The following is a 56,566-nucleotide window of genomic DNA, read 5'->3' on the forward strand; positions in this document are numbered from 1 at the left end:
GTCGACGGGATCCCGCGGGTCGTCGGCCGGCGGATGCGGCCCCGGCGCGAACATCGGCACCACGAACGCGAGCAGGCGCTCGCGCAGGTTCGCGATGAGCACGCCCGCGACAACCACGACGACCAGCCCGCCGCGGAAGACGGGCGTCAGCGGGTGCAGCCGGTGCCACGCGCCATCCGTGAGCACCGATCCCGAGAGCGCTGCCGCCGGGTCGGGTCGCGGGTCGCCGTGAGCGCCGGCGGACACCCCCTCGACCGCACCGCCCTGGTCGCCCGCCTCGACGGGATCGCTCACAGCGGTGTCCGGCGCTGCTCGGCGAGCTCGATCAGCGCGTCGCGCAGCAGCTCGGCGGCCTCCTGCCGCAGCCCCGGCAGCACGACGCTGCCGGTCGAGGCGGCGCTGACGAGCTTCACCTGCGCGATGCTGAACGCCCGGTCGAGCGGACCGTGGGCGATGTCGACGAGCTGCAGCCGCCCGTAGGGCACAGCGAGCTCGCGCTGCAGCAGGATGCCCCGCCGCACGACGATGTCATCGGCGCGCAGGCGGTAGCCCCACGACCGCAGGCGTCGCGGCAGGATCGCCGCCCACACGACCAGCACGACGACGAGCACACCGCCCACGGGATACGGCCACCACGCGCCCGTCCAGATGCCGAGAACAACGGATGCCCCCACCACCGCAACGGTCCACAGCGCGAGCTCGATCAGCTCGGTCCTGAGGTAGGGCCGCGCAAGCCGATGCCACGGTGCGGGATCCGCGGCATCCGTGCCTGTCAGCCAGCCGCGGCGCGGCGCACCGACCGGCGCGAAAGTGCCCCTATCGAGCACCTCGGCGTCGAGGCCCGGCTCAATGACGGTGCGGCTCGATCGCGGGAGCGCCGGGTCCGGAGTCGTCGTCATCGTCGTCCTTCCGCAGGGTGCACAGGTGTTCGGCGACGAGGGCGGTGACCACCAGCGCGACGCCCGCCGCCGCGGTGAGGATGATCGGCAGCAGCGCGCCGGAGTCGGGGGTGGCCGGGCGGGTCGACACGAACAGCAGCAGTCCGAGCGCGAACCCGGCGACGACCGCACCGACGAGTGAGGAGGCCTTCGCGAGCACCGCTATGCGCACCGCCCGGAACGGGTCGATGTCGACCTTGACCGTCGCGCGGGTGGCCCGGCGGATCGGCAGTGCCAGCAGGATCTCGGCGAGGCCGAGCAGCACCAGCAGGATCGGCAGTCCGATGGCGGGCGTGAAGGTGGCGCGCCCACCCGCGGTCAGCAGCTGGTCGACGAGGAACCCGGCACCGAGGCCCAGCACGGCCGCGGTGAACAGGGCGAGGGGGCTCGTGCGCTTCACGCGGGGCCCCCGTCGTCGAGCGCGGCGAGCAGCGCGTCGACGCGACCGCGACCGGGCAGCACCGCGTCGGGGTCGACGGCCAGCCACGGGCGCAGCACGAAGTCGCGCTCGGCGGCGCGCGGGTGAGGCAGCAGCAACGTCGGGTCGTCGGAGTGCACGTCGTCGTACGCGATCAGGTCGAGATCGAGCGTGCGGTCCCCCCATCGCTCGCGACGCACCCGCCCGTGCCGCGCCTCGATCTCGTGGAGGGCGGCGAGCAGCTCGGCGGGTCGGAGGGTCGTGGTGACGAGTGCGACCGTGTTGAGATACGGCGGGGCCGAGGCATCCGGCCCGTGCAGGGTGAGCGCGACGGTCTCGAGCACGGGAGCGACCTCGAGCGCGCTCGTGCCCGGCAGCGTGCGCAGGTCGGCGACGGCGGCCTCGATCGTGGTGCCGCGGTCGCCGAGGTTCGACCCCAGGGCGACGACGGCGGTGACGGATGCCTCGTCGCCGACGCCCTGCGCGAGCCGCCGGTTCACAGCGCTCCCTCGATGCGCACGCGGGTGACGCTGACGGTCACGTCGTCGAACGGCACCGGGATGGGCGCCTGCGGCTTGTGCACGGTGATGCGCACCATGTGCACCGGCCACCCCTCGAGCACGGCGGTCGCGATGCGCTCGGCGAGGGTCTCGATGAGGTTGACCGGGTCGCCGCCGATGATCTCGGCGATGCGCACCGCCACCTCGCCGTAGTGCACCGTGTCGGTGACGTCGTCGGTGACCGCGGCGCGCTGCACGACCGCACCGTCGAGGTAGAGCGCCGCGTCGACGACGAACTCCTGCCCTTCGGCGCGCTCATGGGCGAACACCCCGTGGCGTCCGAATGCGCGGATGCCGGTGATCGCGATCTCGTCGAGCGGGTTCATGCCTTCCCTTCCTGCCAGGCGCGGGCGATGGTGAGCGCGTCGCGGGTGGCGACGACGTCGTGCACGCGCACCGCCCAGGCTCCGGCGTCGGCGGCGAGCACGCTGGTGACCGCGGTGGCGAGGTCGCGGCGGGCCTCGGATGCCTCGCCCCCGAGCGCTGCGGCGAGGAACCCCTTGCGGCTCGCGCCGACCAGGAGCCGCGGGCCGAGCCCGACGAGCTGCGGCAGCGCGCGCAGCACCCGCCAGTTCTGGTCGCCGCGCTTGGCGAAGCCGAGCCCCGGATCGAGGATGACACGGGCCGGGTTGATGCCCGCCGCGGCCGCCGCCTCGACCCGTCCGACGAGCTCTGCGGCGACCTCGCGTTCGATGTCGTCGTATTGGGCCTCCGCGTACATGTCGTCGGAGTGGCCGCGCCAGTGCCCGAGCGCCACGTCGGCACCGGTGGCGGCGACGGCCGCGAGCAGATCGGGGTCGGCGAGACCGCCCGACACGTCGTTGACGATGCGCGCACCGGCGGCGACGGCCGCGACCGCGGTCGAGGCGTTCATGGTGTCGATGCTCACGACGGCTCCTGCGGCGGCGAGCGCGTGCACGACCGGCAGCACCCGCTCCTGCTCGATCTCGGGGGTGACGCGCACGGCACCGGGCCGTGTCGACTCGCCGCCGATGTCGAGGATGTCGGCGCCGAGCTCGCGCAGCCTCAGCCCGTGGGCGACGGCGAGGTCGGGGTCGAGGTAGCGACCGCCGTCGCTGAACGAGTCGGGGGTCGCGTTCACGATGCCCATGACGAGGCATCCCATCAGCGGTTCGCTCCGATCAGGGCGATGAGCTCGGCGCGGGCGGCGGGCTCAGCGAGCTCTCCGCGTGCGGCGATCGTGACGGTGGACGCGTCGGGCTGCCGTTCGCCGCGGGAGGTGACGCAGCCGTGCACCGCGTCGAGCACGACGAGCACCCCACGGGCGTCGAGCCCGTCGGCGATGGTGTCGGCGATCTGCTCGCCGAGGCGCTCCTGCACCTGCGGGCGGGCCGACAGCACCTCGACCACGCGCGGGAGAGCACCGAGGCCCACGACCTTCTCGCCGGGGAGGTAGGCCAGGTGCGCCCGGCCGCGGAACGGCAGCAGGTGGTGCTCGCAGACCGAACGGAAGTCGATGTCGCGCAGCATGACGGCGCCGCTCGGCAGCGTGTCGGGCGCGGGGCCACGGCTGATCGAGATGGTGCGGTAGAGAGCTGCCGCGGGATCGGCGTCGACCCCGGCGAAGAACTCGCCGTAGGCGTCGGCCACCCGTTCAGGCGTCTGCCGGAGTCCGGGTCGGTCGGGGTTCTCGCCGATCGCCTCGAGGAGCTCCCTCACGAGCGCGGCGACACGTGCACGGTCGACGGCCATGCGCCGAGCCTACGCGGTCGCGGGGCGGGCCTGTCCGGTCGGACGCTGGCGCGGAGCCTTCTTCGCTGCAGCCCCCTCGTCGGCGGCCTCGGTCTGGGCGGCGACGCCCTCCTGCTCGCGACGGCGCGGCACGTCGACCGGCGGCAGCGCCGAGACCGGGCGCTTCGTGCTCGAGAGCCACTGGGGGCGCTCGGGCAGCTTGCGCACGTCCTTGAAGATCTCGGCGAGCTCGAGGTGGTCGAGCGTCTCCTTCTCGAGGAGCGCGAGGGCGAGCTTGTCGAGCACGTCGCGGTTGTCGTTGATCACCTGGTAGGCCTCGTTGTGGGCCTGCTCGATGAGGTCGCGCACCTGTACGTCGACGCGCTCGGCGAGCTCGTCGGAGTAGTCGCGGCCGTGACCCATGTCGCGCCCGAGGAACATCTCACCCGAGCTCGAGCCGAGCTTCACGGGGCCGACGTCGGTGGTCATGCCGTATTCGGTGACCATCTTGCGGGCGATGCCGGTGGCCTTCTCGATGTCGTTCGAGGCGCCCGTGGTCGGGTCGTGGAACACGATCTCCTCGGCCACACGACCGCCCATCGCGTAGGTGAGCTGGTCCTGCAGCTCGTTGCGGGTGATCGAGTACTTGTCGTCGAGCGGCAGCACCATCGTGTAGCCGAGCGCCTTGCCGCGCGGGAGGATCGTGACCTTCGTGACGGGGTCGGTGTGGTTCATCGCCGCCGCGGCGAGGGCGTGGCCGCCCTCGTGGTACGCGGTGATGAGCTTCTCCTTGTCCTTCATCACGCGCGTGCGGCGCTGAGGTCCGGCGATCACGCGGTCGATGGCCTCATCCAGGGCGCGCATGTCGATGAGCTGCGCGTTCGAGCGGGCCGTCAGCAGCGCCGCCTCATTGAGCACGTTGGCGAGGTCGGCACCGGTGAACCCGGGGGTCTTGCGGGCGATGACCTCGAGGTCGACGCTGTCGGAGAGGGGCTTCCCGCGCCCGTGCACCTCGAGGATCTTCTTGCGGCCCTTCAGGTCGGGGGCGTCGACGCCGATCTGGCGGTCGAAGCGGCCGGGTCGCAGCAGGGCCGGGTCGAGGATGTCGGGACGGTTGGTCGCCGCGATGACGATGACGTTGGCCTTCGGGTCGAAGCCGTCCATCTCGACGAGCATCTGGTTGAGCGTCTGCTCGCGCTCGTCGTGCCCGCCGCCGAGTCCGGCGCCGCGATGGCGTCCGACCGCGTCGATCTCATCGATGAAGATGATGGCGGGCGCGCTCTCCTTGGCCTGGTTGAACAGGTCGCGCACGCGGCTCGCGCCGACGCCGACGAACATCTCGACGAAGTCCGAGCCCGAGATCGAGTAGAACGGCACGCCCGCCTCGCCGGCGACGGCGCGGGCGAGCAGGGTCTTGCCGGTTCCGGGAGGGCCGTACAGCAGCACGCCCTTCGGGATGCGGGCGCCGAGCGCCTGGAACTTCGTCGGGTCCTTCAGGAAGTCCTTGATCTCCTGCAGCTCCTCGATCGCCTCGTCGGAGCCGGCGACGTCGTCGAAGGTGACCGTCGGGGTCTCCTTGGTGACGAGCTTCGCTCGCGACTTGCCGAACTGCATGATCTTGCTGCCGCCGCCCTGCGACATCGACAGCAGCAGCCAGAACACGAGACCGAGGAGGATGACCGGCACGGCGAGGGAGAGCAGGCTGTCGACCCAGGTGGTGCGCGGCACGACGTCGTTGTAGCCGCCCGAGGGGTTGGCCGCGTCGATCGCGTTGACCACGTCGGTCGCGCGGGCGTTCACGTAGTAGAACTGCACGTCGCTCGAGCCGTTGTAGGGGGTCGAGAGGGTGAGGTCGACGCGCTGGTCGCCGTCGGTGTTGACCACCTTGCTGACTGTTCCGCCCTTGAGGAGGTTGAGACCCTCCTGCGTCGAGATCTGCTTGGCTCCGCCGAGGCTCGAGATGAGGGAGAACCCGATGATGAGCAGCAGACCGATCAGCAGCACGTAGATGATCGGATTGCGGGTGATCTTCTTGAAGTCCATGATTCGAGCCTGCGCCCGAGCGCCTTTCGTCGACGTTCCGCCTCGTGAACGGTTCCCTCAGGTTAGCGCTCGCCCACTATGGCGGGTCTGTGCATTCGCCCACGGCGAACTGGGCGAATCCGGATGCCGCGGCCCGGCCGCCCGGCGACGCGTCAGGCGTAGACGTGGGGGGCGAGAACCGCGACGTCACGCAGGTTTCGGTACTTCTCGGCGTAGTCGAGTCCGTAGCCGACGACGAACTCGTTCGGGATCTCGAAGCCGACGTAGCGGCAGTCGACGTGCACCTTCGCGGCATCCGGCTTGCGGAACAGGGCGAAGACCTCGACGGATGCGGCGCCGCGGGCGGCGAAGTTCTCGAGCAGCCAGCTGAGGGTGAGGCCGGAGTCGATGATGTCCTCGACGATCAGCACGTGCTTGTCGTGGATGTCGGTGTCGAGGTCTTTGCGGATCTGCACGACGCCGCTCGACTTGGTGCCGGCGCCGTATGAGGAGACGGCCATCCAGTCCATGGGCACGAGCATCGGCAGCGCCCGGGCGAAGTCGGCCATCACCATGACGGCGCCCTTGAGCACGCCGACGAGCACGAGCTCCTTGCCGTCGTAGTCGACCGCCACCTGAGCGGCGATCTCGTCGAGCTTCGCGCGGATCTCCTCCTCAGTCGCGAGAACGGTCTCGAGGTCGGAGGCGAGGTCGACGGCGCGCATGGGTCGAGTCTAGGAGGGGGGCCCTGCGGCGGTGAACTCGATGCGGGCGCCGACGCGGCGAGCCCGGCAGCCGGGCAGGTCGAGGGGTCCCTGCCCTGCCCAGTCGGTGACGAGGCGGGCGACCTCGAGGGTCTGCGTGCGAGTGAGGCTCTGACCGAACTCGCTCGCCACGACGTGTCGGATGATGCGGTGGCGCAGGGCCGGAGGGTTCGCGGCGAGCGCGCCGACCGAGACGGAGATGCCCGCTTCGGCGTGCTCGACGATGTCCTCGATGGTCTCGTCGATCATCTCGTCGAAGGCGGCCGTGTCCTCGCGCAACTGGTCGGCGGTGCGGGCGAGGGCCTCGGCGACGCCCGGGCCGAGCTCGCGCTCGAGCACCGGCAGCACCAGCTCCCTCACTCGCACCCGTGCGAATGCCGGGTCGGCGTTCTGCGGATCGTGCCAGGGCTCGAGGCCCGCCGCCGCGCACGCGGTGAGAGTGGTCGCGCGGCGCACCGCGAGCAGCGGCCGCACCAGCAGAACCCCGGATGCCTCGTCCCGCCGCACGGCGGCCATGCCGGCGAGGCTCGTGGCGCCCGCTCCGCGGGCGAGGCCCAGCAGCACGGTCTCGGCCTGGTCGTCGAGTGTGTGCCCGAGGAGCACGGCCGCCGCGCCGAGGTCGGCCGCGGCCCCGGTGAGCGCGCGGTAGCGCGCGGAGCGCGCGGCCCCCTCCGGCCCGTCACCCGCTGCGGTCACCTCGACCCGCACGATGCGGGCGGCGAGCCCGAGCGCACGCGCCTGATCGGCGGCGCGGGAGGCGGCGGCATCCGATCCCGGCTGCAGCGCGTGATCGACGATCACCGCGGTCGCGTCGATGCCGAGCTTCGGCGCCTCGAACGCGGTCGCGGCGGCGAGGGCGAGGGAGTCGGGTCCGCCCGAGAGCGCCACGACGACCGACGTCGCCTCCACACCCGAGAGTGCCGTGCGCACCGCGAGGCGCGCCTCGGCGACGGCGGGATCCAGTGCGGGCATGCCTTTACCGTAGGGCGGCGCGAACGCGGCGCGCGAGCGCACCCGACGGCTCGTGACGCCCGCCCCGATGTCGCCGAGGCCGCCGCACTAGGCTGAGGGGCGGCATCCCAGCCCCTGATCTAAGGAGCACGCACATGGGCGCATACGACGCCGTCATCGAGATCCCGCGCGGCAGCCGCGTGAAGTACGAGGTCGACCACGAGACCGGCCGGGTGTTCCTCGACCGCATCCTCTACACGGTGTTCGGCTACCCGGCGAACTACGGGTTCTTCGAGAACACGCTCGGCGAGGACGGCGACCCGCTCGACGTGCTGCTGCTGCTCGACCAGGAGCTCGCACCCGGCGTCGGCGCCAAGGTGCGCCCGGTCGGCGTGCTGAAGATGAGCGACGAGGCCGGCGGCGACGACAAGGTCGTGGCCGTGCTCGCCAAGGATCCCCGCTGGGCGCACATCCAGGACGTCGCCGACATCCCGGAGTACACCCAGAAGGAGATCACCCACTTCTTCGAGCACTACAAGGACCTCGAGCCCGGCAAGTGGGTCAAGGTCGACGAGTGGGCCGACGCGGCCGAGGCCGAGCGTCTCGTCTCCGAGGCGTTCGCGCGCTTCGAGGCCGAAGGGCACTGAGCGCCCTCACCCCGACATGACGAAGGGGGCGGATGCCGCGGCATCCGCCCCCTTCGCTGTGTCGACTAGATGTTGATGCCGCGCTGCGCCATGAGGGGCTGCGGGTTCTTCGGCGAGCCGTTGACGTAGAACTCGAAGTGCAGGTGGCATCCGAACGCGTTGCCGGTCTCGCCGCCGCGCCCGATGACCTGGCCGGCCGAGACCTGCTGGCCGTAGGACACGAGGATGCCGCCGTTCTGCATGTGCGCGTACCCGGTGCCGATGCCGCCGCCGTGGTCGATCTTGACGTAGTTGCCATAGCCGCCGTTGGGGCCGGCGTAGACGACCGTGCCGGCGCTGGCCGCGAAGATCGGGAAGCCGCACGTGCCGTTGGCGATGTCGAGACCGTAGTGGAAGCTGCTGGCGCAGTACGACGGACCGCACTGGGCGTAGCGGGGGCCGTAGGGCGAGGTCATCGGCCCGTTCGCGGGGCGGGCCCACCCGCTCGACGAGGCGCCGCCGCCTCCGCCACCGCCGCCGCCCTGCGCGGCCTCCTGGGCGGCCTTCGCGGCCGCCGCCGCTGCCGCCGCGGCCGCCGCCTCGGCGGCCTTGCGTGCGGCTTCGACCCCGGCCTGGTAGTCGGCGACGGTCTTGGCGGTCTGATCCTGCAGCGCCTGCAGCTGCGCCTGGAGGTCCTGCAGGTGGCTCTGCTGGTTCGCGAGGGCGGCCTGCGCCGCCTGGGCGGCGTTCTGCGCCGCGGTCATCGCGTCATTGGCCTGCTGCTGGAGCTTGTCGCGCTCATCGGCCTGCACCTTGGCCTGGTCACTGAGCGACTGCGCGAGGTTCTGCGCGGTGACCGCGTTCGTGTAGACGTCGTTGTTGCGCTGCAGCAGGCGGTCCATCGTGCCGAGGCGGGCGAGGAGATCGTTGGCCCCCGCGGCGGATCCGGCGAAGAAGATCTGCAGCGACGCGTTGTCGCCACCGGAGCGGTAGAGCTGCGCTGCCAGGCGACCGGCCTGGTTCGCCGCCTCGAGGGCGGCGGCGGACTGCTTGTCGGCCTGATCCTGGATGTCGGCGGCCTTCTGGCTCGCGTCGAAGAACGCCTGCTGCGCGGTGTAGAAGACCTGCGACGCCTGATCAGCGGCCGCCTGCGTCTGCGTGACCTGCGTGTTCAGCTGCGAGATGAGGCCGTTGATCTTCGTGATCTCGGACTGCTTCGCGGCCTCGTTGTTCTTTGCCGCCTGCACGTCGGCCCAGCTGGGGTAGTCGGCCGCGAAGGCGGGAGTCGAGAACCCGGACGCGACCGCACCGACGGCGACGATGCCGAGTGCCCCCGCACCGAAGAGCGCGCGACGGCTCACGTCGGGCCACAGCGCGCGCTGCTCACGCGCGGAGGGCGCGCAATCGCACTCGTCGGTGTGGTCCACCTGAGTGGTGTCGTCGGTCACGAGGCATCCCTTCGGTGCTCGAGTCACATCTGCATCACTAATAACATGCGTCACCTTCACGAAGGAATCAAGCACAGGTTGAAGGTTGACCGCACGCCTTCGTCATTCTGCGTTGCGCTGTGGGAGCCGTCGGGAGCCCACGCGGGGCGGTCGGGAATCGCATGGTCGCTCGGTTTGGTGCAACGGCCTTCATTTGCGTATGCTTGAGCGTCGGCAAGCGTGACCGCCGAATCCCTCGGGATGTCGAGTTTCGCCCGGCCCCATCGTTTAGCGGCCTAGGACGCCGCCCTTTCACGGCGGTAGCACGGGTTCGAATCCCGTTGGGGTCACACTCACCGGCACACAACTCAACAAGCATGGCCCTGTAGCGCAGTTGGTTAGCGTGCCGCCCTGTCACGGCGGAGGTCGCGGGTTCAAGTCCCGTCAGGGTCGCTCCGAGCGACGGGCCCTTTCTTAGCAGAGGGCCCTTCGTCTAGGACGCGGCAGATATGCCGCGCGGCTCTGTAGCTCAGTTGGTAGAGCGCACGACTGAAAATCGTGAGGTCACGGGATCGACGCCCGTCGGAGCCACACGGACCGTCGTTACAACGGTCCCAGAAACCCTCGCCTAGCTTCTACATGGCGGGGGTTTTGCTTTTGGCGCGGGCGGCGTGACCGCACGCGCAAAGGCCGGCCCCGCGGCATCCGCGAAGCCGGCCCCTGCGCGTCAGGCCGGATCAGTCGTCGTGAGCACCTGACTGCATGCCGGTCTTGATCGCGTCCATGACGCCCGAGTCGGCGAGGGTGGTCACATCACCCACCGGCCGGTTCTCGGCGACGTCACGCAGGAGGCGACGCATGATCTTGCCCGAGCGCGTCTTCGGCAGCTCGGCGACGACCATGATCTGACGGGGCTGCGCGATCTTGCCGATCTCCTTGGCCACGTGCTCTCGCAGCTCACGGGTCACGTGGTCACCTCCGTCTCCGGCCTCCTTGCGCAGGATCACGAACGCAGCGACCGCCTGACCGGTCACGGGGTCGTCGACCCCCACCACGGCCGCCTCAGCGACCTTCGGGTTCGACACGAGTGCCGACTCGATCTCGGTCGTCGAGAGGCGGTGCCCCGACACGTTCATCACGTCGTCGACGCGACCCAGCAGCCACAGGTCGCCGTCCTCGTCGCGCTTGGCCCCGTCGCCCGCGAAGTAGCGACCCGGGAACCGCGACCAGTAGGTCTCCTTGAACCGCTCGGGGTCGCCCCAGATCGTGCGCAGCATCGACGGCCACGGCTCGGTCAGCACCAGGTAGCCACCCTGGCCGTTGCCGACGGACTCGCCCTGCTCGTCGACCACGTCGACGCCGATGCCCGGCATCGCGCTCATGGCCGCGCCGGGCTTGCCGGCCGTGATGCCCGGGAGCGGGCTGATCATGATCGAGCCCGTCTCGGTCTGCCACCACGTGTCGATCACGGGCACCCGGTTGCCGCCGATGTGCTCGCGATACCACATGTACGCCTCGGGGTTGATGGGCTCACCCACCGACCCGATGAGCTTCAGGCTCGACAGGTCGTACCCCTCGGGGATCTGGTGACCCCACTTCATGAACGTGCGGATCGCCGTCGGCGCGCAGTACAGCGTCGTGACGCCGTACTTCTGCACGATCTCCCACCAGCGCCCCTGGTGGGGCGTGTCGGGTGTGCCCTCGTAGAGCACCGAGGTCGTCGCATTCGACAGCGGACCGTAGACGATGTAGCTGTGGCCGGTCACCCACCCGATGTCGGCCGCCGTCCAGTAGACGTCGGTCTCGGGCTTGAGGTCGAAGGTCTCCCACTGGGTGAACGAGCACCCGGTGAGGTACCCGCCGCTCGTGTGCAGGATGCCCTTCGGCTTGCCGGTCGTGCCCGAGGTGTACATGACATAGAGCGGATGCTCCGCATCGAACGCCTGCGCATCGTGCGACGTGCTGGCGCGGTCGACGCTCTCATGCCACCACAGGTCGCGACCCTCGGTGACGGCCACGTCCTGTCCGGTGCGGCGCACCATCAGCACGGACCTCACGTCGGGGCATCCGGTCAGCGCCTCATCGACCGCCGGTTTCAACGCCACCGCAGAGCCCTTGCGGTAGCCGCCGTCAGCGGTGATCACTACCCGGGCGTCGCAGTCGAGGATGCGCGTGCGCAGCGCCTCGGCCGAGAAGCCGCCGAACACCACGGTGTGCGGTGCCCCGATGCGGGCGCAGGCCAGCATCGCGATGATCGTCTCGGGGATCATCGGCATGTAGATCGCGACCCGGTCGCCCTCCTGCACGCCGAGCGCGGTGAGCGTGTTCGCCGCCTGGCACACCCGCTCGGTGAGCTCGCGGTAGGTGATGGTGCGGGTGTCGCCCGGCTCGCCCTCGAAGTGATACGCGACCCGGTCGCCGAGGCCGGCCGCCACGTGGCGGTCGAGGCAGTTCACCGCCACGTTCAGCCGGCCCCCGACGAACCACTTCGCGAACGGCGGGTCGCTCCAGTCGAGCACCTGGGTCCAGGGCTCGGCCCAGTCCAGCCGCGCCGCCTTGTCCGCCCAGAAGGCGAGCCGGTCGGCATCCGCCTCCCGGTAGATGTCGGCGGTCACGTTGGCGGCCGCCGCGAACTCGGGGCTCGGCGGGAACCGCCGGTTCTCGTGCGCGAGGTTCTCGATCGCAGAGGCGTGCTCGATGGTCGACACGGTCAGCTCGCCTTCGGGGCGCCGATCGGGAGGACGGTGCGTCCCCAGGTCGAGTTGATGACGGATGCCGCGGAGCCGTACCAGGCGAGCACGGCGGTCACGAGACCGACGACGCCGCCGATGTTGGTCGCGGTCGCACTGCCGCTGAACGCGCCGATCGTGAGGAGCACGAACGTGATCAGCAGGGCGATGAACACCAGCAGCACGATGCGGCTCGCCTTGATGGCGCCGATGGTCATGTAGAAGGTGAAGATCGTCCACGCCAGGAAGAAGACGGCGAGTCCGTCGGCGCCGGCCGCCTTGGCGAGCGCGTCGTTCGTCAGCAGGAACCACACGGCCAGCCAGAACGAGCCGTACGAGGTGAACGCGACGGCGCCGAACGTGTTGCCCTTCACGAACTCCCACATGCCGGCGAGCAGCTGGGCGATGCCGCCGTAGAACAGGGCGAGGGCGAGAGCGCCGGCCCCGGCGTCGGGGATCCACCCCGCGTTGGCGACGCTCAGCACGAACGTCGTGAGGGCGAACGCGGCGAGGCCGAGAGCGCCCGGGTCCGCGACACCGGCGACGAACGTCGGGCGCGAGATGATGTCGGTCTGGTTGCTCACGATGAACACTCCTTTGTGTTGTGGATAGACCCGCAGGACCGGGGCCACGGGGCATCCGTTCACATCGGCGTGAGCGGATACTCATAGCGAAACCCGGGGTTCGGCCCTGCTAGCTTCAACGCTACGAACGCACCGACGCGCTCGACTACCGTCCAAAGGAGGTAGTGATGTGGAGACGATGACGTCGCCGCTCGCCCCCCGCGATGCCCTGCTCGCGACGCTGCGCACCCTGCGCCGCGACACGGGCGCCAGCATCACCTTCGGTGCGTACGCCACCCCCGGCGGCGCCCGTCTCGACGCGTTCGTCGGCGCGCACAGCCACACCCTCGCGGGAGTGCTCATCGAACCCGCCCACGGGGTCGGCGGCAAGGCCATGGTCGACCGGAGGCCGGTCGCGGCGACCCAGTACGAGCGCTCGACGGCGATCACCCACCACTACGACCGCGAGGTCAGCGGCGAGGCGATCGTGTCGCTGCTGGCCGTGCCGGCGATCGTCGGCGACCGGGTGCGGGCCGTGCTCTACGTCGGCGAGCGCGTCGCCACACAGTTCGGCGGCGACATCGTGCGCCGCACCGTGTCGGCCGCGCAGAACCTCGCGTGGGAGTTCACGGTCGCCGCAGAGGTGGAGCGCCGGGTGACCGAGCTGCGGCAGGCGGCAGCGCTCTCGGCCGCCGCCGATGCCCCGTCGCGGGAACGCCAGGAGGTGCGGGAGGCGGCCGCCGAACTGCGAGAGCTCAGCCGCGTCGTGCAGGACCCCGAGCTGCTGGCGCGCATCGACGCGATCGGCCGACTGCTGCTGCCCGCCCCGACCGAGCTCGTCGCCCCGCGACTCTCGCCCCGCGAGGTCGACATGATCACCCAGCTCGCGCTCGGCCGCCGCAACAGCCAGATCGCCGAGGCCCTCGGCCTCACCGAGGCGACGGTGAAGGCCTACGTGTCATCCGCGATGCACAAGCTCGACGCGAGCAGCCGCTTCGAGGCGGTCGCGGCCGCGCGTCGCGCCGGCATCGTCGCGTGAGGATGCCGCGGGCATAGCCTGGCGGTATGAGCACCCTCACCGGAACCGTCGCCCTCGTCACCGGAGCCTCCAGCGGAATCGGGGAGGCCACCGCCCGCACCCTCGCCGCCGACGGCGCCGCCGTGGCCCTCGTCGCCCGCCGCGCCGACCGTCTCGCGTCGCTCGCGAAAGAGATCGCCGCGGCCGGGGGCACGGCCGTCGCGATCGAGGCCGACATCACCGACCGCGATCAGGCCCGCGCCGCGGTGGCCCGCACGGTCGCCGAGCTCGGACGACTCGACATCCTCGTGAACAACGCCGGCGTGATGCTGCTGGGGCCGGTCGAGCACGCGCCGATCGACGAGTGGGACCGCATGATCGACCTCAACCTCACCGCACTGCTGTCGGTGACCGAGGCGGCCCTCCCCCACCTGCTCGCGGCCGCCGAGAGCGAACCGCGCCGGGTCGCCGACCTCGTGAACATCTCGTCGACAGCGGGCCGCCAGGTCAAGCGCGGCTCCGGCGTCTACAACCTCACCAAGCACGGCGTGGGCGCCTTCAGCGAGTCGTTCCGGCAGGAGTTCAGCCGCCGCCACCTGCGGGTCGGCGTCGTCGAGCCGGGTGCCGTCGCGACCGAGCTGCGCGACCACCTGCGTCCCGAGATCCGCGAGGTGCAGCAGCAGCGCCTGTCGGCGATGCAGCCGCTGCAGGCGCAGGATGTCGCGGACGCGATCTCGTACATCGTGACGCGTCCGCGCCACCAGACGATCAACGAGTTGCTGCTGCGCCCGACCGAGCAGGACGACTGAGCTCAGCGCACGAGTCGGGCCGCCGGGGTCGTGTACACGTGCTCGGGCCGCCCGGTGCTGCCGTAGCGGAGGGTGAGCACGATGTGGCCCGACTGCTCGAGTTGCGAGAGGTAGCGCTGGGCCGTCGCGCGTGAGATGCCCGCCTCGGCGGCGACCTGCGCGGCGGATGCCCCGTCGACGCCGCTGTGCGCGATGCGGTCGAACACGAGCTTCACGGTCGGAGCCATCGAGGGCACCCGCGGCCTGACGGCCGGCTCGGGCGGTCGCAGCGCCCCGAACAGCCGATCGATGTCGTCCTGCGTCGACTCCTCGGGAAGCGCCGCGATCTCCCCCAGCGTGCGCTGGAAGGCGATGAGTCGCTCGACGAGCGCTGCGAACCCGAACGGCTTGCTGATGTAGTGCACCGCCCCCAGTCGCAGAGCTGTGCGGATCGACTCGACGTCCTTCGCCGCCGACACGACGATCACCGACGGCGCGTGAGCCTCGGCGGCGAGGTCGCGCACCACGTCGAGGCCGTCGCCGTCAGGCAGGTAGATGTCCATCAGCACGAGATGCGGACGCTTCTCGTCGATCACGCGCCGCGCCTCGGCGGCGCTGTGGGCCATGCCGACCACGCGGAACCCGGGGACGCGATCGACGAACCCCGCGTGCACCGTCGCGACGCGGTAGTCGTCGTCGACGACCACGACCTCGATCACCGCCTCGCTCATCCGCCCACCTCCGCAGCCACTGCGGTCGGCAGGGTCACGGTGAAGCGCGTTCCGCCGTCGACCTCGACCTCGACCGTGCCCCCGATGCGGGTGACCGCGTTCATCACGAGCGCGAGCCCGAGCCCGCCGTGCGTGGAGTGCGCCGAGCGTTTCGTGGTGAACCCGCGGTCGAACACCTGCGGACGCTCCGACTCGGGGATGCCGATGCCGTTGTCGGCCACCGAGACCTCGATCGCGACCGGCGACTCGACGATGCGCACCTCCACGAACCGCGGCGCCGCGACGGGCATCAGCGCGTCGAAGGCGTTGTCGATCATGTTGCCGAGCACGGTCGTCAGGGCCTGCACGTGTCGGGCGTCGGCGTCGAGGTGCGAGTCGGGGGCGATGACGAGCTCGACGCCGCGCTCGCTCGCCTCGGCGGCCTTGCCGAGCAGCAGTCCGACGATCTGCGGCACCGCGATGCGCGACCTCACGGATTCGTCGAAATCGGCCGACGTGCCCCGTAGCTCGTTGAGGTACGACAGCGCATCCACGGGACGATCGAGCTCGAGCAGGCCCGCGATCGCGTGCAGACGATTGGTGAACTCGTGCTGCTGGGCACGCAGCGACTCCGTCAGACTGCGCTGCCCGTCGAGCTCGCGCGCGAGCCCCTCGAGGTCGGTGCGGTCCCGCAGGGTGATGACCGTGCCATGCGGCTTGCCGCGCAACACCACGGGCATGCGGTTCACGACCAGGCACAGCTCGCTGGTCACGAACAGTTCATCGACCCCGACCGACGGATCGATGAGGATGTCGCGCAGCTCCCCCGCAGCGACCACCTCGACAAGCGGCCGGCCGGCCGCGGCATCCGGAAGATTCAACAGCCGGCGCGCGGCGTCGTTCACGACGCTGATGCGGCCCGCCGGGTCGAGCGCGAGCACCCCCTCGCGGATGCCGTGCAGCGTCGCCTCGCGCTCCTGCAGCAGCCGGGCGATCTCATCGAGCTCGAGTCCGAAGGTGCGCTTCTTCATGCGGCGCGCGACGAACCACGACGCCACCGCACCGAACAGCAGCGCCACGGCGAACCACAGCCCGTAGGACGGCAGCTCCCGCACGAGCTCGCTCGACACGGAGCTCTCCTGGATGCCCACCGACACCTCGCCGATGACGACGTCGGCCGGGCTGAACAGCGGCACCCGCGCGTTCGCGGTGAGACCCTGCGATCCCGAGTTGATGCCCAGATGAACCTGACCGTCCGCAGCCATCACCGGCTCGCTCACCCGCTGCCCCACCAGTGACGGGTCGGGGTGGGAGTGTCGGATTCCCTGCATGTCGATCAGCACCACGTACGACGCGCCCGTCGAGGACATCGTCGCTGTCGCGTACTCCTGCAGCTGGCCGGCGCACGCCGCAGCCGCCCCGGGCACCATGCACTGCTGCACCATCGGCACGCTCGCGACCGTCTGCGCGATCGCGGCCGCCCGCGCCTCGAAATCGCGATCGAGATTGGCGCGCACCGTCTGCGTGAGCAGCAAGAACCCGAACGCCATCGAGGCGGTGAGGATCACCACCTGGGCCAACAGGATCTGGCTCGAGATCTTCCGCATGCGCCGTCGCACCCAGTGATTGTGAGTCCTCGACGCACCGATGGCAAGGCGCACCGGTGCGCGAAACGCGCAGAAGCCGCGCAACGGGCACAACGAGACGAACCCGCAGAACCGCGACGCCGCGGCATCCGCTCTCGCACGATGGGTCCACTCCTCCCCGGAGGTTCCCGCTCACCAAGACAGAGAGGTCTTGCCATGGACGACACCCCCTCGCGCGGCCCCGGCCATCGCGACGACGGCGCGCGCATCGACATCGTCGGACTCACCAAGCGCTTCCTCACCCCGAAGGGCGAGGCGTTCACCGCGATCCGCGACGTGTCGCTCACCGTCGAACCCGGCCAGTTCTGCGCCATCGTCGGACCGACAGGATGCGGCAAGTCGACGACCCTCGGACAGGTGTCCGGTCTCGACAAGCCGAGCGCCGGGCACGTGTCGGTCGGCGGCACGCGGGTCGACGGCATCACCGACGGCGTCAGCTTCATGTTCCAGGCCGACTCGCTCTTCCCCTGGAAGACCGTGCTCGACAACGTGAAGATCGGGCCCGTGCTCAAGGGCATGCCGCGGGCACAGGCGACGGTGCTCGCGCGCGACTGGATCCGACGTGTCGGCCTCGCCGGCTTCGAGGACCGCTACCCGCACCAGCTCTCCGGCGGCATGCGCAAGCGCGTCGCGATGGCGGCCGCCCTGATCAACAACCCGCGCATCCTCCTGATGGACGAGCCGTTCGGCGCCCTCGACGTGCAGACCAAGGCGATCATGCAGACCGAGCTGCTGGCGCTGTGGGAGGAGTACCGGCCCTCGGTGCTGTTCATCACACACGACCTCGATGAGGCCGTCGCCCTGGCGGACCGCGTGGTGATCATGACCACGAGTCCCGGCACCGTCAAGGACGTGTTCGACATCGACCTGCCCCGACCCCGCGGCGACGTGCAGGAGATCCGCCACGAGGCGCGGTTCCTCGAGCTGCAGGGCCAGATCTGGCAGTCGCTGCGCGACGAGGTCACTCGCGCGTACGCACGGACGGCGGATGCGGCATGACCGCCGTGAGCCTGCCGGGCGCCGCCGCCGCATCCGAGACGAGCATCCAATCCGCCGCGCGCGCCAGCCGGCGCCGCCGCATCGCCTGGGTGTGGATCGGACGGATCCTGCTCGCCGTCGTGGTCATCGGCGGCTGGCAGCTGTTCACCGAGCTCGGCTGGGTCGATCCGTTCTTCTTCGGCCAGCCGAGCGGCATCTGGGACAGCCTGGTGCGGCTGTTCACCGTCGGAACGGCGTTCGGCTCGATCTGGGAGAACCTCTGGGTCACGGTGCAGGAAGCCCTCTACGGCTTCGCGCTGGGCACCGTCGTGGGCGTCATCCTCGGCATCCTGCTGGGGACGAACCGCTACCTGTCGGCGGTGTTCGGCCCGTACATCAAGGTGCTCAACTCGATCCCCCGCATCGTTCTCGGCTCGATCTTCATCGTCGCGTTCGGCCTCGGGATCTTCCCGAAGGTGCTGCTGGCGGCGGTGCTCGTCTTCTTCGCGGTGTTCTTCAATGCGTTCCAGGGCGTGCGCGAGGTCGACCAGAACCTCGTCTCCAACGTGCGCGTGCTCGGGGCGACCCCGCTGCAGGTCGCGCGGCACGTCACCATCCCGTCGGCGATGACCTGGATCATCGCGAGCCTGCACACCGCGTTCGGGTTCGCCATCATCGGCGCCCTCGTCGCGGAGGTGCTCGGGGCGCAGAAGGGCATCGGCCTGATCATCAGCCAGGCCCAGGGCAACTTCGACCCGAACACCGTGTTCGCCTGCATGGCGATCATCGCCGTGTTCACCCTCGTCGCCGAGTACCTCATCACGCTGCTCGAGCATGCGGTGCTCAAGTGGCGTCCCCCCGTGCGGTCCGAGGCGCAGAGCATCTGACCGCGGCATCCGCCCCCTGATCGTCGACCCCGTCGACACCCTGCGGCGTGCTCCCGGGCCCGCCCTGCATCACATCCACAGAAAGGCATTTCAATGAAGAAACGCGCACTGCTCGCCATGGCCGCCGTCGGCCTCGCGACCCTCTCGCTCGCCGGCTGCGCCGGCAGCGGATCGACCACCGCGAGCGCCGGATCGACCGACCTCCCGACCGTGAAAATCATGGTCGGCGGCATCGACAAGCAGATCTACCTCCCCTACCAGCTCGCGCAGAGCCTCGGCTTCTACCAGAAGTACGGCGTGAACGTCGAGCTGTCCACCGAGCAGCAAGGCGGCGTCGGCGCCGAGGACGCCATGGCCTCCGGCCAGGTCGACTTCGCCGGCGCGTGGTACATCCACACCGTCGACTTCCAGTCGAAGGGCAAGAACGTCATCAACGTGGTGCAGCTGTCGGGCGCCCCCGGTGAGCGCGAGATGTGCAGTTCGAAGAGCGGCGTCACCTCCGCGGCCGACTTCAAGGGCAAGACCCTCGGCGTCACCGACCTCGGGTCGGGCACCGACGAGCTCACCCAGTTCATCGCCGCCCAGGCCGGAGTCGCCCACAACGACTACACGACCCTCGCGGTCGGCGCAGGCTCCACGGCCATCGCGGCGATCCAGCGAGGCTCGGCGGACTGCGTGATGACGACCCAGCCGACCGTCGGCGCACTCGAGTCGAAGAACCTCGCCTCGACCGCGATCGACCTCGCGACGACGGCCGGCGCCCAGAAGGCGCTCGGCGGTGCGTGGCCGGCGGCGGGCCTGCTCGGCCGCGCCGACTGGGTCGCCGCCCACCAGGACGAGACGCAGAAGGTCGTCGACGCGCTCGTCGCGACGATGCACTGGATCGACACCCACACCGCGACGGACATCGCCAACGCGCTGCCTGCCGACTTCGTGCAGAACAGCACCATCACGAAGGACCAGTACATCGCCGGCCTCACGACCGACAAGGGGCAATTCCTTCCCGACGGAATCATGCCCGCCGGTGGCCCGAAGACGATCTTCGCGATGGAGAAGCTGATCGGCGTCGACACGTCGAAGGTCACAATCTCCGACACGTTCACCAACAGCTACGCCGAAGCGGCGAACAAGCTCGAGGGAACCGCGGTGACCACGACGCCGGCGGGAGCCGACGGCTGAGCACGGTCAGGACGGCGGGGGTCCCGGTCTCGGGGCCCCCGTCGTCGTGACGTCACCGGTCAGCCGACCCCGCGGGCCGCGAGCGCCTCGCCGAGCCGGTCGGCGTGCTGCAGCGCGAGCACCACGTACGGCACGGTGAAGGCGCGGGGCGTCGCCCGAGCACCGCGGGCGCGCAGCGTCTCGCGCACCTCGCCGGCGAGGGAGGCCAGCACGGGGATGGTCGCGAAGGTGACGACGAGCAGCAGCGCCGTCCGCTCGGGATCGATCCGCACGAACCGCAGCGGCGCGAGCCCCACCTCGAGCGCGCCGAGCAGCGCCGTCACGCGGGTCGTGAGTGCGAGAACGGATGCCGCCGCCACCGCCGCGAGCACGCGCACGGTGTTGATGACCGCGGGCTCGATGCCGAGGAAGATGACCTGTCCGATCAGGCTCACGACCGCGAGCCACCGCAGCGCCCAGAGCTGGCGGCCGAGCTGCGGCATCCCGAGTCCGCCGATGAGGAACAGGGCGACCGGCGCCAGCACCGCGGGCGCGAGCGCCCACCACGCCGTCGGAAGCAGCGAGATCGCCAGCACCACCACGAGCACCAGCACGATCTTGACGCCCGGCCGGGCGCGGTGCAGCAGGCCGTCACCGTCGACGTAGAGGCTCAGCACGGGGCATCCGCCACGATCGCGTCGTAGCGGGCGATGACCTCGGCGGGAGGCCCGACCTCGATCAGGCGCCCTCCGTCAAAGAGCACGGCCGTCTCGCAGCGCGCGGCGAGCGCGAGGTCGTGCGTGACGAGCAGCAGCCGATGCCCGGCCGCCTCGAAGAGGTGGTCGGCGACGCGACGCGCGTTGCGGGCGTCGAGCATTCCCGTCGGCTCGTCGGCGATCACCAGGTCGGGCCGCCGCACGAACGCGCCGCACACGGCGAGCAGCTGCTTCTGACCGCTCGAGAGCTCGTGCGCCGCGCGGTCGGCGAGCGGCGCCAGCCCGAACCGGTCGAGTGCCGCATCGACCCGTTCCGCAGCCTCGGCGCGCGGGAGACGCAGCGAACGCAGCGAGAACTCGACGTCCTCGCGCACGGTGGGCATGACGATCTGCGCGTCCGGGTTCGAGAACACGAACGCCACCCGGCGTCGCAACTCGGCGGCGTCGCGCCGGGGATCGAGTCCGAGCACGTCGAGTGAGCCGGATGTCGCGGCCCCGAGGCCTCCCACGAGCCGGGCGAACGTCGACTTGCCCGAGCCGTTCGCCCCGAGGACGGCGACCGTGCGGGCGTCGAGGTGCAGCGAGACATCCACCAGCACCTCGACGGCGCCCGCGACGACGCCGACGTTCTCGAGTCGGATGCCGGTCATGCTCCGATCATGCCTGGCCGTCGGCGATCACGGGCACCGCCGTGGTCGCAGGCGCCGGGCGCGGCGCGAGCCGGAAGGCGCGCGGGTACGCACGCCAGAGGGTGAGCACCACGACCGTCGCGATGGCGACCTTGATGAGGTCACCGGGGATGAACGCGATCGACGAGATGGCCGCGGCATCCAGCGGAATGCGCACGATCAGGGCGACGAACGGGACGCCCACCGCGTAGATCGCGACGATGCCGCCGAGCAGCAGGCCCGCGATCGTGGTGGTCCAATGGATGCGGCCGCCGATGCGCACGACGAGTCCGATGACGATCGCCCCGAGGATCCAGCCGAGCATGTAGCCGACGGTCGGGCCCACGAAGACGGCGAAGCCGCCGCGGCCACCGGCGAGGAGCGGGAGGCCCACGGCGACGAGCGCGAGCAGCACGGTCACCGAGAGCGCGCCGAGCCACGGCCCGAGGATCGCGCCCGCGAGCATGACGCCGAGCGTCTGCGGGGTGATCGGCACGGGACCGATGTTGATGCTGCCCGGCAGGCCGAGCACGGCGATGAGGGCGGCGAAGACGGCGACGCGGGCGAGGTCTGTCGCGTCGATGCGACGGGTGGCGGCCATGGGGATCCTTCGGGACGGGTTACCTGAACACTGTTCACCTGAACGGCGTTCAGTATAGTGACATCGTGCCCGCCGACTCCGCCCCGAGACGTCACACCCGTGACGGCGTCGCCCTGGCCGCCCTCGCGATCCTCGACGAGTGGGGCCTCGCCGACCTCACCATGCGCCGGCTCGCCACCTCCCTCGACGTGCAGCCGAGCGCCCTCTACTGGCACTTCCCCAACAAGCAGAGCCTGCTCGCCGACCTCGCCGACCTCATCGTCGCGCGCGTGCGACCGGTCGCGGTGACGGATGCCGCGTGGCCCGAGCCCGTGCGCGCCGAAGCCGCCGCGCTCCGCGACGCCCTGCTCGCCTACCGCGACGGCGCGGAGCTCGTCGCCTCGACCCTCGCGCTCGGGCTCGGGGGCGAGGCATCCGTCACCCGGCTCGCCGACGCGATCGCCGGCGGCGGGTTCGACGCCGCGACCTCCCGGCGCGCCGCGGTCGCCCTGCTGCACTTCGTGCTCGGGCAGGTCGGATACGAGCAGCAGCGCCTGCAGTTCGACAGTCTCGGGGTCGTGCCCGCCGGCAGCGCCCTCGACGACACCCCGCCGCACGAGGCGTTCGCATTCGGGGTCGACCTGTTCGTCACGGGCCTCGGCGCGCCCCACCTCGGCACGCACAACGCCCGGCCCGCGCCGACCGGGCGCGGAACGGATGCCGCGGGCCGCCGGCCGCGCGCCTGACTCAGTCCTTCAGACCCGGGAAGTCCTGCTCGCGGAACTCCGTCGTGATGCGCGTTCCCTCGTGCTCCTGCTCGCGCTCGCGCAGCTCCACGCGGCGGATCTTGCCGGAGATCGTCTTCGGCAGCTCGAAGAACTCCACCCGGCGCACGCGCATGAACGGCGGCATGTGCGTGCGCGCGTGCGCGAGGATGCTCCGCGCCGTCTCGGCGTCGGGCTCGGCGCCCTTCGCGAGGGCCACGTACGCCTTCACGACGTTGAGACGAAGCGCGTCGGGCGCGCCGACGACACCAGCCTCGGCAACCGCCGGGTGCTCGAGCAGGATGCTCTCCACCTCGAACGGCGACACCTTGAAGTCGCTCGCCTTGAACACATCGTCGGTGCGGCCGACGAAGGTCAGGAACCCGTCGGCGTCCCGGGTCGCGACATCGCTCGTGTGGTAGTAGCCGTCGTGCTCGACCTTCGCCGTGCGGTCGGGCTCGCCGACGTAGCCGGTCATGAGGTTCAGCGGCCGGTGGGGCTCGAGCGGCAGGCAGATCTCGCCCTCGTCGGCGACCTCACCCGTGATCGGGTCGACCAGCACGATGTCGACGCCCGGCAGCGGATGCCCCATCGAGCCGGGCTTGAGCGGCACGCCCGGCGTGTTGCCGATCACCGCGGTCAGCTCGGTCTGACCGTAGCCGTCGCGGATCTGGATGCCCCACCACCGCTCGATCGTCTGGATGACCTCGGGGTTGAGCGGCTCGCCCGCCGACAGCAGCTCGCGCAGACCCGCGGGACGCTTCTCGAGGTCGGCCTGGATGAGCATGCGCCACACCGTCGGCGGGGCGCAGAAGGTGTTCACCCCGTGCCGGTCGAGCTGGTCGACGAGGGCCGCCGCATCGAACCGCTTGTAGTTGAAGACGAAGATGGATGCCTCGGCGATCCACGGCGCGAAGAACAGGCTCCACGCGTGCTTTCCCCAACCGGGGGCGCTGATGGTCATGTGCACGTCGCCCGGGCGCACGCCGATCCAGAACGTCGTGCTGAGGTGGCCGACCGGGTACGACACGTGCGTGTGCTCGACGATCTTCGGCCGCGAGGTCGTGCCGCTCGTGAAATAGACGATGGCAGGGTCGGTCGAGTCGGTGACGACACCCGGCGGGGTGGGGGCGGCATCCGTCGACGCGGCGAAATCGAGCCAGCCGTCACGGTGCTCGCCCACGTTCACCCGCACGAGGTCGAGGTCGAACTCGTCGAACTTCGCCGCGTCGACGTGGTCGGCGATGACGACCCGCACGTTCGCGCGCTCGAGGCGCTCAGCAAGATCGGCGGAGCCGAGCACGACCGACGTCGGCAGGATCACGGCGCCGAGCTTCAGGATCGCGAGCATCGCCTCCCACAGCTCCACCCGGTTGTCGAGCATGAGCATGACGGCGTCGCCGCGGCGCACGCCCGCGGCCGTCAGCCAGTTCGCCACCTGGTTCGATCGCACGCGCAACTGCTCGAACGTGCGGGTCGCCTCGGTGCCGTCCTCCTCGACCACGCGCAGGGCGACGCGGTCGTTGCCCTCGGCGATGCCGTCGAACCAGTCGACCGCGAAGTTGAAGTGCTCGCCGACGTCGGGCCAGCGGAACTCGGCGTGAGCGGCGACCGGGTCGGATCCGCGGGCGAGCAGAAAGTCACGGGCATCGCGGAATGCGGCACCGGCGGGCGAGAGGGTCATGGTTCCCCTTCGGGCTGGAACTCGGATGCCGCGCCGACGCGGCCCTCCCGCGGCGCCGCGGGCGCGGCTCAGTCTAGGCCGCGGCCCTATGCCCAGCCGGGAACCCGGCGCGCCCGCGGATAGACTGCGGGCGACAAGCGCGAGCGGTCGGCTGACACCGACCGGGCGGCTTAGACCTCGCTGGTCGCGACGGGCTTGGTGTCGAGCTCGTCGATGACGCCGGTGCGCGGCGCGACGGCCGTCGCGGGCGCGGCGGCGACGCGGCGCGGCGCGTAGACCACGAACTTGTGGAACGCGAAGCGCACGAAGAACGCGACGACGAGGGTGATCGCGGTGGCCATGACACTCGAGATGTGCAGCGCCTCGACCATGATCGGCAGGATCGCGATGCGCACCGCGGCCTCGGCGTTGTTGAAGCCGAACGACTTCACGAAGCGCGACCAGATGGCCGACGCCTGCTCCTTCATGTCGTGGAAGACGAACCGCTCCTGCAGCACGAAGTTGCCGATGATCGTCACCTCGGCCGAGATGATCGCGGCGACCATGTAGTTCACGCCGGTGTGCACCAGCATCCACATGATGACGACGTTCGCGACCGCGCCGAGCGCACCGATCACGGCGAACAGCGACATGCGGCCGAACCGCAGCGCGAACAGCTGGGTGAGGAAGCTCAGTCCCTGCGCGAGGGACGCCTTCGACTCGCCGGCGTGACGCGACTGGAACGAGAAGGGGATCTCGGCGACCCGCAGCGACTCGCGCGCCAGGATCTCGAGCAGGATCTTGAAGCCGCGCGGCTTCAGGTCGTTGACGTCGAACGCAGTGCGGTCGACGAGGAAGAAGCCGGTCATCGGGTCGGTGACGTTCTTGAGCTTCTTCGGGAACAGCGCCTTGGTGAGGTTGGTCGAGGCCTGCGACACGAACACGCGGAGGGCGTTCGACAGGCCGCCGTTCTCGCCGTTCTCCGTGTAGCGCGAGGCCACCACGACATCGACGTCGCCGCGGGCGTGGCGGGCGACCAGGTTCACGATGTCCTCGGGCGGATGCTGCAGGTCACCGTCCATCACGATGCAGACGTCGGCGTGCGCGGCCTGAAGGCCCGCCACGACCGCGCCGGAGAGTCCGCCCACCGAGTCCTCGCGGTGCAGCATGCGCACCGGGATCGGGGCGGTCTCGGCGACCTGCTCGATGACGCGCGGGGTGTCGTCGGTGGAGTCATCGACGAAGAGGATCTCGAGGTCGAGAGAAGGGGTCGCGGCAGCGACCCGGCGAACGAGCTCGGCGACGTTGGGAGCCTCGTTGTAGGTCGGGACGACGACAGTCACCTGCATGGCATTCGCCTCCGTGTAGCGAGGAAGTGACGTCGACCAGCGACGCCGACCACCATGCTGGCATGCCGCACCCTATGATTTGCCCGGAATGTGGAGAACCATGGGGGTCGGATAGCCAAATCGTAATCAAGCCGAGACCTATAATCCGCCCTACGCTGGAGTCATGACCATCGACTCCACCACCATCACCATGTACGGCGCGGAGTGGTGCCGCGACTGCCGGCGCACGAAGTCCCAGCTCGATGAGCTCGGCGTCGCGTACGACTACGTCGACGTCGAGGCCGAGCCCGCCGCGGCCGACATCGCGCGCGAGATCTCGGGCCGCACGAACATCCCCGTCGTCGTCTACCCCGACGCGACCTTCCACGTCGAGCCGAGCAACGCCGACGTCGAGGCGAAGCTCACCGAGCTCGCCCTCATCTGAGTGATCGGATGCCGCGGCACCGAGTCGCGGCATCCCTGACACTCGATGCCATGGTGCTCCGGGCGCGACATCCCTATGCTGAGGGCGTCCGCACGCGAAGGAGAGTGCCATGACATCGACCCCCGCGTCACCCCCCAGCGCGATCGATGAGACCGTCCGGACCGAGATCGATCATGCGATCGCGGCCCTGCACGCGGGATCCCGCGTCTGGACCCAGTTCTCGCTCGCGCAGCGCGCGACCCTGCTGAGGCGCGTGCGCGCCGCGGTCGGCGCCGTCGCCCGGGAGTGGGCCGAGACCGCCGCGCGCTCGAAGGGCCTGCACGTCGGGCATCCGCTGGTCGGCGAGGAGTGGCTCTCGGGCCCCTACGCCGTGCTGACCGGGCTCGACGGCTACATCGAGAGCCTCGAGGCACTCGCCGCCGGCCGCAGCCCCATCGAGAAACTGTTCGTCGACGACGGCCCGGGCGGGCGCACCCGCGTACACACGTTCCCCTCGCACGCCGTCGACCACGTGCTGCTCTCTGGCTTCACCGGCGAGGTCTGGCTCGAGCCGGGTGTCACCCCGCAGGACGCCACCGCCACCGCGGGCCTCGCGCAGCGGCATCCGACCGAGCCCGGCGGCGTGGGACTCGTGCTCGGCGCCGGCAACATCACCTCGATCCCGGTGCTCGACGTGCTCTACGAGCTGCTCGCGTTCTCACGGGTGTCGATCCTCAAGGTGAACCCCACGCAGGACGCCCTCGTGCCGATCTTCGAGCGCGCGCTCGCGGCGCTCATCGAGCCGGGATTCCTGCGCATCGTGCGGGGCGCGGGTGACGTCGGCGCCTACCTCACCGCCCACGAGGGCGTCGACCACGTGCACATCACCGGGTCCGCGGTGACCTTCGACGCGATCGTGTGGGGGCAGGGCGAGGATGCCGCGTCCCGCCGCCGCGCCGACGACCCGCGCCTGGCCCACCCCATCACCGCCGAGCTCGGCGGGGTCTCCCCGATCATCGTCGTTCCCGGCGAATGGTCGGACGCCGATCTGCGCTACCAGGCGGAGCACGTCGTCACGATGCGCCTCCACAACAGCGGCCACAACTGCATCGCGGGGCAGGTGGTGCTGCTCGCGGCATCCTGGCCCCAGAAGGACGCCTTCCTGCAGGCGCTCCGCGAGGCCTACGGCCGAGCGCCCGCGCGGCCGGTCTGGTACCCGAACTCGGCGGCGAAGCTGTCGGCCGCCGAGAGCGACTACCCCGACGCGCAGCACTGCGGCGACGAGCGCCTGCTGATCGAGGCCGGCGATGCGGATGCCGCCACCGCCCTCGAGACGACGGAGTACTTCTCCCCCGTGCTCGGCGTCGTCGAGCTGCCCGGCGAGGGGCGGGAGTTCCTGCGGGCGGCGGTCGCCCACGCGAACGACCGGCTCGCGGGCACGCTCGGCGCGAACGTGCTCATCGACCCGGTCACCGAGTCGACGCTCGGTGCGGCCTTCGACGAGGAGATCGCGGCGCTGCGCTACGGCGGCATCGCGATCAACGCGTGGACGGGCGTGCTCTTCGCCACGCCGGCCCTCTCGTGGGGCGCGTTCCCCGGCCACACCGTCGCCGACGTCGGCAGCGGTCTCGGTGTCGTGCACAACACCTTCCTGGTCGACCGCATCGAGCGCTCGGTGCTGCGGGGGCCGTTCCGCCCCGCGCCGCGATCGCTCGGGCGCAGCCGGTTCACGATCCTGCCGAAGCCGCCCTGGTTCGTGACCTCGCGCACGGGCACGGCCGTGAGCGAGGGCCTCACCCGCTACCGCGCAACCGGCAGCCCGATCACCCTCGTGACGACCCTGACGAAGGCGCTCGGATCATGAGCGCGCGCCTGCCGGAGGCCGCCGACTACATCGTCGTCGGGGCCGGGTCGGCGGGCGCGGCCGTCGCCGCCCGCCTCAGCGAGGATCCGTCGGTCTCGGTGCTGCTGCTCGAGGCGGGCCCGGTGGATCGGCACCTCTACATCCACGTGCCCGCCGCATTCTCGAAGCTGTTCCGCGGACGGTACGACTGGAACTACGACACCGTGCCGCAGCCCGGGCTCGAGGGGCGCACCGTGTTCTGGCCGCGCGGCAAGACGCTCGGCGGCTCGTCGTCGCTGAACGCGATGATGTGGATCCGCGGGTTCGCCGCCGACTACGACGAATGGGCCGAGAGTGCCGGCGACCGCTGGTCGTGGGAGCACCTCGCCCCCTACTTCCGCCGCGTCGAGCGCACCGACCTCGCCCACGACCCGTCGCTCGGCACCATCGGACCGCAGTGGGTCGAGCGTCAGAGCAGCCCGCAGCCCCACACCGCCGCGTTCCTCGACGCCGCACGGGAGCTGGGCTACCCGGTGACCCTCGCGAACGACCCGCACGACCAGGGCTTCTCCGAGACGATGCTCACCACGCACCGCGGGCGACGCGCCTCCACGGCCGACACCTACCTGCGCCCCGCCGCCCGGCGCCGCAACCTGCGGGTGGTCACCGGCGCGCACGCGCGGCGCGTGATCGTGCGGGACGGACGTGCGGTCGGTGTCGAGCTGTCGGTGCGGGGCGGCATCCGTCGTGTCATCGTCCGCCGCGAGGTCGTGCTGTCGGGCGGATCGGTCAACACCCCGCAGCTGCTCATGCTCTCGGGCATCGGGCCCGCCGACCACCTGCGCGACCACGGCATCGACACCGTCGTCGACGCACCCGAGGTCGGCGCCAACCTGCAGGACCACCTCGTCGCCGGCCTCGCGCCAGAGGCGACCGGACGCACCCTGTTCCACGGCGAGGAGCTCGCCCCGACTCTGCAGTGGCTCACCCGCCACCGCGGCATGCTGACCTCCAACGTCGCCGAGGGCTACGGCTTCGTGCGCACCGGCGTCGCCGACCGCACGCAGGCGCCCGCGGGCCTCCCCGACATCGAGATCATCTTCGCCGCCGCGCCCTACGTCGGGGAGGGCCTCGTTCCACTCCCGGGCGACGGCATCACGGTCGGCGCGATCCTGTTGCGACCCCGCAGTCGCGGCACGGTGACCCTCGCCTCCGCCGACCCGCTCGCCAAAGCCGTCATCGACCCGCGCTACCTCAGCGACCCCGACGGCCTCGACGCCGACACCCTCTCGGCGGGCCTGCGCGTCTGCGATGCGCTCGTCGGCACCCAGGCGCTCGGCGCCGTGACCACCGGGCGCTGGATCCAGCCCGAGAACGGCGAGAACCTCACCGTCGAGCAGCGGGTGGCCAGCTCCCTGCGCGCGTACTCCCACACGCTGTACCACCCGGTGGGCACCGCGCGCATGGGCGCGGATGCGGCATCCGTCGTGGATCCCGAGCTGCGCGTGCGCGGCGTCGACGGCCTGCGGGTCGCGGATGCCTCGGTGATGCCCGTCATCATCCGCGGCCACACCAACGCCCCGGCGATCGTGATCGGCGAGGTCGCCGCCGACCTCATCGCCGGGCGCTGAGCTCAGTCCGCCGCGAAGGCGTCGGTCGCCTCGCGCAGCGCCCGGGCGATGCCCGGCTCGCTCGCGGCATGTCCCGCGTCGTCCACGACGATGAAGCGCGCCTCGGGCAGCGCCTGCGACAGGTCCCACGCGGTCATCAGCGGCGTGCAGACGTCGTAGCGGCCCTGCACGATGACGGTCGGGATGTCGCGCAGCCGCCCGGCGTCCTCGATGAGCTGCCCCTCGCGGAACCAGCCCTCGTGCACGAAGTAGTGGTTCTCGATGCGCGCGAACGCGACGGCGTGCTCCTGCCGGGACATCCCGGTCACCGTGTCGGCGTCGGGCCGGAGGGTGATCGTCGAGGCCTCCCACGTCGTCCACGCCAGCGCTGCCGGCACGTGCACCGCCGGATCGGGGTCGAACAGCCGCCGGTGGTACGCCTCGATCAGCCGGGACCGCTCGAGCACCGGGATCGGCGCGAGGAACCCTTGCCAGAGGTCGGGGAAGAGCGCGCTCGCCCCGCCCTCGTAGAACCACTCCAGCTCGTGGCGGCGGAGGGTGAAGATGCCGCGCAGCACGAGCTCGCTGACAGCCTCCGGATGCGCCTCGGCGTACGCCAGGGCGAGCGCGCTGCCCCACGAGCCGCCGAAGACCTGCCACCGGTCGATGCCGAGGTTGCGGCGCAGCAGCTCGATGTCGGCCACCAGGTGCCACGTCGTGTTGTAGGCGAGGTCGGCACCCGGCTCGCTCGCGTGCGGGGTGCTGCGGCCGCATCCGCGCTGGTCGAGCAGCACGATGCGGTAGCGCTCGGGGTCGAAGAAGCGGCGGTGCCAGGCGGACGTGCCGCCCCCGGGGCCGCCGTGAAGGAAGACGACCGGTTTGCCCTCGGGATTGCCGCTCTGCTCCCAGAAGACCCGGTTGCCGTCGCCCACGAGCAGCATGCCGGTCTCGTACGGCTCGATCGGCGGATAGAGCACGTCGTCGAGTTGGCTGACCGTCATCCCCTCACGGTACTCGCGGGTCTGCCGCAGGCCGAGGAGGCCGCCCGACACGCCTCCACGGTGGGCCGGGCGGAACGATAGGGTCCGGGTGTGGAAGGACTGTGGTTCGTCGTCGCAGGAGTCATCGTCGTCGCGGTCGTGACAGCGTTCGGCCGCCGTCACAACGTCGCCGGGCCCATCATCCTCGTCGCGATCGGACTGCTCTGCTCACTGCTGCCGTTCATCCCCGACCTGCCACGGGTCGACCCCGAATGGATCCTCGTCGGCGTGCTTCCGCCCCTGCTCTACTCCTCGGCGGTGGCCCTGCCGGCGATCGAGTTCCGCCGCGACATCCGCCCCATCGCGGGACTGTCGGTGCTGCTCGTCGTGCTCAGCTCCGTCGCCCTCGGGGTCGTGTTCACCTGGGTGATCCCGGGGCTCAGCCTGCCGCTGGGCATCGCGCTCGGCGCGATCCTCAGTCCTACCGACGCCGTCGCCACCTCGGTCGTCAAGCGGCTCGGCATCGCCCCCCGCGTGACCACGATCCTCGCGGGCGAGAGCCTGCTCAACGACGCCACCGCGCTCGTGATCCTGCGCACGGCGATCGCGGCGATCGCGGGCGGCTTCTCCCTCGGCGAGGCGATGATCTCCTTCGTGTGGGCGGTGCTCGGCGCCGTCATCGTGGGTGTCATCGTCGGTTGGGTGAACCTTCGGGTGCGGGCGCGCATCGGGAGCTCGGCCGCCAACACCGCCATCGGCTTCGTCGTCCCCTTCGTCGCCTACCTTCCCGCCGAGGCCGTCGGCGCCTCGGGTCTCGTCGCTGCGGTCGTGACCGGCATCATCACCAGCCAAGGCGCGGCGAAGTGGTTCACGCCCGAGCAGCGCATGTCGGACGAACTGAACTGGCGCACGATCGAGCTCGTGCTCGAGGGCGGCGTCTTCCTCGTGATGGGGCTCGAACTCAGCGACGTCGTCAACCGCAACTTCGAGGAGTACGAGGGCCTCTGGCACGGCGCCTGGCTGGCGCTCTCGGCGCTCGGCATCATGCTGGGGCTGCGCGCGGCCTATGTGGCGTTCCTGCTCTGGCGCATGCGCTCCCGCGCCCGTCGATACGCACGGCTCGACCTGTCGACCTACAGCGCGAAGCTGAAGGGCATCGCCGACGGCACCATTCCCGAGGAGCACCGCGGCCAGGCCGATCGGCTCCGCCGTGACGAGGAGCGCGTGCGGCGCCGCTTCGCCGGTCTCAGCGCCGATGCCGACTACTACGCATCGTCACCGCTCGGCTGGAAGCAGGGCACGATCATCACCTGGGCGGGCATGCGCGGCGTCGTCACGCTGGCCGCCGCCCAGACGCTTCCGACCACCGGCATCGACCACCGCTCGCTGCTGATCTTCGTGGCGTTCCTCGTGGCCGTCTTCAGCCTCTTCGGTCAGGGTTTCACCCTCGCGAGCGTCGTGCGCGCCCTCCGCATCCCGCCCGCGAGCGATGACGACGCGGCGAGCGACGAGCACCTGCGCCTCGACGCGGAACTGGGCGCCGCCGCCGCGACCGCTCTCGCCGACCCCACACTCACCCGCGCCGACGGCACCGCCTTCAGCGAGGGCATGGCGGCGAACGTCGGCACCCGCATGACCGAACCGCGCGACGAGGTGCTCACCGGACGCATGCGCGAGATCCTCGAGCTGCGCATCGTCATCATCGAGGCGATGCGCGACCGACTCGTCGAGATCTCCACCCACGGCGGCTACTCGACCTCGACCCTCCGACGCGCCCTCGCCGAACTCGACGCCGACCAGATCAGCCTCGAACTGCGGCTCGACGACGGCGACGACTGAGCCGCGCACATCCGCGCCGACTAGAGTTCGAGCGGAGGTGAGGCCATGAGCGAGACGGATGCCCCGTCCCCCCGCCCGTCCGCGGGCGGCGACGCCCTGACGAGCCCGGTGCACCTTCCCCACGCCGCCGCCGACTGCCCGAAGTGCTTCACCGAGCTGCAGGCCGACCGGGACTGGTGGCGGGCCCGTCCCGCCGGGTCGCGGCTCGTCGGACTCGTCGTCGCCCGCGACGACATGCCGTCGGTCGTGCAGCAGCGGGACGACCTCACCCGCTTCGGCGTGCCGATCGACGGCTTCCGCCACCCCGCCCCCGAGACGCTGGAGTCGTGGGAGCAGCGGCTCGTACGCCTGTTCGGCACCCTGTCGGCGGGCGACGTGGTCGTCGTCGCCAGCATCCACGCCCTCGGCCGCAGCATCGACGAGGAGACCCGCACGGTCGCCGAACTGCGCCGTCGCGGTGTGGTCATCAAGGTGCTCAGCCACGAGGGACGCCACCTGTTCGACGCCGGACGCTGAGCCGCGGCATCCGCCCCGTCAGGCGGCGCGCCAGCACCCCTCGACGTGATCATCGACCAGCCCCGCCGACTGCATCAGCGCGTACATCGTCGTCGGCCCCACGAACCGGAACCCGCGTCGGCGCAGCTCACGGCTGAGCGCCGTGGACTCCGCCGTCGACGCGGGCAGGTCGCCGTAGGACGCGGCCCGCGGCGCACCGCTCGGCGTCGGGGCGAACGACCAGATCAGCGTGTCGAGCTCGCCGTCGGCGAGCGCCGCCACGAGGGTGGCGTTGCCGATCGTCGCCTCGATCTTCGCGCGGTTGCGCACGATGCCGGCATCAGCCATGAGCCGTTCGATGTCGGCGTCGCCGAACGCCGCGACCGTCACGGGCTCGAAGCCGGCGAACACCTCGCGGAACCGCGGGCGCTTGCGCAGGATCGTGATCCACGACAGCCCCGCCTGGAAGCCCTCGAGGCTCAGCTTCTCGAACAGGGCACGATCGCCGTGCAGCGGCACGCCCCACTCCTCGTCGTGGTAGCGGCGGTACTCCGCATCGCTGCCCGCCCACGCGCAGCGCGCGAGGCCGTCGTCATCGAGTTGGATGCCGCTGCTCATCCCGCCACGCTAGCGGCGGGATGAGACATCCGGGTCAGCGCTTCTTCTTGCCGAGCGACTTCTCGGTGACCGGGGCGACGCCCGACGCGGCGAGGTCGCGGTAGTACGCGCGGGCCTCGTCCTGGCGAGCCCGCTCGGCGCCCGACGCGATGGGCGCACGCACGTGCTCGGGCTCGAAGCCCCATGCGTCGACGAGGTCCTGCGCGTGGTGGCGCAACCGCGCGCACAGGCGGTCGATGTACTTGCTCACCGACGCGGCACGGTGGGTCGAGAGGCGCCCATGGATCAGGTACCAGGCGAGGTTCTTCTCGATGAGCTGCAGGCCGAACAGGTCGCGCAGCCAGGTGAGCACCTGACGCGAGTCCTCGTCATCGATGAGCGCGAGGCCGTCGGTGAAGGCCTCCCACTGCAGCAGCTCCGCGTGTGCGCGGGCGGCGGCGATGAGGTCGGCCTGGTTGTCGCTGAACAGCTCGGCGGCGGCCGTCGCATCGAGCTTCGCGGCGGGACGCAGGCGGGTGGCGACATCCGTCACCATCTGCTGCACGCGGCCCGCGAGCAGCTCATGCTGACGCTCGCCGCGAAGGCCGTACTCGACCGACCGGGCGGTGGAGCCGGCGTCGACGAACGCCTGGCCGATCTGCCGCAGGCCCGCACCGTGGAACGCGCGCCCGGCCACCTGGCCCACCGCGTACCGGGCGAGCTTGGCGGCATCCGCGCCCTTGAACTGCGTCGCGAAGTCGGTGAGCAGGCGCTTACCGACCAGCTGCAGCAGGATGTTGTTGTCGCCCTCGAAGGTGACGTAGACGTCGAGGTCGGCGTGGAGTCCGACGAGCCGGTTCTCGGCGAGGAAGCCGGCGCCGCCGCAGGCCTCTCGCGCCTCCTGGATCGTCTCGAGGGCGTTCCAGGTGGACAGCGGCTTCAGCGCCGCCGCGAGGGTCTCGAGGTCCTCCCGCTCCTGCGGGGTGTCGGTGCGGCCGCTGAAGACGCCGTCGAACTTCTTGAGGAACTCGTCGTGCGCGAACGCCTGCGCGTACACCGTCGCGATGCGGGGGATCAGGCGACGGCGGTGCTTGCCGTAGTCGAAGAGAGTCAGCTCGCCCTCGGGGGTGCCGCCGTCGAACTGGCGTCGCTGGTTCGCGTAGGTGACGGCGATCTTCAGCGCGAGCGCCGTGCCGGTGGTCGCGGCGCCGTCGAGCGAGATGCGGCCCTGCACCAGCGCGCCGAGCATCGTGAAGAAGCGGCGGCCGGGGCTCGGGATGTCGCTGGAGTACGTACCGTCGGCAGCGACGTCGCCGTACCGGTTCAGCAGGTTCTCGCGCGGCACCCGCACCTGGTCGAAGTGGAGGCGACCGTTGTCGATGCCGTTGAGACCGCCCTTGACGCCGTCGTCCTCTCCGCCGACACCGGGGAGGAACGCGCCCGCCTCGTCGCGGATGGGCACGAAGAAGCAGTGCACCCCGTAGTTCACGCCGCCCGTGATGAGCTGCGCGAACACGGTCGCCGCCCGCCCGTGCACCGCGGCGTTCCCGAGGTAGTCCTTCCACGCCCCACGGAACGGCGTGTGGATCACGAACTCCGCCGTCTCGACGTCATAGGTCGCGGTCGTGCCGATGGCCGCGACATCCGACCCGTGACCGGTCTCGGTCATCGCGAACGCACCCGGCAGCTTCAGCTCGCGCACGTCGTCGAGCCACAGGTCGTGGTGCTTCTTGGTGCCGAGCTGCTGGATGGCCGCCCCGAACAGACCCCACTGCACGCCCGCCTTGATCTGCAGGCTGGGGTCGGCGAGCACGAGCTCCTCGAAGCCGGCGATGTTCGCACCGTTGTCGGCACGGCCGCCGTACTCGGTCGGGTAGGCGACCCCCGACACGCCGGCATCGACGAGCAGCTGCAGCTGCCCGAACACGCGCTCACGGTGATCGTGGATGGTGAGCCCGTCGACCTTCCAGAAGGCGGAGTCCTTGATCATCTGACGCGCCTGCCGGCGCACGTCGGCCCAGGTGCCGAGCAGGGCGGCGCCGACGGCGGCCTGATCGATGCGGGGCTCGGCGGCGTGCGATGCGCGCTCGGGCTCAGGGGTGGAGACGGGACGGACGGCAGTGTCGACCATGACGTACCTCTCGACGAGGGGATCGGGGATTCGATCCGACGGTAGAAGCGGCACAACTCATGCTCAAGTCGATGGTGGGATTCCTACAGTCGCGCCGGGCACCGTCGGCGCGCCGGGTTGTGCGGCGCCGACAGCGGGGCGGCGCGGTCGGGTCAGGGGTCCGGCGCTGCAGTCGAGCCAGGGGTCCGGCGCTGCTTGTCCGGCGCCGCGCGTCAGCCGCCGTGCGCGGCGACGACCGCGAGCACGGCGTCGCCGTAGGCCTCGCGCTTCTTCGCCCCGATGCCCGTGATGCCGTCGAGCTCGTCGGCGGCGGCCGGCCGGTGCTCGGCGAGGGCACGCAGGGTCGCGTCGCCGAACACGACGTACGCGGGCACCCCCTGCTCGCGCGCGGTCTGGGCACGCCACTCCCTCAGCGCCTCGAACAGCGGCCGATCGGATGCGTCGAGGGCGTCGGATGCCGCGGCCTTCCGCACCCGCGTCGACCCGCCCGCGCGGCCGAGCACATCCCGCCGCAGCGGCACGGGAGTCTCGCCGCGCAGCACACCGCCGGCCGCCTCGCCGAGCCCGAGCGTACCGTACTCGCCCTGGGCGATCAGCACCTCGCGGGCGAGCAGCTGCCGTACGACGCTGCGCCAGTCCTGGTCGGAGAGATCGCTGCCGATGCCGAACGTCGCGAGCTCGTCGTGCCGCAGCTGGGTGATGCGCGCGGTGCGGGCGCCGCGCAGGATGTCGATCAGCTGCCCGGCGCCGTACGCCTGCCCGCGCTCGCGCTGCAGCCGCACGATGGTCGACAGCAGCTTCTGTGCGGGCACGAGGCCGTCGAACGTGTCGGGCGGGGTGAGGCAGGTGTCGCAGTTTCCGCACGGCGCCGAGGTCTCGCCGAAGTAGCCGAGCAGGTTCTGGCGGCGGCATCCGACCGTCTCGCACAGGGCCAGCATGGCGTCGAGGTGCTGCTGCAGGCGACGTCGATGTGCCAGGTCGCCCTCGGACTGCTCGATCAGCCGCCGCTGCTGCACGACGTCGGCGAGCCCGTAGGCCATCCAGGCGACGGATGCCTCGCCGTCACGGCCCGCGCGACCGGTCTCCTGGTAGTAGCCCTCGACCGATTTGGGCAGGTCGACGTGGGCGACGAACCGCACGTCGGGCTTGTCGATTCCCATGCCGAAAGCGATCGTCGCGACCATCACGACGCCCTCGTCGCGCAGGAACCGGGACTGGTTCGCCGCCCGCACCGAGACGTCGAGACCCGCGTGATAGGGGAGCGCATCGAGACCCTGACCGCGCAGGTACTCGGCGATCTGCTCGACGCTCTTTCGACTGAGCGCGTAGACGATGCCGGCCGAGCCCTCGGGCTGCGAGCGGATGAAGCCGAGCAGCTGACGACGCGCGTCGGTCTTCGGCTCGATGCGGTACTGGATGTTCGGCCGGTCGAAGCTGGCCACGAAGTGACGCGCGTCGTCGAGACGCAGGCGACGCCCGATCTCGGCGTGCGTCTCGCGGGTCGCGGTGGCCGTGAGCGCCATGCGCGGCACTCCGGGGAAGTCGTCGACGAGGTCGCCGAGCACCAGGTAGTCGGGACGGAAGTCGTGACCCCACTGCGAGACGCAGTGGGCCTCGTCGATCGCGATCACGCTCAGCGAGCCGCGCCGCAGGAGCGCGCGCGTGTCGGGCACGTTCAGCCGCTCGGGCGCGACGTAGAGCAGGTCGAGCTCGCCCGCGAGGTACTCGCGCTCGACACGGGCACGCTCGGGACCGCTGAGGGTGGAGTTGAGGTACTCGGCTCGCACGCCGTTGGCACGCAGCGCCTCGACCTGGTCGTGCATGAGGGCGATGAGCGGGCTCACGACGAGCCCCGTGCCCGGACGCACGAGCGCCGGAACCTGGTAGGTCACGCTCTTCCCGCCGCCGGTCGGCATGAGCACGATCGCGTCGCCGCCCGCGACGACATGGGCGACGATGTCGGCCTGGTCGCCGCGGAACGCGCCGTAGCCGTAGACCTCGTGCAGCACCGTGAGCGGGTCGGCGCCGTCGAAGCTGCGCCGGGGCGCGGATGCCGCGGCATCCGTCATCTCGCCGACGGGTGCCGATGCCGGCGCATCGAGCACGTCGGGCGGCGGCGCCCAGTCCTCCGGCGGCGGCGCCCAGTCATCGAGCGGCTCGAGCCCGTCGTACTCGTCGAAGGCGGGGGCGGGCGTGCTCACCCCTCCAGGGTAACGAGGACGCCGGACGCCCGGAGGCCGGCCCCGCCCTGCGGGGACGACCGGCTACTCCCCCGCGCCGTGGAGGAGTCCGCGCTCGGCGTCCCCGGCGGGGATCGGGGTCATGACGGTCACGACGACGGGCGCCGCGAGGTGCTCGGCGATGTCGGCGTTCAGACGCGCGATCGCCGCACCCGTCGCATGGGCCTCGAGGTCGGCCGCGCTCGCCCACTTCTCGAGCATGGTGATCGTGCCGTCCGCCGCGTCGTGGATGGCGTAGAGGAGGCATCCGCTCTCGGCGTGGGTGAGGGCGATGCCCGCGGCCATGGCCTCCACGAGCTGCTGCGTCGCGCCCTCGCGGGGGTGGAAGACGGCGGTGACGACGACCGGAGCAGCGCTCATCGCACGACCTCCGTCTCGGGGGCGCCGACGGCACGCAGCACGTCGATGAGGGTCTCCGGCCCGCCGACGTTGCCCGGCACGACGACGTAAAGGCGGTCGCGGCCGTCGCGGCCCGTCACCTGCCACACCGAGACTCCGGGGAGCACCTGGCCGAGAACGAGAGCGGATGTCGCGCCGATGCCGCTCGAGGCGACCTCGGCAGAGGTGATGCCGCCCTTCGCGACGACGACGTCGGCATCGCCGAGCAGATCGGCGACGGCCGTCGTCAGCGCGGTCATGACGCTCTCGCCGTGCGCGAGCGTGCCGTGGGACGCCGAGCGCTCGCGGGCCGTGGTGACATAGCCGAAGCCCGCTCCGGCCAGCCGCTCGCGTTCGACGGATGCCGCGCGATGCCCCTCGGCGACCGGGTCGGCAAGGGCCGCCGCCGTGTCGAGCACCGTCGGGTCGCCCCAACGCTCCTCGACGAGGGCGAGCTGTCGGGTCGCGCCGTGGGTGTGGGAGCCGCACGCGAGCAGCACGCGGCGCGGATCTGCGACGAGCGGCGACGGGAGGAGGCCGACGCTGGACACATCGGCGATCGCCGCGGCGAGGGGCGAGGCGGAGCGCACGACGACGCCCGCACCCGCCGCCCACGCGGCGTCCAGGGCCGCCGCGATCGCCGCGATGTCCGCGGCATCCACCGCGTCGGGAACGATGACCGTGCCCGGCGCGGCATCCAGGATGACCTGCACCAGGCCTCCGGAGCGCACCGACTCGAGGGGCACCGACACCGCGCGACGGCCCGAGGCCTCCCGGACATAGTCGACCATCACCGCGGTGCGGAACGGGAACACCGGGTCATCGGCGTACTCGGTCTCGTGCGCGGGCACGTCAACCCCGTCGATGCGCACGTAGTGCACGCCGCCGCGCGTCGTGCGGCCCCCCTCGGGGAACGCGGGCGCGAACACGATCACATCGTCGTCCGCCAGCAGCTCGGCCGTCTCGGCGAACACGTGGCCGCGCAGGGTCGAGTCGCCGCGCAGCACGAAGCGCACCTCGTCACCGAGCTCGGCCGCCACGTCGAGCGCGAGGCCGCGGATGCGCTGCACGAGCGCGACCGCGGCCGCCTCGTCGAGCGCGCGCGAGTTGGTCTGCACGTACACGCTGTCGCGCTCGGCCAGCGCACGGCCGAGGGCCTCACGGTCGAGCTGGAGCAGCACGAGCGCCCCGGTCGCCGACTGCGTGCCGGTGGGATCGTCGTCGAGGATGATCGTCTTCACTGTGACTCCTGGAAGAGGGAAGCGGGCGGCGGCAGGACGCCGCCGCCCGCGAGGGGGTTACTCCGCGGCCGCGATGATGCGGTCGACCTCGGCGCGCTCGCGGCGGCCCCAGGTCTCACGGGTGAGCAGCGCACCGACCAGACCGATGACGCCGACGGCGACGTAGATCCACGCGACACCGCCCCAGCCGAGGCCGACGGCGACCGCCGCCGCGATGAACGGGATGAAGCCCGAGATCGCCGCCGAGAACTGGTAGCCGAGCGAGGCGCCCGAGGTGCGCGTGCCGGTCTTGAACAGCTCGCTGAAGTAGGCGCCCTGCACGCCGGCGAGCATGTCGTGGATGATCGGCAGACCGATGATGTACACCAGCACGATGAGCGCCGGGATTCCGGTGTTCGCGAGCAGGAACATCGGGAAGCCGAACGCGATCGTCAGCACCGATCCCACGATGTAGAGGGAGCGCCGGCCGGTGCGGTCGCTCAAGGCGCCCCACAGCACGGTCGAGACCGCACCGATCGCCGTCGCGATGATGAGGCCCGTCAGCGCGGTGCCACGGTCGGCGTGGTGCGAGGTCGTGAGGTACGAGATCAGGTAGGTCACGACGACGTAGAAGCCGCCGGTCTCGGCCAGGCGCAGCGCGATCACGCGCAGCACCGTGCGCCAGTCGTCGCGGATGACCGTCCACAGGGGGTTCTTCTCGAGCTGTCCGGTCGCCTTCGCCTCTTCGAACTCGGGCGACTCGGCGACCTTGAAGCGGATGATGAGGCCCGCGATGATCAGGATCGCGCTGAAGAGGAACGGCAGGCGCCACGACCACTCGTCACCCAGGTTGCCGGTGAGAAGGAACGCGACGTTGGCGAGGAACACACCCAGCGGCACACCGAGCTGCGGAATCGCCGCCCACTTGCCACGGCTCTTCCACGGCGCGTGCTCGAACGTCATGAGCACAGCACCGCCCCACTCGGCGCCGAAGGCGAGGCCCTGAACGATGCGGATGAGGGTGAGCAGGAGCGGGGCCAGCAGACCCACCTGCTGATAGACGGGCAGGATGCCGATGGCCACCGTGGCGACACCCATGATCATGAGGGCGCCCACGAGCACGGGCTTGCGGCCGTACTTGTCACCCAGGTACCCGCCGATGATGCCGCCCAGCGGGCGCATCGCGAAGCCGATGCCGAAAGTGAGGAAGCCGAGGAGCACCCCGACCACCGGGTCCTCGCCGGGGAAGAACAGCGGGCCGAAGTACAGCGCGGCCGCGGTGCCGTAGGCGAGGAAGTCGTAGTTCTCGATGGTGGTTCCGACGGTGGAACCGATGGCGGTCTTGAGCTTGTCCGGTGACCCGTACTTCGCCTGAGAGGCGACGGGTCGGTCGGTCGTGACGGTCATTGTGACGATCTCCTTTGATGTCGAGATGGTCGCCGCGGCCATCCTGAGGGTCCGCCCGAGACGAGCGGACTGCATCGTCAGGTGGTGATCCCCCCGAGGTTGCCTTTGGCATAGAACGAGGTGATGTGGTCGCGCACACGCTGTGCGGCGAGCGCGGCATCCTTCTTCTCGATCGCGTCGAGGATGTCGCGGTGCTCGTGTCGCACGGTCTTGGCCGTCTCACGCCAGTCGTCGAGCGCCGCGTAGGCGTCGATCATCTGGCGGTTGATGGCCGTTCGCAGGGAACCCATCAGATGCGCGATGAGGGCGTTCCCTGTCGACTCGGCGATCCGGACGTGGAAGGCCGCGTCGAGTCTGTTGAATTCACGGGTGCTGATCGAGGGGTCCTCCATCTCGTCGAGAAGGGCGGACAGCTCGATGTGGTCGGCTTCGTCGGACCTATAGGCGGCCTCCGAACAGGACCACTGCTCGAGGGCGATGCGCCCTTCGAGGACGTCGTTGGCATGGAAGTGACCGAGCGCCAACTGCAGTTTCAGCAGATTGACGAAGCCCGGACCCGGCGTGCCCACGAGCACCGCTCCACCCTCCGGGCCGCCGCCCGGCCGGATGTCCACGATGCCCAGTGCCTCCAGCACGCGCAGCGCTTCGCGCAGCGACGGGCGGGAGACGCCGAGCGAGGCGGCCAGATCGCGCTCGCTCGGCAGTCTGTCCCCGGCTTTCAAGCGGCCGTCGAGGATGCGTTCCTCGATCTGCTGCATCACCTGTTCGTAGGTGCGCACCCGCTGAACCGGTTGCCACGCATCGGCGCTCGCCACGGAGAGACTCCTTCTGGTCGCGGCGCCCGACGATTCTCGGGGCGCGTGGCCCCAGCGTAGCCGTCATGGTCGGATGGTCAGACGTTCGCTCAGACGACCTGTGCGGCGTGCTCGGCGCGGAACTCCGCCTCGAGCTCCCGGCGGATGCGGACGGCGAACTGCGACTCGTCGAGCTCGACGTCGTCCCACGAGACCGTCTGGTCCTTCGGCACGTCGCGGATGAGCTTCGCCCCGTGCGCGAGGCCGAGCGGCAGCGCGTTCTTGGCGAGCGACGTGGCCGCCGGCGCGAGCTTGCCGAAGACGGTGAAGCCACCCTCGCCGTCGAGACGGTCGCCGGCGCGGAGGTCCTTCTTGGCGGTCGTGACGACGTCGCCGCGGAAGCCGGTCGGCGAGCCGGTGGCCTCGCCGCGCACGACGGCCGACGCGATGCTGACACCGAGCTCGAGACCGATCATGTGGTACGGCCGGTAGAGCGAGGCGTAGCGACCGGTCGCGTCGGTGTGCACACCGTACTCGGCGAAGCACTGCACGCCGTAGTCGCTGATGGCCTCGAAGGTGACGTAGACGCCCCAGCGCAGGTTGTCGGGCACCTCGGTGCCGTCGCGGTACATGCTCGAGGCGATCTCGACGGTGCGGCGGCGGGTCAGGCTGCCCCCCGGGTACGTGTTCTCGCGGAACACGGTGGGCAGGTCGTCCTTGGAGGCCGCGGGGAAGAGGAGGCCCTCCTCCTGGGGCAGCAGTCCCGTGCCGTTGGCGACGGCGGCCATCTCGATCGCGGACTTGGTGCCGTCGAGGAAGGAGTTGAACATCTGCGGGTTGTAGTCGCCCGAAGCGAGCTGCTCGTCGGTGAAGCCGTAGTAGTTCCACACCGTGTCGGGCGTCGAGTAGTTGTACTCGGGCAGGTACTTCGTGCCCTTGCCCGCCGCGACGACGTCGAAGCCGACGGTGCGGCACCAGTCGACGAGCTCGCAGATGAGGGCCGGCTGGTCGCCGTAGGCCATCGAGTACACGACGCCCGCGGCCTGTGCGCGACGCTGCAGGAGCGGCCCGACCATGCAGTCCGCCTCGACGTTGACCATGATCACGTGCTTGCCGTTGTCGATGGCGGTGACCGCGTGGTAGGTGCCGTAGAGCGGGTTGCCGGTGATCTCGAGAATGACCTCGACGGCCGGGTGGGTGATGAGCGTGTCGGCGCTGTCGATGACGGCGGTGCCGCCGGTGCGCACGGCCTCATCCAGCGTCGCCGCCGAGTAGCGCTCGGGCGCCCAGCCGGTGCGCGCGAGCGCGGCCTTGGCCTTGGGCACGTTGATGTCGGCGACACCGACCACGTGGATGTTGGCCGCCTTGTTCGCCTGCGTGAGGAACATCGACGAGAACTTGCCGGCACCGATCACGCCGACCCGGATGGGGCCGAAGGCGGCGGTGCGCGCCTGCATCAGCGAGTAGAGGTTCACGGAACCCACTTCCTTGTCTCCGTGGAGTGCGACGCATCCACCTTTGGTTTGTTGGTCAGTTGGTCTGACCATTGTCGCGAGAGCAATATTCACCGACACCGGGCATCGATGTCAAGCCGGACTTTCCGAGCGACGGGATGCCGCGGCTCGACGGTCGAGCAGTGCTCCCGCCGCAGGCCCCGGCGTGCGGAGCGCGCGCGACGTCACGGAGTCAGCGCGTCGTCGCCCGGTCGCGTCAGCGCGTCGCGGCCTTCGCCTCGACCACACGCCGAGCCGCGGCATCCACCACCTGGGCGAAGCCCGGGTCGGCCTGCGCCTTCGCGGTCACGGCCTGCACCATCGCGGGAAGCACCGACGGATTGCTCGAGACGAGCACGATGTCGACGCCCGCGGCGATCGCGAGCACGGCGCGATCCCCCGGGCTCCACGCCTGCACCTGTGCGGCGGCCGAGAGGTCGTCGGTGATGACGACTCCATCGAACCCCACCTGGGTGCGCAGGAGGGAGAGCACGGCCGGTGAGAACGCCGCCGGCGCCGATGGGTCGATGCGCTGGTAGATCGCCGTCGACACCATCACGAGGGACGGGCCGGCGGCGGTCAGGCCGCGATAGACGTCGACGTCCGGCGAGGTGGGCCCGACGACCGTGTCGGTCACCCCCGAGGAGGTGTCCGTGTTCGGCCCCACGTGGCCCAGGCCGGGGAAGTGCTTGAACGTGGGCAGCACGCCCGCCGCCCGCATACCCGCGGCGAACGCACCCGCCCCCGCGGCGACCGCCGACTCGCTGTAGCCGTACTGACGCGACATGGCGCCGATCGGCGAGTTCGAGGGCGCCGTCTGCGGGCTCGTCACGATGTCGGCGACCGGAGCGAGGTTGACATTCACGCCGGCGGCCGCGAGTTCCCTGCCCCAGTCCGTGGCCGATGCCCGCAGCTGAGCACCCTGCTGGGCCTGGGTCAGTGCCGTCGGGATGCGGTCGAACCCGGGACCGGAGAGCACCTGGACGTCACCGCCCTCCTGGTCGGTCGCGACCCACAGACGTGGCGAGCCGGCGGGAAGGCGCGAGGTGAATGCCGCGACGACCGTCGCGGTCGCCTGCACACCCGCGGATGACCGGCCGTGCAGGAAGATCCCGCCGAGCTCGCCTCGCTCGACATCGGCGACCAGGGCGGGGTCGGCCGCTGTCGCCGCGGTTCCCGCCATGAAGAGCTGGCCGACCTTCTGCGCCAGCGTCATCCCCGCGATCGGATCGACGGTCGGGGTCGGCGTGGGGGTCGGCGCCGGCGCGGTGCGCGTCGGCGTCGGTGACGCGGACTCGCCGCCCTTCTCGTGCAGCCCGCCGCATCCGGCCAGCGCGAGCACGCCGATCAGCGCGATGGCGACCGTGGTCATCCTTCTCGTCCCCATGCCTCCATCGTCCCGCGCGCGCCGTACGCGCGGAAGCCCCGGGGCGGCATCGCCGGCGTGCTAGAGCCGCAGCAGCTCGGTGACCCTCACGACGGCAGCACCCTCGTCGACGGATGCCGCGAGGTCGACTTCCCCACGGATGCGCCAATCGTGGTCGCCGGCGGGGTCGTCGATCGTCTGCTCGACCCGCCATATTCCGTTCGCGGAATCCGACTCGTCGATCGCGCAGTAGACGGGCGCGCGGGCCGCGCCGCCGGTGGGGATGTCGTCGTGCTCGGCGAAGTACCGGTCGAGGAAGGCGGGCCAGTCGACATCCGGATCGAGCTCCGCGAGCTCGTCGTCGCGCTCGAGCGCGGCCAGCTGCACCCGACGGAACAGCTCGTTGCGCACCAGCACGGTGAACGCGCGCCTGTTGGCGACGACCGACGGGGGCGCGGGCGGCACCACCGGGGCATCCGGATCGCCCGTCGGGTTCACGAGCTGCTCCCACTCGTCGACGAGGCTCGAGTCGACCTGTCGCACGAGCTCGCCGAGCCACGCGATCACGTCGAGCAGCTGCTCGGTGCGCGCGTCGGCCGGAACAGTCTGGCGGATCGCCCGGTACGCGTCGCTGAGGTAGCGCAGCACGAGTCCCTCGCTGCGGCCGAGCTGGTACCACGACACGAACTCGGCGAACGAGAACGCCCGCTCGTACATGTCGCGCACGACGGCCTTCGGACGCAGCTCGAAGTCACGCACCCACGGCTGGCTCGACGCGAAGACCTCGAACGACTGGGCGAGCAGCTCGGCGAGCGGCTTCGGGTAGGTGATCTCCTCGAGCGCCGCCATGCGCTCGTCGTAGTCGAGACCGTCGCGCTTCATCGCCGCGACCGCCTCGCCGCGCGCCCGGAACTCCTGCTGGCCGAGGACCGCACGCGGGTCGTCGAGCGTCGCCTCGATCACGCTCACGACGTCGAGCGCGTAGTGCCCGGTGCCGGCGCCGCCGGGGGCGTCCGACGGGTCGAGCAGATCGATGGCGGCGAGCGCGAAAGGCGAGAGCGGCTGGTTCAGGGCGAAGTTCGGCTGCAGGTCGACCGTGAGTCGGATGTCCCCCTCCCCCGTCACCTCGACGATGCCGGCCTGCCGCAGCGTGCGGAAGATCGCGAGGGCACGGCGGGCGAGTTCGTACCGGCGCGGCTGGGGCTCATGGTTGTCGAAGACGAGCGAGCGCACGTCGGCGAACACGTCGCCACCCCGCGCGATCACGTTGATGAGCATCGCCGCCGTCAGCTGCAGCTGCGGCACGAGCGCCTCGGGCGCGGCATCCCGGATGCGCTCGAAGGAGGTCTCGCTCCACGAGACGAAGCCCGCCGCGGGCTTCTTGCGCACGATCTTGCGCAGCTTCGCCGGGTCGTCACCCGCCTTGCGGGCCGCCTCGGTGTTCTCGATCTCGTGCTCGGGTGCCATCACGACGACGTTGCCGTACGGGTCGAAGCCGGCCCGGCCCGCGCGCCCGGCGACCTGGTGGAACTCCCGGGCGGTGAGCTGCCGCATCCGCGTGCCGTCGTACTTCGAGAGCGCGGTGATCAGCACCGTGCGGATGGGCACGTTGATACCCACACCCAGGGTGTCGGTGCCGCAGATCACCCGCAGGAGTCCCCGCTGGGCGAGTGTCTCGACGAGCCGCCGATACCGCGGCAGCATGCCGGCGTGGTGCACGCCGATACCCGCGCGGACGAGACGCGACAGGGTGCGCCCGAAGGCCGTCGTGAACCGGAAGCCGCCGATCGCCTCCGCGATGCGGTCGCGGTGCTCGCGGCTCGCGACCTTGATGCTCGCGAGCGCCTGCGCGCGCTCCATCGCCTGCGCCTGCGAGAAGTGCACGATGTACACCGGCGTCTCGGCCTCGTCGAGAAGCCCCTGCACGACCTCCTGCACGGGCGTGCGGGCGTACGAGAAGTGCAGCGGCACGGGACGGGTTATCCCGGTCACCTCTGTCGTCACCCGGCCGGTGCGTCGGGTGAGGTCGTCGGCGATCGCCGTCACGTCGCCGAGGGTCGCCGACATCAGCAGGAACTGCGCCCGCGGCAGCAGAAGCAGCGGCACCTGCCACGCCCACCCGCGGTCGGGGTCGCCGTAGAAGTGGAACTCGTCCATCACGACCTGGCCGACATCGGCGGCGGCCCCCTCGCGGAGGGCGAGGTTCGCGAGGATCTCCGCCGTGCAGCAGACGATCGGCGCATCCGGGTTCACCGACGAGTCGCCCGTGACCATGCCGACGTGCTCGGGCCCGAAGATCTCGACGAGCGCGAAGAACTTCTCGCTCACGAGGGCCTTGATGGGCGCCGTGTAGTAGGTGCGCTCCCCGCGGGAGAGGGATGCCGCGTGGGCGGCGACCGCGACGAGCGACTTCCCCGTGCCGGTCGGGGTCGCGAGTACGACGTTCGCTCCGGAGACGAGCTCGATCACGGCCTCGTCCTGGGCGGGGTAGAGTGCGAACCCGCGGTCGGCGGCCCATGCGACGAACGCGTCGTACAGACGATCGGGGTCACCCGCGGCCGCGCGGGCGGCATCGACGAGCGGGGTGGTCACCCCTCGAGTCTGCCGCAGTCGCGGAACACGAGCCTCGCGGCCTACGTTGGACCTGTCGACGAGAGGATGCCGCATGCCCCCGCAGGACGAGCAGATCACCGTGACGCGCAACGATGAGGCCGGACGGTACGAGGTCACCGTCGACGGCGCGATCGCAGGGTTCACGGTGTTCGAGATCGACGACGACGGCCGCGCGGTCTATCCGCACACGGTGGTCGACCCGGCGTTCGGCGGTCGGGGACTCGGCTCGGTGCTCGTGAGCGCGGCCCTGGCCGACGAGGCCGCCCGCGGCACCACGATCGTCCCTCTGTGCCCGTTCGTGGTGCGCTACCTCGAGCGGACAGAGGTCGCCGGTCTCGTGATCGCATGGCCCGAGGTGCGGTCATGACCGACGACGAGACGGATGTCGCGGCATCCGTCCGACGCGTCGGACCCCGCGCGCTGGTGCTCGGCTCGCGCGATGTTCCGCTCGGCGGTGTGCGCGGCATGACCGTCACCCGAGCGCTGCCGCAGCGGGATCTGCCGATGGTCGGCGCGTGGTGCTTCCTCGACCGATTCGGCCCGCAGACGACCACGATGCGCGTCGAACCCCATCCGCACATCGGGCTGCAGACCGTGACGTGGCCGTTCGAGGGCCGCGTGCGGCACCGCGACTCGGTCTCGAGCGACGTGGTCATCACGCGCGGACAGCTCAACCTCATGACCGCGGGCGCCGGCGTCGCGCATTCGGAGTACTCGGTGGGCGACGGCCCGATCCCGCTCGACGCACTCCAGCTGTGGGTGGCGCTTCCCGAGGCGCGGCGGCACGGCGAGGCCGCGTTCGAACGTCACGACCGACTACCCGAAGTGACGCTCGCGGCGACCGTGGGGGAGCCCGCCGTCGGCTTGGTCGTGATGGGGTCCTTCGCCGGAGTGACCTCGCCGGCCACCGCCTACAGCCCGCTCGTGGGCGCCGAGGTGCATCTTGCGCCGGGCTCGCGGGTCGCGTTGCCGGTGGATGCCGCGTGGGAGCACGCTGTTCTCGCCGTCGACGGCGATCTCGCCGTGCAGACCGACACGACGCCGGCGACCCCCGCGTCGCTCGGGGTGGGCGACCTGATCTACCTCGGCACCGACCGGGACGAGATCGAGGTGAGCACCGACGGCGGCGCGACGCTGTTCCTGCTCGGTGGCGAGCCGTTCGAGGACGACATCGTGATGTGGTGGAACTTCGTCGCGCGCACGCACGAGGAGATCGTCGCCGCCCGGGACTCCTGGGAGGCGGGGGCCGAGCGCTTCGGCCGCGTCGTCGACCACGGCGATGAGCGGATCCCGGCCCCGCCGCTGCCGGGTGTTCGGCTCACCACCCGGCGCCGCCGGGTCTGACGAGCGCCGAGGGCGCCCCGGCCGGAGCCGAGACGCCCTCGTCCACCTGGTCGGGTGTCAGAACACCAGGAACCCGGATGCCCCGAACGACCCGTCGAGCACCGCACTGCCGCCGTATTGGGCGACGATCACGTGCACACCGCGGGACTGCTTCGGCAGGGTGATCGACGCCTTCCCGTCGGCGAGGTCGGCCGTGTAGGTCCGGCCGTCGACCCACACCGTGACGGCGCCGGTCGCCGCGGGACCGTGGGACGGCTTCACCGCGAGGTTCACCACGAAGGTGGTCGACGTGCGCCCGAGGTACGGGTTCACGGTGACGCTCAGCGACGAGGACGCCTTCACGACGACGCCGGCGCTGTCCGCCGTGCCGGCGTTGGGCGAGGAGGCGGCAGTCGCGGTCACCCTGACCGACAGCGTCGTGCCCGCGTCGGCCTTGGTGACCTTGTACGTCGTGCCGGTCGCGCCGTCGATCGGTGAGCCGTCGCGCAGCCACTGATAGGCGAGCGTCACGTCCGCGGGATTCCAGGTGCCGCCCGTCGCGGTGAGAATGCTGCCCACCTTCGGCGTGCCCGTGACGGTCGGCGGGGCGGTGGCGACCGGAGCGGCCGCACCGCTGTCGACCGTGAGCACCGTCGTCGCCGCCGAATCGCCGTAGCGCACGATCCCGAAGTAGCGGGTGGACGCGTCGAGCCCCGACCAGCTGAGCCGGTAGGTCGCGGGCTGCCCGCTCGTCGTCGGCAGCGGGTCCGGCGAAGCGGTCAGCGAGCCGACACCCGCGCCGTCGCCGACGACCGCAGCCGTCGCGTCCCATGTGAACGGCGACGTGAAGGCATAGCGGTTGACCTGCACGAGGTAGGTGCCCGCCGTCGGCGCGATGAGCGCGACGGACTCGTCGGCCGACGACGTCGCCGATGACCAGTTCTCGTAATAACGCCAGTCGGTCGGCGACACCACCCGGTAGACCGTCAGGTCGAGGTCGGACCCGGTGTCATCCGAGGAGTCGACGTCGAACCGGGCATACGTCGACCCCTGCGGGACATCCACCACCATGTAGGCGTTGTACTGGCCGTCCTCCTCCGAGAAGGTGTCCTGGTCACCGGAGTGACCGGGCACGGCGGGCAGGTCGGGGTCGGTCAGCAGAGTCGCCGGGGCGAGGCCGGAGACGCCGAGGTCGAGGTCGCCGGTCACCGCCGGAGTCACCGTCACGTCGGCGGTGCCCGAGATTCCTGTGCCGGACACCGATGCCGGGGCATCGACCGAGACCGGGTACACCGCGATCGGCGAGCGGGCGGCGTGCGTGCCACCCGTCCACGTCAGGAACCCGTGGGTCCACTTCTCGACGGGGGCGTCCGTGCGGGTCACCGTGATCTTCACGTCGGCCTTCTCGCCCGCCTTCAGGCTCACCGTCGACGGCGCGACCGTGACGTCGAAGCCGGGGAGGTCGACGTTCGCGGTGAACGTGGCGTCCTCGGTGGCCGTGATCGTGCGGGTCACCGTCTGCGAGCCGGCCAGCGAGCCGATCCCGATGGAGGCGAGGTTGAGGTCGCTCGCGTCGATCGGCGAGACGCCGAAGTCGTGCAGCCCGAGGCCCTGCAGGTAGGCCGCCCAGTCCGCCGGTCCGTTCAGGTACAGCAGGCTCGGCGAGAAGTACGCGGTCGGGTCGACGTGGCCGGCGCCCTGCGTGAACGGATCGGTCACCGCGGCGCCCGCGGCATCCTTCGTGTCGTAGGCGGTCGTCATCATGGCCGACTTGATCTCGGCGGGCGTCGCGTTCGGTCGCTCACCGAGGTAGAGCGCCGCGAGCCCCGCGATGTGGGGCGCCGCCATCGACGTGCCCGACAGGATGCCGAACGTGGGGTCGGCGCCCGGCGCGTTGTTCGTGGCCGCGAGGATCGCGACGCCGGGCGCCGAGATGTCGGGCTTGATGACGTCGCTGCCGTCGGCGAGCATCGGGCCACGGCTCGAGAATCCGGCAACCTGCGGGGTGGGCGTCTCGACGCCGGTCACGTTCTCGCCGATCAGGGTCGCCGTCGCGTCCGCCGTGCCGCGCACGTAGTCGAGCAGAGCCGCGCGATCGGTGTCGGGGAGGTGCACGGTCGGCACGCTGTGGAAGTCGTTGTCGAGCGAGCCCGGCGTGACGTTCACGAGGATCATGCCGATGCCGCCGGCCTCCTTGACCGCCTGCGACTTCTCGACGCGGGCGTTCGAACCGCGGTCGCAGACGACGATCTTGCCGGCGACCTTCGCCGGGTCGAGCGAGCCGAGGTAGCACAGCGGTGCGTTGGCGTTACCGGCGAGCGCCACGTCGCCGGAGTAGACGACGGGGCCGGTGACCCGCTCACCGAACGGAACACTCACCGAGGCGCCGGCCTTCTGGAAGCCGTTCGGCAGTTCGACGGTGCCCTCCCAGGTCGGGATGGTCGAGGCGGCGACGGTCGTGTACCAGGGCGATGCGTGGTCGGCGGTCGAGGCATCCGGTCCCGAATTGCCGGCGCTGACCGAGACGAACACGCCCGCGGCGGCCGCGTTGTAGAACGAGATGTCATCGGGCTGCAGAACGGATGTCGCCGACCCGCCGCCGATCGAGTAGTTGATGACGTCGACGCCGTCGGCCGTCGCCTGATCGATCGCGCCGAGCAGGTCGCTCAGGGCGCAGATGTCGTCGGTCGTGACGAGCGGATCGGGGCCGTCGTAGCAGGCCTTGTAGGCCGCGACCTTGGCGGCCGGGGCGACACCCGAGATCGCGCCGAAGTCGACGCCCTCCACGGTTGCGTCGACCCCGTTGTTGCCCGCAGCGGTCGAGGCCGTGTGGGAGCCGTGACCGGCGCCGTCGCGCGGCGACAGGTAGTCGTAGGCGAACGAGAACCCGGTGGCGGCGGCGCCCTCGCTGAAGTACTGCGCGCCGACGAGCTTGGTCGAGTACTGCGCGGCACTCCAGGCGTCCTTGCCGGCTCCCGGCTTGTCGACGACCGTGCTGCGGAACTCTCCGCCGTCGGACTTCTTGTAGACCACCTGCGTGACGGCGGCGCCGTCGGCGTCGGTGCCGGCGGCGAGGTAGGGCTGCGTGTCACTCGGGGTCGTCGACAGCGGGTCGCCCGCGAACGACGGGTTCTCGGGCGAGATGCCGGTGTCGACGACGCCGACGACGATGCCCGCGCCGGCCTTGTCGATGCCGCCGACGCCCTCCCACACTCCGCCCGCGCCCTCGAGACCGAGGAACTGGGTCGACGGGACGGCATCGGGATGCCGCACTTCGTCGGCGTAGACGCCGAGCACCCCCTTCGTGCCCTTGAGCTTCGACGCCTGCGCGCCGCTGAGGTTCGCGCTGAAGCCGTTGAGGGTGATCTGGTAGGTCGTGTCGGGTGTCACTCCGGCGCTGGAGGCGACATCCTTCTGCCGGTTCTGGAGGAACCGCGAGTACTGCTTCGCCTGCGGTGAGGCCGCGTCGAGCCGTTCGCCCTCCTTCGCCTTGGTGGGGGCGAGGCCGGGCTCGCCCCCTTCGTAGGTGGCGACGGGCTTCTCGTCGAGCAGCACGATGTAGCGGCCGCCGGGCAGATCGAGAGGGGTGGGCGCGGCGGGGCCGGGCTCGGCCGCGGTGCTCGCCGCGGCCGAGCCGCTGACGATCAGTGCGGCCAGGGTGACGGCCGCCGCAGCTTTCAGGCGGAGGTGTGCCATGTACTGCGCTCCATTCGTGGGGGGATGTCGGAACACGTGCCACGGCCCGGAGGCCGCGTGGGCCCGAACGTACCTCACAGCGAATTCTCAACGAACACATATCCACGGTTCATGAGAGAACTCTCACGAGAACGCGTCGCTACGCTGAGCGGGTGGCCGCCCGACCATCCGCCCTCTCCACCCGTGTCCTGCTGATCTGCGCCGCGATCGGCGTCGCCACCGGGCTCCTCGGGGGCATCGCCGGATGGATCACCCCGATCGTCATCGCGACCGCACCGATGCTCTACGGCCTGGTGCTCGGCGTGCACGTGCTGCCCGGCATCATCGCGCAGGAGGTCGTGCGGCTGCCCTGGGTGGCGCTGCTCGCGCACGTGCTCGCGGCGCTCGTCGCCAGCGCCACCAGCCCGCAGTGGGCGGGTCGCTACATCGGCACCGCCCTGCTCATCGGCGGCATCCAGGAGGGCGTCGCCGCCCTCACCCGGTACCGGTCGTGGGCTCCATGGCGCTTCTTCGTGTCCGCGGTCATCGTCGGTGCGATCATCGCCGTCGTCGTCGCGCTCATCGTCGACCTCGGGAGCTTCGCGCCGTGGGTTCAGGCGGCGTACCTCACGATCAGCGTGCTCGGCCCCGTCGCGTGGACGGCCGTCGGTCTCGCCGTCGGCGCCCGGCTGCGCAGCGCGGGAGTCGCCGCCCGTCGCTGACAGGATCCTCCCGCGGGCAGCCGGGTAGGTTAGGTGATGCTCACTTCCGTCGGTCGAGGTCTCGTGTCCCCTGCTCCCGTCATCCACGCGAACGGCGTCGCCGTGCGCCACATCGACGCCGACACGCCGGTGCCCGCGGGCGCGAGCTTGAGCGCTCACCCTGGCGAGGTGGTGCTGCTGCTCGGGCCGAGCGGGTCGGGAAAGTCGACGTTCGCGCTCACCCTCAACGGACTCATCCCGCACCACCTCGACGCCGAGGTGACGGGGGACGTCGTGATCGGGGATGCCGCGGCATCCGCGTCGACCGTCGCCGAGCTGTCGTCGCGGGTCGCCCTGGTCTTCCAGGACCCGGATGCGCAGATCGTGACCGCCCGCGTGCGCGACGAGGTCGCCTTCGGCCCCGAGAACCTGCGCGTCCCGCTCGCCGAGATCGCGACGCGCGTCGAGGCGGCCCTGCGGCGACTCGACCTGTGGGAGCGCCGTGACGACGACCCCGACATCCTCTCCGGAGGCGGTCGGCAGCGGCTCGCGATCGCCGCGGCCCTCGCAATGGGCACCCCCGCGATCGTGCTCGACGAGCCGACCGCGAACCTCGATCCGGCCGGCGCCGCCGAGGTGTTTGCCGCCCTGCGCGACCTGGCGTCGGCCGGCGATCACGCGATCGTCGTGATCGAGCACGATCTCGACGAGCTGGTCGAGGTGGCCCACCGCGTGGTCGTGCTCGATGCCACCGGTCGCACGGTCGCCGACGGCTCGGTCGACGACGTGCTGCGCGCCCGCGCCGCCGAGCTCGATGCCCTCGGTGTCTGGCTTCCCGCGGTCACCCTGGCGGCCCTGCGGCTGCAGCGCGCCGGGGTTCCGATCGAGCGGATGCCGCTGACCGCCGCCGAGCTGCGCGCCGCCGTCGCGGCGGCCCCGCCGATCGATGCGACGGCCGACGCACCGTCGTCGTCTGCGGCGCGCACGCCGGCCGACGCCTCCAGGACCTCTCCCGCCGCGAACGCCGTCGAAGTGTCGGGACTCACGCTGCGCCACGGGCGCGACGAGGTGCTGCACGACGTCTCCCTCACGATCGCCGCGGGCGAGTTCGTCGCGATCGTCGGCCCCAACGGCGCCGGCAAGACGACGCTCGCGCAGGCGATCGCGGGCGTGCGACGCACGCCGCGCGGCACCGTCCACGTGCGGGGCGCGGACGTCGCGCGCCGACGCACCACCCGGCGCATCGGTTTCGTGTTCCAGAACCCCGAGCATCAGTTCGTGGCACCGACGGTGCGGGAGGAACTCGCGTACAGCCTGCGCGGGCGCTCGGCCGCCGAGGTCGCCGAGCGGGTCGACGCCATGCTCGAGCGGTTCGATCTGACGGCGCACGCGACGCGGCATCCGTTTCTGCTGTCGGGGGGCCAGAAGCGGCGCCTGTCCGTCGCGACCGCGCTCATCGGGGGCGCCGACGTGCTGGTGCTCGACGAGCCGACCTACGGGCAGGATCGCGCCCGCGCCGACGAGCTGCTGCGCCTGCTGGGCGACCTGCACGCGCAGGGCACGACGGTCGTCGTGGTGACGCACGACATGCAGGTGGTCGCCGAGCACGCCGAGCGGGTGCTCGTGATCGAGCGCGGCCGGGTGATCGCGGATGCCTCCCCCGCCGTGCTGTTCGCCGACGAACCGCTCGTGCGGCGTGCGCGGCTACGGGTGCCGCCGTTGCGGGTCGCGTTCGCCGATCTGCCTGGCCAGCCGGCGCTGTCGGGTGTGATGCGGCTCGCCGACCTCGACGCCGTGCGGGGAACGACGGTGGCCGGATGACCACCGCCACTCCCATCGACGCGTCGGCACCGACGGTGATCCGCACGCGTCTCGGACTCGATCCGCTGACACTGTTCGCCGCGGTGATCCCGGCCTCGATCGGGCTCGTGTTCACGCGCGACCTGGTGGTGCCGCTGGTGTTCCTCGGCATCGGGCTGGCGCTCGCGCTGATCGTCTCGCGCGTGTCGGCACGCGTGCTCGCTCTGCTCGTGCTGGCGCTGCCGGTCGCGATCGTCGCGCTCGCGCTGCTGTTCGCGCTGTGGGTCGACCCCGCCACGGTCGCCGACACCCGCGTCGCGGTGGGCATCGCCGGGCGCGACCTCACCGTCGGCGCGCTCACCGTCGGGGCGGCCACGGCACTGCGGCTGGCGGCCATCACCGCGCTGCTGTTCGCCGCGGGCTCGGCGGCCGACGGACCGGACCTCGTGCGGGCGCTCGTGCAGCACCTGCGCGTGCCTTACCGCGTCGGTTACGCCGCCCTCGCCGCGCTGCGTTTCGTGCCCCGGTTCGCGCGCGAGCTCGACGTCATCCGGCGCGCGCACCGGGTGAGGGATGCCGCGGCCCCCGGCCCGTTCACCGCGCTCGCGCGGGGATTCGGCTACGCGGTGCCGCTGCTGGCCGGGGCCATCCGCCACGCGGAACGCGTGGCGCTCGCGATGGACGCGCGCGCGTTCGGCGCCCACGCGACTCGCACCGAGCCGCGGGTCGCACGCTGGCATCGCCTCGACACCGCCGTGGTCGCCGGCGGCTGGGTGCTCACCGTCGCGGTCTTCGTCGTCGTCGCCGCATCCTGACCCGAGACCCACGCCGCGGGGCGGCGGCTCCTGCCCGCGCATGACGAGGGGGACGAGGCATCCGCCCCGTCCCCCTCGTGCCGAGCGTCAGCGCTTGCCGACGATCTGACGCGACACGATGTCGCGCATGATCTCGTTCGTGCCGCCGTAGATGCGGTGCACGCGCGCGTCGAGGAACGCCCGGGCGATCGGGTACTCGGTGATGTAGCCGTAGCCGCCGTGCAGCTGCACGCCGAGGTCGAGCAGCTCCCACTCGCGGTCGGTCGCCCAGAACTTCACCTTCGCGGCCTCCTCGGCCGTGAGCTTCTTGTCCTTGTAGAGCAGCATCGCGCGGTCGATGTACGCCCACATCACATCGACGGTCGTGGCCATGTCGGCGAGACGGAACCGGGTGTTCTGGAAGTCGGAGATCGACTGGCCGAACGCCTCACGGCTGAGCGTGTAGTCGCGCGTCCAGACGAACGCGGCCTCGCCCGCGGCGGCCGCCGCGACACCGATCGAGAGGCGCTCGAGAGGCAGGTTCATCATGAGCTGGATGAAGCCGAGGCCCTCCTTGCCGCCGATGAGGTTCTCGTCGGGCACGAAGACGTCGCTGAACGAGAGTTCGGCGGTGTCCCACCCGTGGAAGCCCATCTTCTCGAGCTTCTTGCCGTGGTCGAAGCCCTCCATGCCGCTCTCGAGGATCAGCAGGCTGAAGGCCTCGGGACGGTTGCCCTCACCGGTCTTCACGAACGTGACGACGATGTCCGCGGTCTTGCCCGAGGAGATGAAGGTCTTGGCGCCGTTGACGATGTAGCCGCCGTCGACCTTCTTCGCGGTGGTCTTGATGCCGCGCAGGTCGCTGCCCGCGCCGGGCTCGGTCATCGCAAGCGCACCGAGCACCTCGCCGGTGGCCATGCGCGGGAGCCACTTCTCCTTCTGCTCCTGGGTGCCCATGTGCACGAGGTACGGAACCGCCAGGTCGTCCTGGATGCCGAACGCACCGGCGAGCGAGCCCTGTCCGACGCCGATCGTCTCCTCGAGCACGATCGAGCGGAAGCGGTAGTCCTGCAGCATGCCGGCGCCGCCGAACTCCTCCGGCACCGACAGGCCGATGATGCCCGCCTCGCCCGCGGCCAGCATGGTCGCGCGGTCGATCTCGCCGTCCTTCTCCCACTGCACGCGCTTCTCGTTCGTCGCGTACCGCTTGAGGAACTCCTTGACGACGTCGCGGAACGCCTCGTGGTCC

General features: G+C 71.0%; 50 protein-coding genes and 3 tRNA genes (2 of these 53 only partly in view). 20 read left to right on the forward strand and 33 right to left on the reverse strand.

The genetic code is table 11. The annotated features are described in order from the left end of the window. The 10 genes from RR49_RS07710 to tilS all read right to left on the reverse strand — a co-directional run. A protein-coding gene (locus RR49_RS07710) for a PH domain-containing protein (protein WP_048809078.1) crosses the window boundary here: on the reverse strand, window positions 1-294 show its 5' portion. Its footprint begins 1,338 nt before the window's first position; the window shows 294 of its 1,632 coding nt (coding positions 1-294); it begins with the start codon at window positions 292-294; its stop codon lies beyond the left edge, outside the window. Beyond that, the gene (locus RR49_RS07715; protein WP_045247496.1) at window positions 291-899 is read right to left on the reverse strand and encodes a PH domain-containing protein; all 609 of its coding nucleotides are present in this window, start codon (window positions 897-899) and stop codon (window positions 291-293) included. Before RR49_RS07715 ends, RR49_RS07710 begins: the two co-directional genes overlap by 4 nt. Beyond that, window positions 847-1,338: a DUF3180 domain-containing protein gene (locus RR49_RS07720; protein WP_045247497.1), complete on the reverse strand. Its 492-nt coding sequence runs from the start codon at window positions 1,336-1,338 to the stop codon at window positions 847-849. The genes RR49_RS07715 and RR49_RS07720 overlap by 53 nt, the downstream gene beginning before the upstream one ends. After that, the gene (gene folK / locus RR49_RS07725) at window positions 1,335-1,856 is read right to left on the reverse strand and encodes a 2-amino-4-hydroxy-6-hydroxymethyldihydropteridine diphosphokinase (RefSeq protein WP_045247498.1); all 522 of its coding nucleotides are present in this window, start codon (window positions 1,854-1,856) and stop codon (window positions 1,335-1,337) included. Before folK ends, RR49_RS07720 begins: the two co-directional genes overlap by 4 nt. Continuing rightward, window positions 1,853-2,242: a dihydroneopterin aldolase gene (folB, locus tag RR49_RS07730; protein ID WP_045247499.1), complete on the reverse strand. Its 390-nt coding sequence runs from the start codon at window positions 2,240-2,242 to the stop codon at window positions 1,853-1,855. The genes folK and folB overlap by 4 nt, the downstream gene beginning before the upstream one ends. Next, window positions 2,239-3,027 carry a dihydropteroate synthase gene (gene folP / locus RR49_RS07735; RefSeq protein WP_245610970.1) on the reverse strand — a complete coding sequence of 263 codons (789 nt, stop codon included), beginning with the start codon at window positions 3,025-3,027 and terminating at the stop codon, window positions 2,239-2,241. Before folP ends, folB begins: the two co-directional genes overlap by 4 nt. A 14-nt stretch (window positions 3,028-3,041) precedes the next feature. Next, the gene (gene folE / locus RR49_RS07740) at window positions 3,042-3,629 is read right to left on the reverse strand and encodes a GTP cyclohydrolase I (protein ID WP_045247501.1); all 588 of its coding nucleotides are present in this window, start codon (window positions 3,627-3,629) and stop codon (window positions 3,042-3,044) included. A 9-nt stretch (window positions 3,630-3,638) separates the two neighbouring features. Next, window positions 3,639-5,651, reverse strand: coding sequence for an ATP-dependent zinc metalloprotease FtsH (ftsH, locus tag RR49_RS07745; RefSeq protein WP_045247502.1), 2,013 nt, complete (start codon window positions 5,649-5,651; stop codon window positions 3,639-3,641). A 152-nt stretch (window positions 5,652-5,803) separates the two neighbouring features. Beyond that, window positions 5,804-6,355 (reverse strand): hypoxanthine phosphoribosyltransferase, encoded by a 552-nt coding sequence (hpt, locus tag RR49_RS07750; protein WP_045247503.1) that lies wholly within the window; start codon window positions 6,353-6,355, stop codon window positions 5,804-5,806. A gap of 9 nt (window positions 6,356-6,364) precedes the next feature. Next, window positions 6,365-7,366, reverse strand: coding sequence for a tRNA lysidine(34) synthetase TilS (gene tilS, locus RR49_RS07755; protein ID WP_045247569.1), 1,002 nt, complete (start codon window positions 7,364-7,366; stop codon window positions 6,365-6,367). Between the two features lie 134 nt (window positions 7,367-7,500). Between tilS and RR49_RS07760 the strand changes: the two genes are divergently transcribed. Further along, window positions 7,501-7,992, forward strand: coding sequence for an inorganic diphosphatase (locus RR49_RS07760; RefSeq protein WP_045247504.1), 492 nt, complete (start codon window positions 7,501-7,503; stop codon window positions 7,990-7,992). Window positions 7,993-8,057: 65 nt separating this feature from the next. On the opposite strand, the gene RR49_RS07765 is transcribed toward RR49_RS07760, so the two are convergent. Further along, window positions 8,058-9,419 carry a M23 family metallopeptidase gene (locus tag RR49_RS07765; RefSeq protein ID WP_045247505.1) on the reverse strand — a complete coding sequence of 454 codons (1,362 nt, stop codon included), beginning with the start codon at window positions 9,417-9,419 and terminating at the stop codon, window positions 8,058-8,060. A gap of 256 nt (window positions 9,420-9,675) precedes the next feature. Here RR49_RS07765 and RR49_RS07770 point away from each other — a divergent pair. The 3 genes from RR49_RS07770 to RR49_RS07780 all read left to right on the forward strand — a co-directional run bounded on the left by RR49_RS07770 (window position 9,676) and on the right by RR49_RS07780 (window position 9,989). Continuing rightward, window positions 9,676-9,748, forward strand: a tRNA-Glu gene (locus RR49_RS07770). 29 nt (window positions 9,749-9,777) lie between these two features. Beyond that, window positions 9,778-9,851: transfer RNA gene (locus RR49_RS07775), tRNA-Asp, on the forward strand. Window positions 9,852-9,916: 65 nt separating this feature from the next. Then, a tRNA-Phe gene (locus tag RR49_RS07780) sits at window positions 9,917-9,989 on the forward strand. 146 nt (window positions 9,990-10,135) lie between these two features. On the opposite strand, the gene acs is transcribed toward RR49_RS07780, so the two are convergent. Next, window positions 10,136-12,106, reverse strand: coding sequence for an acetate--CoA ligase (gene acs, locus RR49_RS07785; protein ID WP_045247506.1), 1,971 nt, complete (start codon window positions 12,104-12,106; stop codon window positions 10,136-10,138). Window positions 12,107-12,108: 2 nt separating this feature from the next. After that, the gene (locus RR49_RS15975; protein ID WP_048809080.1) at window positions 12,109-12,711 is read right to left on the reverse strand and encodes an acetate uptake transporter; all 603 of its coding nucleotides are present in this window, start codon (window positions 12,709-12,711) and stop codon (window positions 12,109-12,111) included. A gap of 178 nt (window positions 12,712-12,889) precedes the next feature. Here RR49_RS15975 and RR49_RS07795 point away from each other — a divergent pair, with 178 nt between their 5' ends. Beyond that, on the forward strand, window positions 12,890-13,729 hold the full coding sequence (locus RR49_RS07795; RefSeq protein ID WP_045247570.1) for a LuxR C-terminal-related transcriptional regulator: 840 nt from the start codon (window positions 12,890-12,892) through the stop codon (window positions 13,727-13,729). 26 nt (window positions 13,730-13,755) lie between these two features. Next, window positions 13,756-14,517, forward strand: coding sequence for an SDR family NAD(P)-dependent oxidoreductase (locus RR49_RS07800; RefSeq protein ID WP_045247508.1), 762 nt, complete (start codon window positions 13,756-13,758; stop codon window positions 14,515-14,517). 2 nt (window positions 14,518-14,519) lie between these two features. Here RR49_RS07800 and RR49_RS07805 read toward each other — a convergent pair whose 3' ends face one another. Then, a complete protein-coding gene (locus RR49_RS07805; protein WP_048809082.1) occupies window positions 14,520-15,227 on the reverse strand; it encodes a response regulator in 708 nt (235 codons plus the stop codon). Then, entirely contained in the window at window positions 15,224-16,825 is a 1,602-nt protein-coding gene (locus RR49_RS07810) for an ATP-binding protein (RefSeq protein WP_052672026.1), read from the reverse strand. Before RR49_RS07810 ends, RR49_RS07805 begins: the two co-directional genes overlap by 4 nt. Before the next feature lie 183 nt (window positions 16,826-17,008). On the opposite strand from RR49_RS07810, the gene RR49_RS07815 reads away from it, so the two are divergent. From RR49_RS07815 to RR49_RS07825, 3 genes are all read left to right on the forward strand, one after another. Then, on the forward strand, window positions 17,009-17,851 hold the full coding sequence (locus RR49_RS07815) for an ABC transporter ATP-binding protein (RefSeq protein ID WP_045247509.1): 843 nt from the start codon (window positions 17,009-17,011) through the stop codon (window positions 17,849-17,851). Next, window positions 17,848-18,717, forward strand: coding sequence for an ABC transporter permease (locus RR49_RS07820; RefSeq protein ID WP_045247510.1), 870 nt, complete (start codon window positions 17,848-17,850; stop codon window positions 18,715-18,717). The genes RR49_RS07815 and RR49_RS07820 overlap by 4 nt, the downstream gene beginning before the upstream one ends. Before the next feature lie 93 nt (window positions 18,718-18,810). Continuing rightward, window positions 18,811-19,896: an ABC transporter substrate-binding protein gene (locus RR49_RS07825; RefSeq protein WP_045247511.1), complete on the forward strand. Its 1,086-nt coding sequence runs from the start codon at window positions 18,811-18,813 to the stop codon at window positions 19,894-19,896. Window positions 19,897-19,955: 59 nt separating this feature from the next. Here the strand turns inward: RR49_RS07825 and RR49_RS07830 are convergent, their stop codons facing one another. From RR49_RS07830 to RR49_RS07840, 3 genes are read right to left on the reverse strand one after another with little or no spacing between them, the layout of a single operon-like run. Next, window positions 19,956-20,552 carry an energy-coupling factor transporter transmembrane component T family protein gene (locus RR49_RS07830; RefSeq protein WP_045247512.1) on the reverse strand — a complete coding sequence of 199 codons (597 nt, stop codon included), beginning with the start codon at window positions 20,550-20,552 and terminating at the stop codon, window positions 19,956-19,958. Continuing rightward, window positions 20,546-21,241: an energy-coupling factor ABC transporter ATP-binding protein gene (locus tag RR49_RS07835; RefSeq protein ID WP_045247513.1), complete on the reverse strand. Its 696-nt coding sequence runs from the start codon at window positions 21,239-21,241 to the stop codon at window positions 20,546-20,548. Before RR49_RS07835 ends, RR49_RS07830 begins: the two co-directional genes overlap by 7 nt. Window positions 21,242-21,248: 7 nt before the next feature. Further along, window positions 21,249-21,860: a biotin transporter BioY gene (locus tag RR49_RS07840; RefSeq protein ID WP_045247514.1), complete on the reverse strand. Its 612-nt coding sequence runs from the start codon at window positions 21,858-21,860 to the stop codon at window positions 21,249-21,251. Between the two features lie 65 nt (window positions 21,861-21,925). On the opposite strand from RR49_RS07840, the gene RR49_RS15430 reads away from it, so the two are divergent. Then, on the forward strand, window positions 21,926-22,585 hold the full coding sequence (locus RR49_RS15430; RefSeq protein ID WP_048809083.1) for a TetR family transcriptional regulator: 660 nt from the start codon (window positions 21,926-21,928) through the stop codon (window positions 22,583-22,585). 1 nt (window position 22,586) lies between these two features. On the opposite strand, the gene RR49_RS07850 is transcribed toward RR49_RS15430, so the two are convergent. Continuing rightward, window positions 22,587-24,287, reverse strand: a complete 1,701-nt coding sequence (locus RR49_RS07850) for an AMP-binding protein (RefSeq protein WP_045247515.1) — start codon at window positions 24,285-24,287, stop codon at window positions 22,587-22,589. 170 nt (window positions 24,288-24,457) lie between these two features. Then, window positions 24,458-25,615, reverse strand: coding sequence for a glycosyltransferase (locus RR49_RS07855; RefSeq protein WP_045247516.1), 1,158 nt, complete (start codon window positions 25,613-25,615; stop codon window positions 24,458-24,460). 163 nt (window positions 25,616-25,778) lie between these two features. Between RR49_RS07855 and RR49_RS07860 the strand changes: the two genes are divergently transcribed. From RR49_RS07860 to RR49_RS07870, 3 genes are all read left to right on the forward strand, one after another. Continuing rightward, window positions 25,779-26,039 (forward strand): glutaredoxin family protein, encoded by a 261-nt coding sequence (locus RR49_RS07860; protein ID WP_045247517.1) that lies wholly within the window; start codon window positions 25,779-25,781, stop codon window positions 26,037-26,039. A 109-nt stretch (window positions 26,040-26,148) separates the two neighbouring features. Further along, window positions 26,149-27,882 carry an aldehyde dehydrogenase family protein gene (locus RR49_RS07865; protein WP_045247518.1) on the forward strand — a complete coding sequence of 578 codons (1,734 nt, stop codon included), beginning with the start codon at window positions 26,149-26,151 and terminating at the stop codon, window positions 27,880-27,882. After that, window positions 27,879-29,492 carry a GMC family oxidoreductase gene (locus RR49_RS07870; protein ID WP_045247519.1) on the forward strand — a complete coding sequence of 538 codons (1,614 nt, stop codon included), beginning with the start codon at window positions 27,879-27,881 and terminating at the stop codon, window positions 29,490-29,492. The genes RR49_RS07865 and RR49_RS07870 overlap by 4 nt, the downstream gene beginning before the upstream one ends. 2 nt (window positions 29,493-29,494) lie before the next feature. On the opposite strand, the gene pip is transcribed toward RR49_RS07870, so the two are convergent. Further along, entirely contained in the window at window positions 29,495-30,472 is a 978-nt protein-coding gene (gene pip, locus RR49_RS07875) for a prolyl aminopeptidase (RefSeq protein ID WP_045247574.1), read from the reverse strand. 90 nt (window positions 30,473-30,562) lie between these two features. Here pip and RR49_RS07880 point away from each other — a divergent pair, with 90 nt between their 5' ends. After that, the gene (locus RR49_RS07880; RefSeq protein ID WP_045247520.1) at window positions 30,563-32,290 is read left to right on the forward strand and encodes a cation:proton antiporter; all 1,728 of its coding nucleotides are present in this window, start codon (window positions 30,563-30,565) and stop codon (window positions 32,288-32,290) included. Between the two features lie 45 nt (window positions 32,291-32,335). After that, the gene (locus tag RR49_RS07885; RefSeq protein WP_048809085.1) at window positions 32,336-32,806 is read left to right on the forward strand and encodes a recombinase family protein; all 471 of its coding nucleotides are present in this window, start codon (window positions 32,336-32,338) and stop codon (window positions 32,804-32,806) included. Between the two features lie 18 nt (window positions 32,807-32,824). Here the strand turns inward: RR49_RS07885 and RR49_RS07890 are convergent, their stop codons facing one another. The 10 genes from RR49_RS07890 to RR49_RS07935 form a co-directional block, all read right to left on the reverse strand. Beyond that, the gene (locus RR49_RS07890; protein WP_045247521.1) at window positions 32,825-33,403 is read right to left on the reverse strand and encodes a DNA-3-methyladenine glycosylase I; all 579 of its coding nucleotides are present in this window, start codon (window positions 33,401-33,403) and stop codon (window positions 32,825-32,827) included. A gap of 34 nt (window positions 33,404-33,437) precedes the next feature. Beyond that, entirely contained in the window at window positions 33,438-35,513 is a 2,076-nt protein-coding gene (locus tag RR49_RS07895; protein WP_045247522.1) for an acyl-CoA dehydrogenase family protein, read from the reverse strand. A gap of 212 nt (window positions 35,514-35,725) precedes the next feature. Next, window positions 35,726-37,582 carry a DNA helicase RecQ gene (gene recQ, locus RR49_RS07900; protein WP_084603849.1) on the reverse strand — a complete coding sequence of 619 codons (1,857 nt, stop codon included), beginning with the start codon at window positions 37,580-37,582 and terminating at the stop codon, window positions 35,726-35,728. A 195-nt stretch (window positions 37,583-37,777) separates the two neighbouring features. After that, window positions 37,778-38,113, reverse strand: a complete 336-nt coding sequence (locus RR49_RS07905) for a putative quinol monooxygenase (RefSeq protein WP_045247524.1) — start codon at window positions 38,111-38,113, stop codon at window positions 37,778-37,780. Continuing rightward, window positions 38,110-39,372: a four-carbon acid sugar kinase family protein gene (locus RR49_RS07910; protein WP_045247525.1), complete on the reverse strand. Its 1,263-nt coding sequence runs from the start codon at window positions 39,370-39,372 to the stop codon at window positions 38,110-38,112. The genes RR49_RS07905 and RR49_RS07910 overlap by 4 nt, the downstream gene beginning before the upstream one ends. Before the next feature lie 57 nt (window positions 39,373-39,429). Beyond that, window positions 39,430-40,758, reverse strand: coding sequence for an MFS transporter (locus RR49_RS07915; RefSeq protein ID WP_045247576.1), 1,329 nt, complete (start codon window positions 40,756-40,758; stop codon window positions 39,430-39,432). Window positions 40,759-40,835: 77 nt separating this feature from the next. Next, window positions 40,836-41,573, reverse strand: a complete 738-nt coding sequence (locus RR49_RS07920; protein WP_045247526.1) for a FadR/GntR family transcriptional regulator — start codon at window positions 41,571-41,573, stop codon at window positions 40,836-40,838. A gap of 89 nt (window positions 41,574-41,662) precedes the next feature. Further along, window positions 41,663-43,036, reverse strand: coding sequence for an NAD(P)H-dependent oxidoreductase (locus RR49_RS07925; RefSeq protein WP_245610971.1), 1,374 nt, complete (start codon window positions 43,034-43,036; stop codon window positions 41,663-41,665). Window positions 43,037-43,262: 226 nt separating this feature from the next. Next, window positions 43,263-44,417, reverse strand: coding sequence for a glycoside hydrolase family 3 N-terminal domain-containing protein (locus tag RR49_RS07930; protein ID WP_048809086.1), 1,155 nt, complete (start codon window positions 44,415-44,417; stop codon window positions 43,263-43,265). A 75-nt stretch (window positions 44,418-44,492) separates the two neighbouring features. Then, window positions 44,493-47,003 (reverse strand): DEAD/DEAH box helicase, encoded by a 2,511-nt coding sequence (locus RR49_RS07935; RefSeq protein ID WP_045247528.1) that lies wholly within the window; start codon window positions 47,001-47,003, stop codon window positions 44,493-44,495. A 73-nt stretch (window positions 47,004-47,076) separates the two neighbouring features. Between RR49_RS07935 and RR49_RS07940 the strand changes: the two genes are divergently transcribed. Continuing rightward, complete coding sequence (locus tag RR49_RS07940) at window positions 47,077-47,391, forward strand: GNAT family N-acetyltransferase (protein ID WP_045247529.1); 315 nt, start codon at window positions 47,077-47,079, stop codon at window positions 47,389-47,391. Next, window positions 47,388-48,368, forward strand: a complete 981-nt coding sequence (locus tag RR49_RS07945; protein ID WP_045247530.1) for a pirin family protein — start codon at window positions 47,388-47,390, stop codon at window positions 48,366-48,368. The genes RR49_RS07940 and RR49_RS07945 overlap by 4 nt, the downstream gene beginning before the upstream one ends. Window positions 48,369-48,425: 57 nt before the next feature. Here the strand turns inward: RR49_RS07945 and RR49_RS07950 are convergent, their stop codons facing one another. Further along, a complete protein-coding gene (locus tag RR49_RS07950; protein WP_045247531.1) occupies window positions 48,426-52,043 on the reverse strand; it encodes a S8 family serine peptidase in 3,618 nt (1,205 codons plus the stop codon). A 152-nt stretch (window positions 52,044-52,195) separates the two neighbouring features. Between RR49_RS07950 and RR49_RS07955 the strand changes: the two genes are divergently transcribed. From RR49_RS07955 to RR49_RS07965, 3 genes are read left to right on the forward strand one after another with little or no spacing between them, the layout of a single operon-like run. Further along, window positions 52,196-52,744, forward strand: coding sequence for an ECF transporter S component (locus tag RR49_RS07955; protein WP_045247532.1), 549 nt, complete (start codon window positions 52,196-52,198; stop codon window positions 52,742-52,744). Window positions 52,745-52,780: 36 nt separating this feature from the next. Next, window positions 52,781-54,544: an ABC transporter ATP-binding protein gene (locus RR49_RS07960; protein WP_045247533.1), complete on the forward strand. Its 1,764-nt coding sequence runs from the start codon at window positions 52,781-52,783 to the stop codon at window positions 54,542-54,544. After that, a complete protein-coding gene (locus RR49_RS07965; protein ID WP_045247534.1) occupies window positions 54,541-55,338 on the forward strand; it encodes an energy-coupling factor transporter transmembrane component T family protein in 798 nt (265 codons plus the stop codon). Before RR49_RS07960 ends, RR49_RS07965 begins: the two co-directional genes overlap by 4 nt. A gap of 87 nt (window positions 55,339-55,425) precedes the next feature. On the opposite strand, the gene RR49_RS07970 is transcribed toward RR49_RS07965, so the two are convergent. After that, a protein-coding gene (locus RR49_RS07970; RefSeq protein WP_045247535.1) for an acyl-CoA dehydrogenase family protein crosses the window boundary here: on the reverse strand, window positions 55,426-56,566 show its 3' portion. It continues 23 nt past the right edge of the window; only the last 1,141 of its 1,164 coding nucleotides appear in the window; its start codon lies beyond the right edge, outside the window; the stop codon is at window positions 55,426-55,428.

The sequence above is a fragment of the Microbacterium ginsengisoli genome, from assembly GCF_000956535.1.
Classification (GTDB): Bacteria; Actinomycetota; Actinomycetes; order Actinomycetales; family Microbacteriaceae; genus Microbacterium; species Microbacterium ginsengisoli.

What these genes read in the sequence shown, in the direction of transcription:
- ftsH (WP_045247502.1), bottom strand. Translation starts at nt 5,651, where the DNA reads ATGGACTTCAAGAAGATCACCCGCAATCCGATCATCTACGTGCTGCTG.
- folP (WP_245610970.1), bottom strand. Translation starts at nt 3,027, where the DNA reads ATGGGCATCGTGAACGCGACCCCCGACTCGTTCAGCGACGGCGGTCGC.
- RR49_RS07715 (WP_045247496.1), bottom strand. Translation starts at nt 899, where the DNA reads ATGACGACGACTCCGGACCCGGCGCTCCCGCGATCGAGCCGCACCGTC.
- RR49_RS07940 (WP_045247529.1), top strand. Translation starts at nt 47,077, where the DNA reads ATGCCCCCGCAGGACGAGCAGATCACCGTGACGCGCAACGATGAGGCC.
- RR49_RS07840 (WP_045247514.1), bottom strand. Translation starts at nt 21,860, where the DNA reads ATGGCCGCCACCCGTCGCATCGACGCGACAGACCTCGCCCGCGTCGCC.
- RR49_RS07800 (WP_045247508.1), top strand. Translation starts at nt 13,756, where the DNA reads ATGAGCACCCTCACCGGAACCGTCGCCCTCGTCACCGGAGCCTCCAGC.
- tilS (WP_045247569.1), bottom strand. Translation starts at nt 7,366, where the DNA reads ATGCCCGCACTGGATCCCGCCGTCGCCGAGGCGCGCCTCGCGGTGCGC.
- folB (WP_045247499.1), bottom strand. Translation starts at nt 2,242, where the DNA reads ATGAACCCGCTCGACGAGATCGCGATCACCGGCATCCGCGCATTCGGA.
- pip (WP_045247574.1), bottom strand. Translation starts at nt 30,472, where the DNA reads ATGACGGTCAGCCAACTCGACGACGTGCTCTATCCGCCGATCGAGCCG.
- RR49_RS07795 (WP_045247570.1), top strand. Translation starts at nt 12,890, where the DNA reads ATGACGTCGCCGCTCGCCCCCCGCGATGCCCTGCTCGCGACGCTGCGC.
- RR49_RS07825 (WP_045247511.1), top strand. Translation starts at nt 18,811, where the DNA reads ATGAAGAAACGCGCACTGCTCGCCATGGCCGCCGTCGGCCTCGCGACC.
- RR49_RS07850 (WP_045247515.1), bottom strand. Translation starts at nt 24,287, where the DNA reads ATGACCCTCTCGCCCGCCGGTGCCGCATTCCGCGATGCCCGTGACTTT.
- folE (WP_045247501.1), bottom strand. Translation starts at nt 3,629, where the DNA reads ATGGCCGTCGACCGTGCACGTGTCGCCGCGCTCGTGAGGGAGCTCCTC.
- RR49_RS07965 (WP_045247534.1), top strand. Translation starts at nt 54,541, where the DNA reads ATGACCACCGCCACTCCCATCGACGCGTCGGCACCGACGGTGATCCGC.
- RR49_RS07895 (WP_045247522.1), bottom strand. Translation starts at nt 35,513, where the DNA reads ATGGTCGACACTGCCGTCCGTCCCGTCTCCACCCCTGAGCCCGAGCGC.
- RR49_RS07870 (WP_045247519.1), top strand. Translation starts at nt 27,879, where the DNA reads ATGAGCGCGCGCCTGCCGGAGGCCGCCGACTACATCGTCGTCGGGGCC.
- RR49_RS07930 (WP_048809086.1), bottom strand. Translation starts at nt 44,417, where the DNA reads ATGACCACGGTCGCCATCGCGCTGATCGGCGTGCTCGCGCTGGCCGGA.
- RR49_RS07945 (WP_045247530.1), top strand. Translation starts at nt 47,388, where the DNA reads ATGACCGACGACGAGACGGATGTCGCGGCATCCGTCCGACGCGTCGGA.
- RR49_RS07835 (WP_045247513.1), bottom strand. Translation starts at nt 21,241, where the DNA reads ATGACCGGCATCCGACTCGAGAACGTCGGCGTCGTCGCGGGCGCCGTC.
- RR49_RS07865 (WP_045247518.1), top strand. Translation starts at nt 26,149, where the DNA reads ATGACATCGACCCCCGCGTCACCCCCCAGCGCGATCGATGAGACCGTC.
- RR49_RS07815 (WP_045247509.1), top strand. Translation starts at nt 17,009, where the DNA reads ATGGACGACACCCCCTCGCGCGGCCCCGGCCATCGCGACGACGGCGCG.
- recQ (WP_084603849.1), bottom strand. Translation starts at nt 37,582, where the DNA reads ATGACGGATGCCGCGGCATCCGCGCCCCGGCGCAGCTTCGACGGCGCC.
- RR49_RS07760 (WP_045247504.1), top strand. Translation starts at nt 7,501, where the DNA reads ATGGGCGCATACGACGCCGTCATCGAGATCCCGCGCGGCAGCCGCGTG.
- RR49_RS07885 (WP_048809085.1), top strand. Translation starts at nt 32,336, where the DNA reads ATGAGCGAGACGGATGCCCCGTCCCCCCGCCCGTCCGCGGGCGGCGAC.
- RR49_RS07915 (WP_045247576.1), bottom strand. Translation starts at nt 40,758, where the DNA reads ATGACCGTCACGACCGACCGACCCGTCGCCTCTCAGGCGAAGTACGGG.
- RR49_RS07950 (WP_045247531.1), bottom strand. Translation starts at nt 52,043, where the DNA reads ATGGCACACCTCCGCCTGAAAGCTGCGGCGGCCGTCACCCTGGCCGCA.
- RR49_RS07960 (WP_045247533.1), top strand. Translation starts at nt 52,781, where the DNA reads ATGCTCACTTCCGTCGGTCGAGGTCTCGTGTCCCCTGCTCCCGTCATC.
- RR49_RS07890 (WP_045247521.1), bottom strand. Translation starts at nt 33,403, where the DNA reads ATGAGCAGCGGCATCCAACTCGATGACGACGGCCTCGCGCGCTGCGCG.
- RR49_RS07860 (WP_045247517.1), top strand. Translation starts at nt 25,779, where the DNA reads ATGACCATCGACTCCACCACCATCACCATGTACGGCGCGGAGTGGTGC.
- RR49_RS07855 (WP_045247516.1), bottom strand. Translation starts at nt 25,615, where the DNA reads ATGCAGGTGACTGTCGTCGTCCCGACCTACAACGAGGCTCCCAACGTC.
- hpt (WP_045247503.1), bottom strand. Translation starts at nt 6,355, where the DNA reads ATGCGCGCCGTCGACCTCGCCTCCGACCTCGAGACCGTTCTCGCGACT.
- RR49_RS07820 (WP_045247510.1), top strand. Translation starts at nt 17,848, where the DNA reads ATGACCGCCGTGAGCCTGCCGGGCGCCGCCGCCGCATCCGAGACGAGC.
- RR49_RS07905 (WP_045247524.1), bottom strand. Translation starts at nt 38,113, where the DNA reads ATGAGCGCTGCTCCGGTCGTCGTCACCGCCGTCTTCCACCCCCGCGAG.
- RR49_RS07805 (WP_048809082.1), bottom strand. Translation starts at nt 15,227, where the DNA reads ATGAGCGAGGCGGTGATCGAGGTCGTGGTCGTCGACGACGACTACCGC.